This is a genomic window from Microbacterium sp. dk485 (assembly GCF_004570445.1).
In the GTDB taxonomy this organism is placed as follows: domain Bacteria; phylum Actinomycetota; class Actinomycetes; order Actinomycetales; family Microbacteriaceae; genus Microbacterium; species Microbacterium wangchenii.
The window spans coordinates 559,964-615,890 of record NZ_SPQW01000002.1 but is presented as its reverse complement, the minus strand read 5'-3'; the positions used below and the strand labels follow the sequence as shown (position 1 = coordinate 615,890).

General features: G+C 70.0%; 52 protein-coding genes and 3 tRNA genes (1 of these 55 only partly in view). 10 read left to right on the top strand and 45 right to left on the bottom strand.

Going from position 1 to position 55,927, the window contains the following annotated elements; genetic code table 11:
• Positions 1–128: 128 nt before the first annotated feature.
• From E4V99_RS13710 to E4V99_RS13665, 10 genes are all read right to left on the bottom strand, one after another.
• On the bottom strand, positions 129–2,651 hold the full coding sequence (locus tag E4V99_RS13710) for a tetratricopeptide repeat protein (RefSeq protein WP_135117595.1): 2,523 nt from the start codon (positions 2,649–2,651) through the stop codon (positions 129–131).
• Positions 2,652–3,121: 470 nt separating this feature from the next.
• Positions 3,122–4,306 carry a hypothetical protein gene (locus E4V99_RS13705; protein WP_135117594.1) on the bottom strand — a complete coding sequence of 395 codons (1,185 nt, stop codon included), beginning with the start codon at positions 4,304–4,306 and terminating at the stop codon, positions 3,122–3,124.
• Positions 4,303–5,082 carry a bifunctional DNA primase/polymerase gene (locus E4V99_RS13700; protein WP_135117593.1) on the bottom strand — a complete coding sequence of 260 codons (780 nt, stop codon included), beginning with the start codon at positions 5,080–5,082 and terminating at the stop codon, positions 4,303–4,305. Before E4V99_RS13700 ends, E4V99_RS13705 begins: the two co-directional genes overlap by 4 nt.
• A complete protein-coding gene (locus E4V99_RS13695) occupies positions 5,079–5,414 on the bottom strand; it encodes a hypothetical protein (RefSeq protein WP_167758130.1) in 336 nt (111 codons plus the stop codon). The genes E4V99_RS13700 and E4V99_RS13695 overlap by 4 nt, the downstream gene beginning before the upstream one ends.
• A gap of 170 nt (positions 5,415–5,584) precedes the next feature.
• Positions 5,585–6,103 carry a hypothetical protein gene (locus E4V99_RS13690; RefSeq protein WP_135117591.1) on the bottom strand — a complete coding sequence of 173 codons (519 nt, stop codon included), beginning with the start codon at positions 6,101–6,103 and terminating at the stop codon, positions 5,585–5,587.
• A 91-nt stretch (positions 6,104–6,194) separates the two neighbouring features.
• A complete protein-coding gene (locus E4V99_RS13685; protein WP_135117590.1) occupies positions 6,195–6,749 on the bottom strand; it encodes a hypothetical protein in 555 nt (184 codons plus the stop codon).
• Between the two features lie 124 nt (positions 6,750–6,873).
• On the bottom strand, positions 6,874–7,113 hold the full coding sequence (locus tag E4V99_RS13680; protein ID WP_135117589.1) for a helix-turn-helix domain-containing protein: 240 nt from the start codon (positions 7,111–7,113) through the stop codon (positions 6,874–6,876).
• 756 nt (positions 7,114–7,869) lie between these two features.
• A complete protein-coding gene (locus E4V99_RS13675; protein ID WP_135117588.1) occupies positions 7,870–8,184 on the bottom strand; it encodes a hypothetical protein in 315 nt (104 codons plus the stop codon).
• The gene (locus E4V99_RS13670; protein ID WP_135117587.1) at positions 8,181–9,410 is read right to left on the bottom strand and encodes a tyrosine-type recombinase/integrase; all 1,230 of its coding nucleotides are present in this window, start codon (positions 9,408–9,410) and stop codon (positions 8,181–8,183) included. Before E4V99_RS13670 ends, E4V99_RS13675 begins: the two co-directional genes overlap by 4 nt.
• A 115-nt stretch (positions 9,411–9,525) precedes the next feature.
• Positions 9,526–9,601: transfer RNA gene (locus E4V99_RS13665), tRNA-Ala, on the bottom strand.
• A 112-nt stretch (positions 9,602–9,713) separates the two neighbouring features.
• Here E4V99_RS13665 and E4V99_RS13660 point away from each other — a divergent pair.
• A complete protein-coding gene (locus tag E4V99_RS13660; protein WP_135066815.1) occupies positions 9,714–10,148 on the top strand; it encodes a VOC family protein in 435 nt (144 codons plus the stop codon).
• Positions 10,149–10,161: 13 nt separating this feature from the next.
• Here E4V99_RS13660 and rsfS read toward each other — a convergent pair whose 3' ends face one another.
• The 9 genes from rsfS to rplU all read right to left on the bottom strand — a co-directional run bounded on the left by rsfS (position 10,162) and on the right by rplU (position 16,783).
• Positions 10,162–10,533 carry a ribosome silencing factor gene (rsfS, locus tag E4V99_RS13655; protein WP_135066818.1) on the bottom strand — a complete coding sequence of 124 codons (372 nt, stop codon included), beginning with the start codon at positions 10,531–10,533 and terminating at the stop codon, positions 10,162–10,164.
• Positions 10,533–11,609: a hypothetical protein gene (locus E4V99_RS13650; protein ID WP_135117586.1), complete on the bottom strand. Its 1,077-nt coding sequence runs from the start codon at positions 11,607–11,609 to the stop codon at positions 10,533–10,535. Before E4V99_RS13650 ends, rsfS begins: the two co-directional genes overlap by 1 nt.
• The gene (nadD, locus tag E4V99_RS13645) at positions 11,606–12,202 is read right to left on the bottom strand and encodes a nicotinate-nucleotide adenylyltransferase (protein ID WP_135117585.1); all 597 of its coding nucleotides are present in this window, start codon (positions 12,200–12,202) and stop codon (positions 11,606–11,608) included. Before nadD ends, E4V99_RS13650 begins: the two co-directional genes overlap by 4 nt.
• 9 nt (positions 12,203–12,211) lie before the next feature.
• On the bottom strand, positions 12,212–12,433 hold the full coding sequence (locus E4V99_RS13640; RefSeq protein WP_135066827.1) for a hypothetical protein: 222 nt from the start codon (positions 12,431–12,433) through the stop codon (positions 12,212–12,214).
• Positions 12,434–12,482: 49 nt separating this feature from the next.
• Positions 12,483–13,742 carry a glutamate-5-semialdehyde dehydrogenase gene (locus tag E4V99_RS13635; RefSeq protein WP_135117584.1) on the bottom strand — a complete coding sequence of 420 codons (1,260 nt, stop codon included), beginning with the start codon at positions 13,740–13,742 and terminating at the stop codon, positions 12,483–12,485.
• A gap of 9 nt (positions 13,743–13,751) precedes the next feature.
• Positions 13,752–14,588 carry a glutamate 5-kinase gene (gene proB / locus E4V99_RS13630; RefSeq protein WP_135117583.1) on the bottom strand — a complete coding sequence of 279 codons (837 nt, stop codon included), beginning with the start codon at positions 14,586–14,588 and terminating at the stop codon, positions 13,752–13,754.
• Positions 14,585–16,084, bottom strand: a complete 1,500-nt coding sequence (gene obgE, locus E4V99_RS13625; protein ID WP_135066836.1) for a GTPase ObgE — start codon at positions 16,082–16,084, stop codon at positions 14,585–14,587. The genes proB and obgE overlap by 4 nt, the downstream gene beginning before the upstream one ends.
• A gap of 118 nt (positions 16,085–16,202) precedes the next feature.
• On the bottom strand, positions 16,203–16,457 hold the full coding sequence (gene rpmA, locus E4V99_RS13620) for a 50S ribosomal protein L27 (protein ID WP_135117582.1): 255 nt from the start codon (positions 16,455–16,457) through the stop codon (positions 16,203–16,205).
• Between the two features lie 17 nt (positions 16,458–16,474).
• Positions 16,475–16,783 (bottom strand): 50S ribosomal protein L21, encoded by a 309-nt coding sequence (gene rplU, locus E4V99_RS13615; RefSeq protein WP_135066842.1) that lies wholly within the window; start codon positions 16,781–16,783, stop codon positions 16,475–16,477.
• 228 nt (positions 16,784–17,011) lie between these two features.
• Here rplU and E4V99_RS13610 point away from each other — a divergent pair, with 228 nt between their 5' ends.
• Positions 17,012–17,287, top strand: a complete 276-nt coding sequence (locus E4V99_RS13610) for a DUF4031 domain-containing protein (protein ID WP_135066845.1) — start codon at positions 17,012–17,014, stop codon at positions 17,285–17,287.
• Between the two features lie 4 nt (positions 17,288–17,291).
• On the opposite strand, the gene E4V99_RS13605 is transcribed toward E4V99_RS13610, so the two are convergent.
• Positions 17,292–19,787: an Rne/Rng family ribonuclease gene (locus E4V99_RS13605; protein ID WP_245233190.1), complete on the bottom strand. Its 2,496-nt coding sequence runs from the start codon at positions 19,785–19,787 to the stop codon at positions 17,292–17,294.
• Positions 19,788–20,072: 285 nt separating this feature from the next.
• On the opposite strand from E4V99_RS13605, the gene E4V99_RS13600 reads away from it, so the two are divergent.
• Together E4V99_RS13600 and E4V99_RS13595 are read left to right on the top strand one after the other, a co-directional pair.
• The gene (locus E4V99_RS13600) at positions 20,073–20,672 is read left to right on the top strand and encodes a vitamin K epoxide reductase family protein (protein ID WP_135066849.1); all 600 of its coding nucleotides are present in this window, start codon (positions 20,073–20,075) and stop codon (positions 20,670–20,672) included.
• Positions 20,669–21,085, top strand: a complete 417-nt coding sequence (locus E4V99_RS13595; protein ID WP_135117581.1) for a hypothetical protein — start codon at positions 20,669–20,671, stop codon at positions 21,083–21,085. Before E4V99_RS13600 ends, E4V99_RS13595 begins: the two co-directional genes overlap by 4 nt.
• A gap of 13 nt (positions 21,086–21,098) precedes the next feature.
• On the opposite strand, the gene ndk is transcribed toward E4V99_RS13595, so the two are convergent.
• From ndk to E4V99_RS13555, 8 genes are all read right to left on the bottom strand, one after another.
• Positions 21,099–21,515 (bottom strand): nucleoside-diphosphate kinase, encoded by a 417-nt coding sequence (gene ndk / locus E4V99_RS13590; RefSeq protein ID WP_135066853.1) that lies wholly within the window; start codon positions 21,513–21,515, stop codon positions 21,099–21,101.
• Positions 21,516–21,517: 2 nt separating this feature from the next.
• On the bottom strand, positions 21,518–21,904 hold the full coding sequence (locus E4V99_RS13585) for a DUF4233 domain-containing protein (RefSeq protein ID WP_187270376.1): 387 nt from the start codon (positions 21,902–21,904) through the stop codon (positions 21,518–21,520).
• Positions 21,901–23,253 (bottom strand): folylpolyglutamate synthase/dihydrofolate synthase family protein, encoded by a 1,353-nt coding sequence (locus E4V99_RS13580; protein WP_135117579.1) that lies wholly within the window; start codon positions 23,251–23,253, stop codon positions 21,901–21,903. Before E4V99_RS13580 ends, E4V99_RS13585 begins: the two co-directional genes overlap by 4 nt.
• Positions 23,250–26,681: an isoleucine--tRNA ligase gene (gene ileS / locus E4V99_RS13575; RefSeq protein ID WP_135117578.1), complete on the bottom strand. Its 3,432-nt coding sequence runs from the start codon at positions 26,679–26,681 to the stop codon at positions 23,250–23,252. Before ileS ends, E4V99_RS13580 begins: the two co-directional genes overlap by 4 nt.
• 226 nt (positions 26,682–26,907) lie before the next feature.
• Entirely contained in the window at positions 26,908–28,428 is a 1,521-nt protein-coding gene (locus tag E4V99_RS13570) for an ABC transporter ATP-binding protein (RefSeq protein WP_135117577.1), read from the bottom strand.
• Positions 28,425–29,237, bottom strand: a complete 813-nt coding sequence (locus E4V99_RS13565) for an ABC transporter permease (protein ID WP_135066864.1) — start codon at positions 29,235–29,237, stop codon at positions 28,425–28,427. Before E4V99_RS13565 ends, E4V99_RS13570 begins: the two co-directional genes overlap by 4 nt.
• Positions 29,234–30,208 (bottom strand): ABC transporter permease, encoded by a 975-nt coding sequence (locus E4V99_RS13560; RefSeq protein WP_135117576.1) that lies wholly within the window; start codon positions 30,206–30,208, stop codon positions 29,234–29,236. The genes E4V99_RS13565 and E4V99_RS13560 overlap by 4 nt, the downstream gene beginning before the upstream one ends.
• 42 nt (positions 30,209–30,250) lie before the next feature.
• Positions 30,251–31,861, bottom strand: coding sequence for an ABC transporter substrate-binding protein (locus tag E4V99_RS13555; protein WP_135117575.1), 1,611 nt, complete (start codon positions 31,859–31,861; stop codon positions 30,251–30,253).
• A 184-nt stretch (positions 31,862–32,045) separates the two neighbouring features.
• Between E4V99_RS13555 and valS the strand changes: the two genes are divergently transcribed.
• On the top strand, positions 32,046–34,616 hold the full coding sequence (gene valS, locus E4V99_RS13550) for a valine--tRNA ligase (RefSeq protein ID WP_135117574.1): 2,571 nt from the start codon (positions 32,046–32,048) through the stop codon (positions 34,614–34,616).
• Complete coding sequence (locus E4V99_RS13545; RefSeq protein WP_135066875.1) at positions 34,616–34,867, top strand: hypothetical protein; 252 nt, start codon at positions 34,616–34,618, stop codon at positions 34,865–34,867. The genes valS and E4V99_RS13545 overlap by 1 nt, the downstream gene beginning before the upstream one ends.
• Here E4V99_RS13545 and E4V99_RS13540 read toward each other — a convergent pair.
• From E4V99_RS13540 to E4V99_RS13530, 3 genes are read right to left on the bottom strand one after another with little or no spacing between them, the layout of a single operon-like run.
• Positions 34,864–36,132 (bottom strand): MFS transporter, encoded by a 1,269-nt coding sequence (locus E4V99_RS13540; RefSeq protein ID WP_135117573.1) that lies wholly within the window; start codon positions 36,130–36,132, stop codon positions 34,864–34,866. The two genes, E4V99_RS13545 and E4V99_RS13540, sit on opposite strands and share 4 nt — an antisense overlap.
• 4 nt (positions 36,133–36,136) lie before the next feature.
• Positions 36,137–36,352: a hypothetical protein gene (locus E4V99_RS13535; RefSeq protein ID WP_135117572.1), complete on the bottom strand. Its 216-nt coding sequence runs from the start codon at positions 36,350–36,352 to the stop codon at positions 36,137–36,139.
• 1 nt (position 36,353) lies between these two features.
• A complete protein-coding gene (locus E4V99_RS13530) occupies positions 36,354–36,962 on the bottom strand; it encodes a helix-turn-helix domain-containing protein (RefSeq protein WP_135117571.1) in 609 nt (202 codons plus the stop codon).
• Between the two features lie 90 nt (positions 36,963–37,052).
• Here E4V99_RS13530 and E4V99_RS13525 point away from each other — a divergent pair, with 90 nt between their 5' ends.
• A complete protein-coding gene (locus tag E4V99_RS13525; protein ID WP_135117570.1) occupies positions 37,053–39,104 on the top strand; it encodes a M3 family metallopeptidase in 2,052 nt (683 codons plus the stop codon).
• Between the two features lie 7 nt (positions 39,105–39,111).
• Here the strand turns inward: E4V99_RS13525 and E4V99_RS13520 are convergent, their stop codons facing one another.
• From E4V99_RS13520 to E4V99_RS13490, 7 genes are all read right to left on the bottom strand, one after another.
• The gene (locus E4V99_RS13520; RefSeq protein ID WP_135117569.1) at positions 39,112–40,227 is read right to left on the bottom strand and encodes an epoxide hydrolase family protein; all 1,116 of its coding nucleotides are present in this window, start codon (positions 40,225–40,227) and stop codon (positions 39,112–39,114) included.
• Between the two features lie 37 nt (positions 40,228–40,264).
• Positions 40,265–41,533 (bottom strand): ATP-dependent Clp protease ATP-binding subunit ClpX, encoded by a 1,269-nt coding sequence (gene clpX / locus E4V99_RS13515; RefSeq protein ID WP_135066893.1) that lies wholly within the window; start codon positions 41,531–41,533, stop codon positions 40,265–40,267.
• Positions 41,534–41,686: 153 nt separating this feature from the next.
• The gene (locus tag E4V99_RS13510) at positions 41,687–42,361 is read right to left on the bottom strand and encodes an ATP-dependent Clp protease proteolytic subunit (protein ID WP_135066896.1); all 675 of its coding nucleotides are present in this window, start codon (positions 42,359–42,361) and stop codon (positions 41,687–41,689) included.
• A 32-nt stretch (positions 42,362–42,393) separates the two neighbouring features.
• A complete protein-coding gene (locus E4V99_RS13505; RefSeq protein ID WP_135066899.1) occupies positions 42,394–42,993 on the bottom strand; it encodes an ATP-dependent Clp protease proteolytic subunit in 600 nt (199 codons plus the stop codon).
• A gap of 81 nt (positions 42,994–43,074) precedes the next feature.
• Entirely contained in the window at positions 43,075–43,566 is a 492-nt protein-coding gene (locus tag E4V99_RS13500) for a tetratricopeptide repeat protein (RefSeq protein ID WP_135117568.1), read from the bottom strand.
• Between the two features lie 65 nt (positions 43,567–43,631).
• A complete protein-coding gene (tig, locus tag E4V99_RS13495) occupies positions 43,632–45,224 on the bottom strand; it encodes a trigger factor (RefSeq protein WP_135066905.1) in 1,593 nt (530 codons plus the stop codon).
• Positions 45,225–45,298: 74 nt separating this feature from the next.
• A tRNA-Pro gene (locus tag E4V99_RS13490) sits at positions 45,299–45,372 on the bottom strand.
• 248 nt (positions 45,373–45,620) lie between these two features.
• Between E4V99_RS13490 and E4V99_RS13485 the strand changes: the two genes are divergently transcribed.
• Positions 45,621–45,694 (top strand) — tRNA-Gly (locus E4V99_RS13485).
• A gap of 585 nt (positions 45,695–46,279) precedes the next feature.
• Here the strand turns inward: E4V99_RS13485 and E4V99_RS13480 are convergent.
• Both E4V99_RS13480 and E4V99_RS13475 read right to left on the bottom strand, forming a co-directional pair.
• Entirely contained in the window at positions 46,280–46,810 is a 531-nt protein-coding gene (locus E4V99_RS13480; protein WP_135117567.1) for a gamma carbonic anhydrase family protein, read from the bottom strand.
• A gap of 9 nt (positions 46,811–46,819) precedes the next feature.
• A complete protein-coding gene (locus tag E4V99_RS13475; RefSeq protein WP_135117566.1) occupies positions 46,820–48,961 on the bottom strand; it encodes an acyltransferase family protein in 2,142 nt (713 codons plus the stop codon).
• 150 nt (positions 48,962–49,111) lie between these two features.
• Here E4V99_RS13475 and E4V99_RS13470 point away from each other — a divergent pair, with 150 nt between their 5' ends.
• Positions 49,112–49,594, top strand: a complete 483-nt coding sequence (locus E4V99_RS13470) for a DNA starvation/stationary phase protection protein (protein ID WP_135066914.1) — start codon at positions 49,112–49,114, stop codon at positions 49,592–49,594.
• A gap of 45 nt (positions 49,595–49,639) precedes the next feature.
• On the opposite strand, the gene E4V99_RS13465 is transcribed toward E4V99_RS13470, so the two are convergent.
• The 5 genes from E4V99_RS13465 to E4V99_RS13445 form a co-directional block, all read right to left on the bottom strand.
• Positions 49,640–51,103 carry an amidohydrolase family protein gene (locus tag E4V99_RS13465; protein WP_245233231.1) on the bottom strand — a complete coding sequence of 488 codons (1,464 nt, stop codon included), beginning with the start codon at positions 51,101–51,103 and terminating at the stop codon, positions 49,640–49,642.
• A 20-nt stretch (positions 51,104–51,123) separates the two neighbouring features.
• Complete coding sequence (locus E4V99_RS13460; RefSeq protein ID WP_135117564.1) at positions 51,124–51,759, bottom strand: FMN-binding negative transcriptional regulator; 636 nt, start codon at positions 51,757–51,759, stop codon at positions 51,124–51,126.
• A 65-nt stretch (positions 51,760–51,824) separates the two neighbouring features.
• Entirely contained in the window at positions 51,825–52,823 is a 999-nt protein-coding gene (locus E4V99_RS13455) for a DNA-formamidopyrimidine glycosylase family protein (RefSeq protein WP_135117563.1), read from the bottom strand.
• On the bottom strand, positions 52,823–53,365 hold the full coding sequence (locus tag E4V99_RS13450) for a ribose-5-phosphate isomerase (protein WP_135117562.1): 543 nt from the start codon (positions 53,363–53,365) through the stop codon (positions 52,823–52,825). The genes E4V99_RS13455 and E4V99_RS13450 overlap by 1 nt, the downstream gene beginning before the upstream one ends.
• Positions 53,366–53,375: 10 nt before the next feature.
• Entirely contained in the window at positions 53,376–54,566 is a 1,191-nt protein-coding gene (locus tag E4V99_RS13445) for a ferrochelatase (protein WP_135117561.1), read from the bottom strand.
• Between the two features lie 129 nt (positions 54,567–54,695).
• On the opposite strand from E4V99_RS13445, the gene pepN reads away from it, so the two are divergent.
• Positions 54,696–55,927, top strand: the start of a protein-coding gene (gene pepN, locus E4V99_RS13440; protein WP_135117560.1) for an aminopeptidase N. It continues 1,312 nt past the right edge of the window; the window shows 1,232 of its 2,544 coding nt (coding positions 1–1,232); it begins with the start codon at positions 54,696–54,698; its stop codon lies beyond the right edge, outside the window.

Here is a 55,927-nt window from a genome sequence, read left to right as displayed (position 1 = left end):
AGGCGTGAGTGCCCCGCCAGTGGCTGCGCGGTGCCCATTGCATCCCGGCGCTGGGATTCCACATATCAGCGGCCGCTCGCGTCCATAGCGGGTGAAGTGTCACCTCCGCTGATAGCCGGATCCCGGAGCTATTGGCCAGTCGCGGCCGACGCCTCCCAATCAGACATCACCACGTCATAGTGAGGCAGTACTTCGGCGTGGAGCGTGCGCTTAACCCAGTTGCTGGCTTCCTCGCCGTGAGCATCTCGGAGGTTGGCGAACCGTTCTATGGCTTCCTCGGACTTGCCCTGTTGACTCAACACCACTGCAAGGCTGGCTTCGTTGCCCAGCGAAGGCCCATGCTCGCGCAATAGCAGCTTGAATATTTCCTCCGCTTCAGCGAAGTTCGAAGCGTTGACGTAAGCGGCCGCGAGGTGCCAGAGGTGCCCGGGATCATTCCCGACTTTTGCTATCAAGAGCCGATATTGCTTAGCGACCTGCTCCCAGTCACGCGCGCTCTCGGCGAGGACAGCACGAGCACGAATGCGGGCGACCTCATCCTCAGGGCCAATCAGAGACTCAAGTTGTGCGAGGTCATCGCCAGCGCCGTCCAAGTCCCCGAGCCGGGCACGCACCTGCATGCGGTGAGCTAGAGCTGTGCGGCCCTGTGGCTGCAGGATGAGAGCGGAGTTCAAGTCAGCGAGGGCAGCGTCGAAATCCCCGATCTCCATGTACAGGCAACCCCGGCTCACAAGCAGACGCGGTGCCTCGGGTGCCAGTCCGATAGCTGCGTTCAGGTCAGCGAGCGCGAGATCGAGCGCACCCTTCGAGCGGTGAAGCGACGCTCGCGTTCCCAGTGCTGCGTACTGCAGCAGACTTGGCTTCGAGGCCGCAATCTGTAGTGATTCAATCGCAGCGCCCTTGTCCCCCATATCGGCCAGGCAAATGCCCCGCCGGTAAGCCACATCCGGATCGTCGGGGAGTAGCGTCGCCGCCTCATCGAACGCAGCCAGAGCGCGTCTGTATAGCTTGTTGGCCGCGTACACGGAACCCGCCAACGAAAGTAACCTGCTCCGTTCGACAGCCTCCTGATCGAGGCCAAGCGCGCGCTCCAAGACGAGTTGAGCTATGTCCGGACGGTTGCGGCCGAGAAGTGTCTTGATCCAGACATGAAAGGTGTGAGCCATGCCAGTGCCGACTGATAGGGCACGTTCAAAAGCTGCATCCGATGTCGCAGTCTCGCCTAGGAAGGCCAGGGCCTCGGCGCGGTGAGCAAGCGCATCCGTGTGCTTGGGTTCTTCGGACACCACCACATCAAAGTCGTTGAGCGCCAGTTGATACTTCGACAGCTGCATGTAGGTCATCGCGCGACCGAAATGAGCAGAGGCAGAGGGATCGACAGCAATCCACTTCGAGTACTCATCGACTGCCCCCGCTAGCTGTCCCCTTCTACGGAAGGCGGACGCCCGAAGCGAGTGGATACTCCGCGGGGAAGCGCCCAGCCGGCGCGCGGAATCGAAGTCGTCGTCCGCGCCAGCCGCGTCGCCGGCTTCCAGTTTGGCGGCACCACGCCAAACCAGCGCCTGCGCGTCGTCCGGGCGCTGGCGCAGCACCACGTCGAAGTCCTCGATAGCGCTCGCAGCATCTCGCGCGCGCAGTCGAGACCGGCCGATGCGCGACACTACATCAAGGGCTATCCTTTCGCCGTCATCTAGAAGGATTTCAATCAGAGCGTCTGAGGGCGAGCCTGATTGCAAGTGCGACGCTTCGTCGCCAAGAAGCGCACGCCCTCGGCGCATGCGGCGCTCGGGATTGTCCGGGTCGATCTTGATCGCTTGATCAAAGGCGGCCAATGCCTCCTCCCGGCGGCCGAGGCCGTACAACGCTCCGCCACGCAGCGTGAGAACCTCCACGTTTCGTCGCAGGCCCTGGTCCAGGCTGTCAAGGTCGTCCAACGCCTCGGTGAACAGTGACATCCGCACGAGGACCTCTGCTCGGGCGATATGCCACCAGCTGTTCTTAGGGTCGAGCGCGATCGCCTGGTCGATTGCAGACCGAGCCTCTTCGTCACGGCCGAGCTGCAACAGGTTGTGGGCTCGAAACGCGTGCGCCCAGGGCCAGGAAGGTAGTCGCGCGACTACCTGATCAGTGAGAGTGAGGGCCTCGTCATACTCGTCTGCACGACTCAACCCGATGGCGGCTGAAGCCTTGCTCAGCGCGCTCGCCCCGATTCGGCGGGTGAGATCTTCCCCCACCCACAAATAATCCCGATGCCCCAGAACCACTACCGCCACTTGAACCGCCAGGAAGAAAAAGACTGCCCAAGTGTTCTCGGTCCAGGCGAATGGGTTGGTGCTGAACTCTAGGCCTGATCTGAGGCCCGCTACGAGCGCAAGTAGGACCATAAATCCCGCGACCCCGTAGGTGATGATGACGGTAGCCGAGCCTATGGAATCAGTTCGGTCCGCTTCGTGAAGCGCCTCAGCGGAAGCGACCACTTCCTCGTCGGTGACAGCTCGGCCCGCTACTGTGGCACGGCTTAGCTCCGCCGTCAGATTGTCAGACCGAGCTACGGCGCGGTCTCGCTCCGCCCGCAATCGAACGGAACTAAACGCGACCAAGAAAGTAGTGGCCGCGAGACCTGTGGCGAGAGCATCTGCGATCCAAGACATGTCCCGAATTGAACCACTTGCCGAGGCGCACCCTACGCATCCTGCGGCGACGGCGCGTCACCGGCGGGCAGGCGGGTCCACCACCCGAATATTTCGAGACCCTCCCGTAAGAATGGAGACTGGGGCGGGGTGTGGGGGGTCTCTCCCAGAAAAAAGGGGGTGCCTAAGAGTGGGACCGCGCCGCCACACCGCCACACCGCCACAGTCCGCTAATTATTAGCTGCTGACCAGGGCTTTTATTCTCGGGTGCGACCGCCACACTGCCGCCACACGACGATGCGCCTCGCAGCTCGGCGGTTCTGCCGGCGCTGCGAGGCGCATCGTCTGGTCTCGGGTCGCGAGGCAGACACGTGTAGAGGGCGGAGGACTCTTGCTCACCCACTTGCGGAATGATCTACCGCTAGTAGATATACCTCCCCCCTGACCCCCCTATAAGGTCCCCACGGTGCCACCGACCCTAGCACGCTGAATCACCAGGGCGCAAACTGCTCGGCGTGCAGCAGCTCGGTAAGCCGATCGCCCTGTGCTCTCGACAACTTGCGACGCGCTTCATAGAACGGCACACCCTGCGCCTGCATCTCTGCCATGCGCTCGCGCAGCCGCTGCTCGATCTGCGGCCCGCGTGCGCGCTCGGCCTCATCCGGCTCGGCCAGCGCCTCCGCTACCGCGTCGAGCGTGTCTAGCGAATGCGCGAGCACTCCGCCCGCCAGGTGCCAATCTTCGGGCGTCAGGTGCGATCTGCCTGCCATGTTCGCTAGGGCTATGCCGATGATCGCGCGGTTCAGCAGCACACGGCTATTGATCGGGTCTCGCTCCCCTCGGTGAGCTGCGCGCGTATCCGCTTCATGTGCGGTGTCCATCTCGGGCAGCGCGTCCACGAAGCGCACCCCATCCCACTGCGAGAGGGGAACCTGCACGGGCGGGTGCTCGGTGCTCGGACGCGGCGCGCCGGCGGCTTCGGCGTCCTCAGCCACCAGCCACACGAAACGCGCTGCCAGCCCGCCAGCTACCGCACCCTCACTGAGCAGCGGCCCCGCCCGACGCGGCTGCACTCCGATGGTGAGCACTGCGCGGTAGGACCCGGCAGGGATCGTCACGCCGTCACCCTTCGCGTTCTGCCCCCCAAGGGTCTCCCCCGAGGTAACGGACTTGACCGTTTCGAGCATGGTCGAGCCGGTGCGATCTCCCTGCTGCGCGAGCTGGCCGACCTCATCCCAGTGCAGCCACACGGCATGATCTAGCCGCGCGAACACCAGCACCGGATCTTCGCCCTTCGCCGTTTGGACCCTGCCCAGCATCGTGGCGATAGCCTCACCGCTGCGCGCATGCGCGGTGTCAGGCACGTCCTCCCCGGCGAAAACCACCGCACCAGCTGCGCCCCGAATGGCGGTGGATTTACCCGCCCCCGACCGGCCCACGAGTGCCACGGCAAGATTCAGCGGGGTGCCCTCGGGGTGCAGCGCCGAGCGATATCGGACGGTGTGCGGGATCGTAAGCAGAGACCGGCAGATACCCGCCGCGAGTAGCGCCCACGGTGACGCGATGCGCCTGCGCGCCTCATACAGCAGCGCTGCCAGCTCAGGGCGATCGCTCGACCACACAACCGAGGGATCGGGCAGCGGCTCGACGCTCGGCGGGACTACGGGCACGCTCACGATGCCGCGCCCATCGTCCTGCGCGCGCTTGCGATCGTGCGGCGCGCCTCGGTCTCGGTTAGGCCCGCGACTACCGCTGCACCCTCTAGGAGATCGAACGTCAGCGCGTCGTGCCCGTCGCGCAGCGCCTGACACACCGCCCAGAACAGCCGGCCGTTGCGGGTGCCCTCGGGGGCGTCCTGAACGAAGCTGGCCAGGTGGGCAGCTCTCGCGCTCAGCTTGCCGTCGCCGTCGCGGCTGGCGGGCCGGGCGGCGGGGGACGCTCGGCGCGCCGGGGCCGGGCGCAGCAGCTCGCGCAGGGGTCCGGGGAGCTGCGCGGGGGGTGCATCCTCCCATCGGTACGGCAGCCCCGTCGCGGGGTGCAGGCTCGGCGGCATGACGAGATAGCCGGTATCCGTCTTCACGTCGATGCCGGCCGGCAGGCGCGTCGATGACAGCTCGCCACCGGGGTTCAGGAAGTACAGGTGCCGGCCGCCGGTTCCTCGGCCTGAATGCACGGTCAGGGTACGCGGCAGCTGCCCGCCTGCGGCCTCGGTGAGCGCTGCGAGGGTTCCGCCGTTCTGAGGGTCGATATCGAGCACCAACAGCGAGCGAGGCACGCGTGCGCCGATGTTGCGCTGCGCGCGTCCGGGCCACCATCGTGCGATCTGCTCGGGGTCGGTGGTGGCATCCTTCACGCCGTGCGCCGTCATCGGGATCTTGCCCCGTAGCGGGATCACTGCCCAGCCGGCAGCTGCGAGGCGCAGCGCATCCTCGCGCGTGGGGAGCACGCTCACGCGAGGACTCCCCCGCGCGTCGCTTCGAGCTTCACGAGGTAGTCGATGCCCCGGCCGCGCTCACGACGCGACAGGCGCAGCGGCACCAGCGCGCGCGCATCGATTTGATCGAACGCGATCCCCACGCGCCGCGAATTGCGGCCGGCGCGAATGTCCGCGCGGATCTCGGGCAACACGGCGTAGTAGACGCCGTGCACCAGCTTGGCGGCGAGCGGCGCGGATTCGGGGAGATCCGGCGGGGTCTCGCAAGCGGCTTGGCGCAGCACGTACCAGCGGCTGGGGGCTGCCGGGTCATTCCGAGCGGGGGCAGTGCGGGGGGTGTAGCTAGACATGGTTGGAGGTTCCGTTTCGGGTCACATTGACCGGCGCACGGCGCAGGGTACGGGGATGCCTGTAGGTGTGAGCAGAGCGCTCTGAGGCGCGAACCGGCGCGAGAGCGTCGGTCTAGTGCCGATATGGTCGGCCAGCCTGTGCCGCAAGGGCGGCGGGTCTCGGTTCGCGCTTACACCAGGCCGGCTGGCGCTGGGGCGCGAGGGGCGCACGGGCGGCGCCAGGCTGCGACAGCGCGGAGGGCGGCGCGGGCTGCGCCGGCGTGCGCCGCGCGCAGAGCGAGGGGCACGGCTGCGGCCATGAGTGCGCGCAGCTCGGCCGCTGCATGCTCGCACGCGGCCCTGAGCGCAGCGATTCGCTCCTGCGCAGGCGCGGAGCTAGCGGGAACGCCGGAACGCTGCGCGAGGGCGCGCACGGCTGCGCGGTGCGGGTGATCCTCGGGGAGCTGCTGTGCGAGCCATTCCAGATCGCTGCGGCGGGCAGGGATGCCGCGCGCGATCGCAGCCGCGTCGCGGTCGAGCGCACGAGCTGCGCGGTCGCGTAGCGCGCGGCGGTGCAGCTCGCCGTTGCTTTCTAGGTGAGCATCTTCGGCCAGCGCCCACGCGAGGAAGTCGGCCGCGTGCAGCTCGGCTCTGGTTGCGGCATCAGCCGGCGCGAGGGCGCGCTGTGCGCCGCGCAGGTTGCGATTCATTGTCGCGCCGGCCTCTCTCATCGGGTTCGCGGGATCTCGTCGGGTAGCTGGGGGCACGCCGGCGTCGTGACGCCGGGTGCCCCCGTAGCTGTCAGTAGAGGGGCGCGGGGATCTCGAGCGCAGCGAGCACAGCGGCGCGGCGCTCGGGTGTCGCGCTTGCCTGCGAGAACAGCAGATCGGCGGTGGACCGGCACGCGGCACACATCAGCGGGGCGGCGTAGCCCGTCCGGCCGAGCGCGGGGTTGTTGTAGCGCGCGTGCTCGTCCGGGCTGATCGTCTTGCAGACGGGGCAGGTGTGCCGGGCCGCGGTTTCCTGCGCGGCCGCTGCGAAACGCTTAGGCATCTCCACTGCCCAGCGGGCAGCCTGCAGCCGTGACAGGTGCTCGGCGCGTGCGAGCAACTCGGGAAAGTGATCGACGTACATGCGCTGTCGCTGCTCGGGGTCGGTGCCATATGTCCGACCCGTGTGCTCGGTACTACCCCGCCGCTCTGAGGGCTTGTCAGCGTCGGGGTAGTAGTGCTCCAGTGCGAGTTCCGCTGCTGCACGCTCCAAGAACGCGGTGGCGTCGGGCGTAGCGGCGGCGTATGCGTCGGCCAGGTGGGCCGGCACGTTGGGGGTGTTCTTCTTGCGGGTGAAAAGTGACATTCTGTTTGATTCCTTTGTTCGGGATTTCGTGCGGTCTGGGTAATGCGGGGTACTCTCGTCGCGGCTATTGGCTCACCGCTGTTCCAGCGTTTCCGCATGGAACTCGGCTACTTGGCTGCCGGGGTTACCGGCTCACGACATTTCGCGTGTTGGCAGCAATGAATGCGTCAAGCGCGGTACGCGGGATACGAACGTGCTTGCCGAGCTTCACCACCGGCACACGCCGATCGGAGACCAGCCGCCGAGCGAATCGCTCGGACGTGTTGGTGTACGCGGCGGCTTCCGCCACGGTGAGCAGATCGGGACACTGCTCAGGGGCCGGTGCACCGGGCGGAGCGGGGGCGGGCGTCGGGCTGGTGTTCATGGTGTGTCCTTTCATCGGGTGTCGCAGCTGGCCCTCTCCGGTACGTGGCGGGCCGCTGTGGCTCAATGTTGCGGCGGGCGATAGACCCGCCGCGAATCCGTACACGCCGAATTTGGGGACGTATCGCTAGGTAAATTGCCCGAAAAAAGTTGCTCGCCGGCTGCGATCCGGGCCGGTGGCGGGACGCATCGAGCATCGAGCTGCGAGCTGCGAGCTGCGAGCTGCGCCAGCGTCCAGCTGCCGGCCGGCATCGAGCTGCGAGCTGCGAGCTGCGAGCTGCGTCCAGCTGCGCAGCGCTCGGAGCGAGCATCCCCGCTGAGAGATCCCGCGCGACGGCACCGAGCTGGCCAGCATCGAGCTGCGGGCCGGCACCGAGCTGCGAGCTGCGCCGGCGTCGAGCTGCGAGCTGCGGGCCGGCGTCGAGCTGCGAGCTGCGCCGGCGTCCAGCTGCCGGCCGGCATCGAGCTGCGAGCTGCGCCGGCGTCCAGCTGCGCAGCGCTCGGAGCGAGCATCCCGCGCGAGAGATCCCGCACAGGGCGGGCACCGAGCCGGCCGGCATCGAGCTGCGGCCGGCGTCGAGCTGCGGGCCGGCACCGAGCTGCGCCGGCGTCCAGCTGCGCAGCGCTCGGGGTGAGCATCCCCACGCGAGAGATCCCGCGCGGCGGCACCGAGCTGGCCAGCGTCGAGCTGCGGCCGGCATACAACGCAAGAAAGCCCCCTGCGCTGAGTAGCGCAGGGGGCATTTCACGGGACAGCTCAGGAAGTCGTGCCGCCGGCTATCCGCCGCAGCTCGACGCTCACGGCGTCAAGCTGCGCCATGAGTTCAGCGAGGGATGCCGCTTCGGTGATCTCGACGTGTGCCGACGTGCGCAGCGTCCAGCGCTCGGGATCTCCCGCCACCTCCCAGCGGTGCGCCGTCATGCCGGCAGGCAGAGGGATGCCCGCGCTTTCGTGCAGCCATTCGTCAGGCATCGAGCCGTCGCCGCCGTGCGTCCAGGTGCGACCCTCACACCAGTGCACCGGGCAGTCGAACTGCTCGGTCAGCTCATCGGCTCTCGTGCTGTCGCTCAACGCGTGCCCTCTCCGAGTGAGGCGAGCGCTTCGCGCATGTCTGGCGCGAGGGTGCGCCGCTTCGCGTAGTGCTGCTCAGTGACCCGCGAGCGGGAGTGCCCGAGGGTGAGCGCGGCGGCATCCAGCCCGCCGCTCTCATGGTCCGCGATCGTCGTCGCCACGGTTTTGCGGAACACGTGCGGCACCAGCCCAGAGGATAGCCCCGCCCACGCGCGCACGGCGCGCAGCTGGCGGTGCACCGAGTGCGAGCCGGTCGGGAGTCCGCTGCTGGTGTGGAACAGAAAATCAGTGCCGTGCAGATTCGCAGCCAGCGTCAGCCGTTCCAGCGTCGGCACCGCCCATTCCGGGACGATGATCGACCGCATGCCCGCTTCCGTCTTTGTCGCCGGCTGCCAGTGCTTGCGCTGGCCGTGCCCCTCAATGAGCGTCCCGGCGATCGTGACGATCGTGCGGGAAGCTCCGAACTCGACATCTCGCACGCGCAGCCCGAGCGCTTCCCCGATCCGCGCCGACGTGGCCAGCATCACGTCTGTCACGTCGAGCAGCAGCGCCGAGGGCTGTGGGCCGTAGCGTTCGGGCCGGTCGCGCCATTCCTCGATCGTGCGGCGGAACTGCCCGAGCTGCATCGGCTCTAACGTGATGATCTCTTTTTCCGGGCGCGGGTGCACGCGAATGCTGTCGGACATGTCGAACGTGAACAGATCCCGACGCTTGCCGAGCTTCACGACCTTGCGCAGCGCTACCAGGGCGTTTCGCGCCTGCGCGGGGCGGTGCGCGTGCCACTGCTGATACGCGGCGTCGAGCAGGCTCGGCTTCACCGCGCCGAGCGGCACCGCTCCGAGCGTGGGCACGATGACGCGACGGATCAGGCGCGCCTGTTCGTGCAGGTACGCCGGCCGCGCCTCAGCGAACGCCGCTTCTTCCGCGATCAGCGCTTCGCACAGCGCCTCGAACGTGCTCGCGAGCGTCAGCACGCCGGGGGCGCTAGCAGGGGCCACAGACACACGCTCAGGGTCGATCCATGTGCCGGTCACGTGCGCCGCGCGTTCGGTGGCGAGCCATGCCTGCGCCTCGGCGTCGCTGTCGAACCGGCGAGGGGCGCGGATCGTGCGCCCTTCCATCCGGTAGAACGCTTCGAACTTGCCCGACTCGCGCCGGCGGATCGTTCCCCATGCGGCGGGGCGCTTGCGTTTCGGGTGCGCGGAACGGGGCTGCGATTGAGCCATTTCGGGTATCCCTCTCGGAATCTCCGGGCGGACTCACGGAGTGCCCGTGAGTGCCGCTCGGATGCCACGGAGAGGTCTAAACTCTTCCCCGAAATTACCCGTGACCGGGTGTTTTTGGTGGACCTGAGGGGACTCGAACCCCTGACCCCCTGCATGCCATGCAGGTGCGCTACCAGCTGCGCCACAGGCCCGGATGTTGCCTCACGTGGCAACCCCCCAAGGTTACTACATTCCTGACCCCCGCTCGAACCAAGGCGGGTGTCTGCGCGGCCCGATATCGTGCTTTCAACGAAGGGAACGCCCATGCCCTCTCTCGGCAACATCGTCTTCTACGCCGACGACCCGCCCGCGCTCGCGCGGTTCTGGTCCGACGTCTTCGGGTATCCGCATTCGACGTTCGAGGGCGAGCTTCGGGAGACACTGCTGGCCAGCGGTCTGACCGAAGACGACCTCGCCCATCGGGGGCTGGCCGAGGATCCCACCGGCCGCGGACCGCGCCTGTTCTTCCATCACGCCGACGGGCCGAAGACCGAACGCAACCGCATCCACATCGACGTCACCGCCGACCGGCCCGACGGACAGTTGCAGATCTCGCCGGAGCTGCTGGATGCGGAGAAGGACCGGCTCGTGGGACTCGGCGCGCAGGTCGTGCGCCTCGTGGAGCAGAACTGGGGTCCGTGGCCCGAACGCTACTGGCAGATGCGCGACCCGGAGGGGAACGAGTTCTGCCTGCAGTGAATGCGAGCCGGGGCTATTCCGCCGGCGTCGGCAGGTCGATCGGGACGAGCGGGCAGTCCTTCCAGAGCCGCTCGAGCCCGTAGTACACGCGCTCCTGTTCGTGGAACACGTGCACCACCAGGTCGCCGAAGTCCAAGAGGATCCACCGGGACTCGGCGCGGCCCTCGCGGCGCAGCCGCTTGTGACCGGCTTCGAGCAGCTTGGCCTCGACCTCGTCCGCGATGGCGGCGACGTTGCGCTCGTTGCGCCCCGTGGCCAGCAGGAAGATGTCGACGAGCGGGAGCGGCTGTGACACATCCAGCGCGATGAGGTCTTCGGCTCCCTTGGAGTCGGCGGCATGCGCGGCGATGTCGAGCATGGTGCGAGAGGAGTCGGTGGCGGCCATCAGAATACTCCGGTCGTCACGGCGAGGATGAGCACGCCCACGAGGGCGAGGGCGAGCACGCCGGCGGTCACGACCAGCGCCAGCATGAGCTTGTTGCCCTTCTCCGGCGCCGGCGGCCGGATGATCTCTTCTCCGGAGTGGCGGGCTGTGCTGATCGCGGCGCTCGCGGCGATGGGCGTCGGGGACGACGAGGCCGGCAGTTCTCCGTCGATGAGGGTCGCATCGACATCCTTGCCGTCGGTGGTGCCATGCGCGTGGCCGTTGGATCCGAGCCCGGCGGGCAGGTCGAACGAACCGGTGATGAGCACTTCGCCGGTGGACGAGATGGGAGCCAGCGGCGTGGCGGTGGGGGTCTGCGAGAGGATCAGGGCGTTGGGCGTGGACGTCGAACCCGATCCCGAGCCACTGCGGGCGATCAGCTGATCGAAGGACGGCGGGATGGAGACCGCCGGCTGGTCGCCCGCGAGGAGCCCCGATCCGAGCGCCGGATTGACCACAGAGGAGACGGGTGCGTCCTCTTCATCGCTCTCGACGGCATCATCACTCTCGACGGCGGTCTGAACCTCGGACGCTGCCGCAGGCTCGGGCTTGGCGAGCTCCTGCGCGGGTTCGTCGTCGGTGACAGCGGCGGTCGCCACCGCCGACACGGGCGCAGCTGCGGCCTCGGCCTCTTCGGGCCGGTCGTCCTCGTCGGCCGGATCCGGAGCCGTCGCCGGCTGGGTGGCCGGCGGGACGACCGTCGCCGCCTGCAGGGGGATGGCGTCGACCTGGATGACGGGAACGGATGCGGTGCGGATGCGCTCCTGCGTGCGGGCCTGGCGCCGCGTCAGGGGAGATACACCCAGATCAACGGCGGCATCGGGCAGCGGCGCCGGAGGGACGGGAGCGGGGGCGGCAGCGCGAGGAAGCGGAGTCGGGGCGGCGGGCGCCACGGGCTCCGGGGCGGAGCTCTCGCGGGCGTCGGCGTCGACCTCTGCGTCGGCCGGCGTGATGATCGGGGTCGCCCCCGTGGCGCGGATCTCGCGCAGACGGCGACGGGTCAGTGGGGTGGATTCGGGCTGATCTGGTGTGCTCATGCCTTGCTCCGATAGAGGTGGTGCTTTGCGATGTACTGAACGACCCCGTCGGGGACGAGGTACCACACGGGATGTCCTTGACGCACCCGATCACGACAGTCGGTCGACGAGATGGAGAGCGCGGGGATCTCGAGTTGGCTGACGTCTTCGGTGGGCAAGCCTTCCGTGCTCAGTACGTGGCCGGGTCGTGAGACTGCGACGAAGTGCGCGAGGTCCCACAACTCATCATGGTCCCTCCAACTGAGAATCTGCGCCACCGCGTCGGCACCGGAGATGAAGAACAGCTCGGCGTCGGGACGCTGGGCCTTCAAGTCGCGGAGGGTGTCGATCGTGTAGGTCACTCCCCCGCGGTCGATGTCGACGCGGCTGACCGTGAACTGCGGGTTCGACGCCGTCGCGACGACCGTCATGAGGTAGCGGTGCTCGCTGGAGGTGACGTCCTCCTTGTGCCACGGCAACCCGGTCGGGACGAACACGACCTCGTCGAGGTCGAAGCTCTGCGCGACCTCGCTGGCAGCGACCAGGTGGCCATGGTGGATGGGATCGAACGTCCCACCCATGACCCCGATCCGCGGCGCGCGCTCCCCCGACATCCAGTGGGCCTAGTGGCCGTGTCCCTCGCGCGTGGGCGCGGGATGAGTGCGCGCGTACGCCTCCGCCTTCGGGGCGTGGCGGTTGGCGACATTGCGGTAGGACAGCGTGACGATCCCGAGGAAGGCGAACACGACCAGCGCCACCGCTCCGTACCAGAACGTCTCGAGAGCGACGTTCCCGTGGTGCTCCGCTTCCGCGGCAGCGAAGGCGATCATCGTGGCGGTGGTCATCCGGTCTCCGTTCGGGTCGAGCGCGGCGCGCCCTGCCATTTTAGTGCGCTCATGCGCGGATCTGCCCGTCACCGCGCGCCAGCCACTTGGAACTGGTCAGCTCGGCCAGACCCATGGGTCCGCGGGCGTGTAGTTTCTGGGTCGATATCCCGACCTCGGCGCCGAAGCCGAACTCGCCGCCGTCGGTGAAACGCGTCGAGGCGTTCACCATCACCACCGCGGAGTCCACCTCAGCGAGGAACCGCTCGGCGTGGCCGGGGTCTTCCGTGATGATCGACTCGGTGTGGTGGGTGGAATACCGGCGGATGTGCTCAAGGGCGTCGTCGAGATCGTCGACGACGCGTACGGCGATGTCGAGGCTGAGGTACTCCGCGGCCCAGTCCTCCTCGGTGGCGGCGACGGCGTCGGGGTGCAGCCGCACCACGGCCTCGTCACCGTGCACCGTCACACCGGCTTCGGTGAGCCCCGCCAGGACGCCGGGGAGCACGCGGTCGGCGGCGTCACGGTGCACGAGCACGGTCTCCACCGCGTTGCACACGCTCGGACGCTGCGCCTTGGCGTTGACGATGATGTCCCGGGCCCAGTCGGCCCGTGCGGTGGCATCCACGACGATGTGCACGACCCCGGCGCCGGTCTCGATGACGGGGACGAGCGATTCGGTGACGACGGTCTCGATGAGCTGCGCGCTGCCACGCGGCACGAGCACGTCGATGATCCCCCGCGCCTGCATGAGTTCGCGCGCCCCGTCGCGGCCGAACTCGTCCACGGTCTGGACGGCCTCGGGGTCGCAGCCCTGTGCGCTGAGGGCATCGCGCATGCTGCGCACGAGCGCAGCGTTCGTCCGCTCCGCCGCCGTGCCGCCGCGCAGCACCACGGCGTTGCCCGATCGCAGCGCGAGCGCGGCGATGTCGACGGTGACGTTCGGGCGTGCCTCGTAGATCGTGCCGACCACTCCGAACGGCACGGCCACCTTCTGCAGGCGCAGGCCGTTGGGCAGCACTCGCTCGTCGAGCACTCTGCCGACGGGGTCGGGCAGCTCTGCCACGGCGCGCACCGCGTCGGCCAGCGCGGCAACGCGCGGCCGGTCCAGGCGCAGCCGGTCCAGCAGCGCGTCGCCGATGGCGTGCTCGCGCCCCCGCTGCAGGTCCTCGGCGTTGGCTGCGACGATGTCGTCGGTGTCGGCCTCGAGCCGGTCCGCGATCGCGTGCAGCAGCTGTTCCTTCGTCGCGCCGTCCAGCAGCCCGATCGAGCGCGACGCCTCGCGGGCGAGCAGCATCCGCTCACGGGCGGACGTGGCGACGGTGGTCATCCCGTCAGTCTATCGACGGGGCCCGGGTACGGTTCCGACGGGACCGGTGGGCAGCGGGCGGGCGACGTCGGCCGGAACGAACCACGTGCCGACCTCCCGTCCGCCCAGAGCGTCGCCGACGAGGTCGGCACTGGTCACGAGCACGCCGACCCCGGATGCCGCGGCCAGACGAGCCGCGGACACCTTGGTGGCCGCTCCCCCGGTGCCGACGCTGTTGACCACGACGGTTCCGAACTCGTAGCCCTGCATGTCGTCGTCGGCTTCGACCGTGTCGATGGGACGCGCTCCCGGCTCCCCGGGAGGCCGGGTGTAGAGGCACTCGATGTCGCTGAGGAGGATGAGCGCGTCGGCCCCGATCAGTTGGGCCACGAGTGCCGCGAGACGGTCGTTGTCGCCGAAGCGGATCTCCTGCGTGGCGACCGTGTCGTTCTCGTTGACGATCGGGAGGATCCGCAGGCCCAGCAGCCGTTCCATGGCCCGACGGGCGTTGGAACGGGGGGTGGGGTGCTCGAGGTCGCCGGCGGTGAGCAGCACCTGGCCGGCGAGGAGACCGAACCGGTCGAGGGAGGTCTGGTAGCGCCACATCAGGACGTTCTGCCCCACCGCGGCGGCGGCCTGCTGCGTGGCGAGATCGTTGGGACGCCCCTCCAGCTGGAGGAAGGGCAGCGCGGTCGCGATCGCTCCGGAGGAGACCAGAACGATCTCCGTGCCGCGGTCGTGGGCGGCGGCGAGAGCCTCGACGATCGTGTCGATGCGATGGGCGTTGTCGCCGCTGATGGAGGAGGATCCCACCTTCACCACGACACGGTCGGCCGCAGGGATCGCTCCCCGCGTGAGTGCCGTCATCCCTGCGCTCCGTCTCGGCCCGCGCGCCTTTCCGCTTCGAGCTCGGCGCGCGCGTCGGCCTTGGCGTCCATGCGCTCGTGGTAGCGCTCGCGTCGCTGGGCCGTCGTACGACGGGTGCTGTCGTCCAGGCGCGGGTCGCTGCCTCGGGGGGCCACCATGAGCTCGGCGGCCGAGGCCAGGGCGGGCTGCCAGTCGAAGACGACTCCGTCCCCCTCGCCGATGACGACGGTCGCACCGGGGGTCGCGCCCACGCGGAAAAGCTCGTTCTCCACGCCCAGACGCTCCAGGCGGTCGGCGAGGTAACCCACCGCTTCGTCGTTCTGGAAGTCGGTCTGCTGCACCCAGCGCACCGGCTTGTCGCCGATGATGCGGTAGAGGGGCCCGTACGACCCGCCCTCCACGCGGACGCTGAACTCGCGCTCGGATCCCTTCGGCCGGATGACGATGCGCTCCTCCGGCTGTGCGGCGGCCTGCTCCGTGCGGTGCTGGGCGATCAGGTCGCCGAGCGCGAACGTCAGCTCCCGCAGCCCCGTTCGGCTCACCGTGGAGATCTCGAACACGCGGAGGCCGCGTGCTTCGAGCTCGGGGCGGACGAGGTCGGCGAGGTCCTTCGCCTCCGGCACGTCGATCTTGTTCAAGGCGATCAGCTGAGGCCGATCGAGCAGCGGCACCTGCCCCTCAGGGACGGGGTAGGCGGCCAGTTCCGCGAGGATGACGTCGAGGTCGCTCAACGGGTCACGGCCCGGCTCGAGCGTCGCACAGTCCAGGACGTGCACCAGGACGGTGCACCGCTCGACGTGGCGGAGGAACTCGAGGCCCAGTCCGCGGCCCTCGCTCGCGCCTTCGATGAGGCCGGGGACATCGGCGATGGTGTAACGCACATCGCCGGCCTGCACGACGCCGAGGTTGGGGTGCAGGGTCGTGAACGGATAGTCCGCGATCTTGGGGCGCGCGGCCGAGACCGCCGCGACCAGGCTCGACTTGCCCGCCGAGGGGAAGCCCACCAGCGCCACGTCGGCGACGGTCTTCAGCTCCAGGACCAGGTCGCCCTCCCACCCGGGGGTGCCCAGCAGGGCGAAGCCGGGCGCCTTGCGCTTGGGTGAGGCGAGGGCGGCGTTGCCGAGGCCGCCCTGTCCGCCCGGAGCGGCGACGAAGCGCATGCCCGGGGTGATCATGTCGACGAGGGTCTCGCCGTCGGGCGATTTCACGACGGTGCCGACCGGCACCGGAAGCTCGAGGGACTCACCGGCGGCGCCCGAACGGTGATCGCCCATGCCGAAGCCGCCGTTGCCGGCAGAGCGGTGCGGCGAGTGGTGGTAGGACAGCAGCGTCGTCACCTGCGGGTCGGCGATGAGCACGACGTCGCCGCCGTGCCCGCCGTTGCCGCCGTCGGGGCCGGCCAGCGGCTTGAACTTCTCGCGACGCACCGACACGCAGCCGTTGCCGCCCTTGCCGGCACGCAGGTGCAGCGTCACCTGGTCTACGAACGTGACCATGTGGGTTCCCTTCGTGCTTGGGGGACGGATGCGGCCGGCGCCGTCAGGCGCGCCGCGGGATGAAACGAGGGGGTGGGCGTACGCCCACCCCCTCGGTAAACAGTGTCGGTGCTGCGGATCACTCCGCGGCGACGATGTTGACGACCTTGCGGCCGCCCTTGCTGCCGAACTCCACAGCCCCGGCCGACAGCGCGAAGAGCGTGTCGTCTCCGCCACGGCCGACGTTGGCGCCGGGGTGGAAGTGGGTGCCGCGCTGGCGGACGATGATCTCGCCGGCGCCGACGACCTGGCCGCCGAAGCGCTTCACGCCCAGTCGCTGGGCGTTGGAGTCGCGACCGTTACGGGTGGAGCTTGCGCCCTTCTTATGTGCCATGTCTACGTCTCCCTGGCTTACTTGATGCCGGTGATCTTGACGCGCGTGAGGTCCTGGCGGTGCCCCTGGCGCTTCTTGTAACCGGTCTTGTTCTTGAACTTCTGGATCACGATCTTCGGGCCGCGCTCCTCGCCGAGGACCTCGGCGGTGACGCTCACCTTCGCGAGCTTCTCGGCATCGGTCGTGACAGCGTCACCGTCGACGAGGAGAACCGCGGGAAGCTGCACCTTGTCGCCCACCGATGCGGCGAGGCGGTCGAGCACGACCACCGAGCCGACCTCGACCTTCTCCTGCCGGCCGCCGGCGCGCACAACTGCGTAAACCACTTCACACCTGTTTCGTTCGGGAGCGCACGGCTCCGGTTTGTCTGATGACGGAAAGTCTTGGTGCGGTTCCCCGTCTCACCACCCGCGATTCGCTGACGAATCGTCTCATCGCGGTCATAGGAGGGGCGAACGCAACGCACCAAGGGTCGAGTTTACCCGATGGCCGAACGCCTGGCAAAGTGGCGACCGCCAGCCGCGTGTCGGGGCGCCCCGCATAGGATCTTCTGCGTGGCGATCCTGATCGACCAGCCGATGTGGCCGGCACACGGGCGCCTGTGGGCGCACCTGGTCAGCGACTCCGATCTCGGGGAGCTCCACGCCTTCGCGCAGGCCCACGGCATCCCCCGCCGCAGCTTCGATCTGGACCACTACGACGTGCCCGAAGAGGCGCACGCACGCCTCGTCGCCGGCGGCGCCGAGCACGTGGACGGCCGGGAGCTGACGCGCCGCCTCATCGCCTCGGGGCTGCGGGTCCCGGCGCGCGATCGGCGCCGGAACCGCTGACGGCTCAGTCCTGGTCGGAGGGCGAGGCCTGCACGGGTGTCCCGCTGAGGGCAGCCGTGGTCACGCGCCGCCGCGACCGCCCCTGGCCGGGCGCCTTGGGCTCGGGAAGGGCGTTGAGCACCGAATCCAGCAGCAGGTCCTTCTCGGTGCGCTCGGACTTCGACGCATCCGAACGCTTCTTGCGGGTCTTCCGCGCCGGAGCCGGCGCCTCGACGACCTGCTCGACCGGATCAGGCGCGCCCTGCGGGCCGTCTTCATCGGCCGCCGGGGTCGCGATGGTGGAGGCGGCGATCTGCGCGAGCGCCGACTTCACGCCCTCGGTGATCACGTGCGTCCCGCCGGAGCCGCCGTTTCCGCCGGCGTTGCCGTTGCCGTTGCCGCGTCCCCTACGCCCCGAGGAGGGCGCGGCGCTTCCCGAGCGATGCTTGACGACGGGGTCGTGATGCACGATGACGCCGCGACCGGCGCACACCTCGCACGGCTCGCTGAAGGTCTCCAGCAGCCCCAGACCCAGCTTCTTGCGCGTCATCTGCACGAGGCCGAGGGAGGTGACCTCGGCGACCTGGTGCTTGGTGCGGTCACGGCTGAGGCACTCCACGAGACGGCGGAGCACGAGGTCGCGGTTGGATTCGAGCACCATGTCGATGAAGTCGACCACGATGATGCCGCCGATGTCGCGCAGGCGCAGCTGGCGGACGATCTCCTCGGCCGCTTCGAGGTTGTTCTTGGTGACGGTCTCCTCGAGGTTGCCGCCTGAGCCGACGAACTTGCCGGTGTTGACGTCGACGACCGTCATGGCCTCGGTGCGGTCGATCACGAGCGAGCCACCCGAGGGCAGCCAGACCTTGCGGTCCAGCGCCTTCTCGATCTGCTCGGTGATCCGCAGGTCGTCGAAGGGGTCGCCGTCGCCCTCGTAGGTCTCGACGCGCTCGAGCAGGTCGGGGGCCACGCCGGCGAGGTACGACGAGATGGTCTGCTGCGCGTCCTCACCCTGGATGAGCATCTTCGTGAAGTCCTCGTTGAAGACATCGCGCACGATCTTCACCAGGAGGTCGGGCTCGGAGTGCAGCAGCGCCGGCGCCTGAATCGACTCGACCTGCTTGGAGATGTGCTCCCACTGCGCGGTGAGCCGCTGCACGTCGCGCGTGAGCTGGTCTTCGGTGGCCCCTTCGGCCGCGGTGCGCACGATGACGCCGGAGGATTCCGGGAGCACCTCCTTGAGGATCTTCTTCAGCCGTGCCCGCTCGGTGTCGGGGAGCTTGCGGGAGATGCCGTTCATCGCGCCGCCGGGAACGTACACGAGGTAGCGACCGGGGAGGGAGATCTGGCTGGTGAGGCGGGCGCCCTTGTGGCCCACGGGATCCTTGGTGACCTGCACGAGCACCCGGTCACCAGACTTGAGTGCGAGTTCGATGCGGCGCGGCTGGTTGCCGGTCTCGACGGCATCCCAGTCGACCTCGCCCGAGTACAGCACCGCGTTGCGGCCCCGCCCGATGTCGACGAACGCCGCCTCCATGCTGGGCAGCACGTTCTGCACGCGCCCGACGTACACGTTGCCGATGAGGGACGCGTCCTGGTTGCGGGCGACATAGTGCTCCACGAGCACGTTGTCCTCGAGCACGGCGATCTGGACGCGCCCGTACTTGGAGCGGACGACCATGACGCGGTCCACCGCCTCACGACGGGCGAGGAACTCCGCCTCGGTCACCACGGGGCGACGCCGCCCCGCCTCGCGGCCGTCGCGACGGCGCTGCTTCTTGGCCTCCAGACGCGTGGATCCCTTGATCCGCTGCGGCTCCGTGACGTACTCCACGGCGCGCTGACGGGGAGCCGGCGGCAGTTCCGCCTCGCCCGCGTCGTCGGCGCCGTTGGAACCGCGCCGGCGGTTGCGGCGGCGCGCCCCGGCCGGGCCGGCCGGCTCCTCCTCGACCGGGCGCGCCGGCAGGACGGGGATCTCGGGGGCGTAGAAGTGCAGCGCGGTGCTCACCGACGATACGAACGTCTCCGGCAGCAGGCCCAGCGACACCGCCGTCGGCGGTCCGGAGGGCTGCTCCGGCTCGGCCGTCTGCGGCTCGGATGCGGCGGGCTGGTCCGGCTGCGCCTCCAGCGCAGCCGCGTCGGCCTGCGCTTCGGTGTCCGGGGCGGCAGCGTCGGCTGCGTCGGGCTGCGCCGCGGTGTCCGGAGCGGCGGCGTCGGCGGCCTCCGGGTCCGTGGTCTCCCCCGCGTCCGCCGCAGCCGCGTCCCCGGCATCCGGGGCCGTGGCGTCAACCGCATCCGGCGCGGTGGCGGCCTCCGGCGCGGGGACCTCTGCCACGTCCGGCGCCGAGCTGTCCGGCTCGGGCAGCGTGAGCGCGGCGGGGGCGCCCTCGTCGCCCTCCACGGCCTCGACCGCGTCGAGCACGGCTTCCGCCTCGGTCGTGGCGGGCGAGGCGACGGAGGAATCCGGCGCGCTCAGGGTCTCGTCGGTGTGTTCCGGCTGGTTTTCTGTTGCATCGGCCATCTCTGGCGTACTCCTCGAGGGCGACACCGCGCGTCACCCGGAAACTCATGCGGCGCCGCACCCGGCGGTGCCACGAACTCTCTCGGTCTGCAGCCGGCCCGAAGCTCGTACTGCGAAAGGCGTCCATCGCCCGAAGTCTGTCGTGATGCGGTTGCGGCGCGGCCGCGGTGCATCGTCGTCCATTATCGCACTTCCGGGGGCTGCGCGCAGGCAACTCACCGAACCCGGGCTTATCTCCGGCGCGCGCGGGCCTGCGCATCCAGGCCGTGGTGCCATAATCCCGCCATGACCACCGCGCCCTCACCTGCTCGACCGAAGGCTCTGGCGGTATGGCTGGTGATCGCCGGGGTCATCGGATGGTGGGCGGCGTACTCGCTCACCATGGAGCGTCTTCAGCTCCTCGCCGACCCCGGATCCACGGCCTCGTGCGACTTCAGCGTCCTGATCCAATGCGGCAAGAACCTCGACTCGTGGCAGGGCAGCGTCTTCGGCTTCCCCAATCCGATCCTCGGGCTCACCGGGTGGATGGCCCCCGTCGTCGTGGGCATGGCGCTCCTGGCCGGCGCGCGATTCGCACGCTGGTTCTGGTGGCTGTTCACCCTGGGAACGGCGGGCGCCTTCGCGTTCGTGGTGTGGCTCATCGCGCAGAGCATCTTCTCGCTGTCGACCCTGTGCCCCTGGTGCATGGTGACGTGGGCCGTGACGATCCCCACGTTCTACGCCGTGCTGCTGCATGTGCTGCGGGAGGGGATCATCCCCGCCTCCCCCGCGGTGCGACGCGCCGCCGGCACCCTTCTGAGCTGGCTGCCGCTGCTGGTCGTGCTGTCGTTCGCCGTCATCGCGGTGATCGCGCAGCTGCGCCTGGATGTGATCGCCTCGCTATGAACGTGCGACGCAGTGCGGTCGCCGTGACACTGAGCGTTCTGCTCGGCGCGACGATGGCCGCGTGCGCGCCGTCGTCTCCCGAGCAGGTGTGCGTTCCCGAACTCGCCGTCACCCCCGAGGACCCGCGCCCCGGACGCATCGTGACGGTCCAGACCGTGCGCGCATGCCCCGTCGCAGCCGACGAGGGGGTGCGCTGGGAGATACGCATCCAGCCCGAGGACGCCACCATTCCGCTGGCGCGTGCGTTCGTGGAGCCCGAGGCGGACGGATCGTTCGCGGTGCGCATCACCGTCCCGCCCACGATCGGACCGGGGCCGGCGATCGCGCACATCGCGAACTACTGGGAGTCGGCGACGTGCCCCGACGGCGCGAGCTGCGCCGCCGCATCCGTCACGTTCGACGTGCGCGAATAGCCGAGCCGATCACTCAGCCGAACCAGATCTCGAGCTCGCGGGCCGCGGACTCGGGGCTGTCGCTGCCATGGACGAGGTTCTGCTGCACGGCCACGCCCCAGTCGCGCCCGAAATCGCCGCGGATCGTGCCGGGTGCCGCGGTGGTGGGATCGGTGGTGCCGGCCAGCGACCGGAATCCCTCGATGACCCGGTTGCCGGCGAGGCGGATCGCCACGGCCGGGCCCGACATCATGAACTCCAGGAGCGGCTCGTAGAACGGCTTTCCCTCGTGCTCGGCGTAATGGCGCTCCAGGCGCGCACGGTCGGGCTCGACGAGCCGGATGTCCACGAGCGCGTAGCCCTTGGCCTCGATGCGGGCGAGGATCGCCCCGGTCAGCCCGCGGGCCACGCCGTCCGGCTTCACCAGGACGAGGGTCTCTTCGGTTGCCATGTTCATTCTCCGTTCGAGGGTCCGTGCACGGCGGCGTTGCGTCGATCCAGGGCCGCCCCCTTGATCGTCGCATACGCCCACATGCCGCCGAAAATGAGCGCCACGACGACCAGGGCCGGCAGCAGCAGGCCGCCGAGGGCCAGGATGATCTGCAGCACCCACCCCACGACGATGGCCCAGCGGTGCCGCAGGAGCCCCGCGGTGACGATCATGAGGACGGCCAGGACGCTGCCGGCCACGACCGCCCACCACGGCTCGATCCCCGGCGGCACCTCCTTCAGGCCGAACACGACGAGGCCACCGAGGAAGACGACGATCGACTCGAATCCGAGGACGACCGCACCCAGCGACTCCGCCGCACCCCGTCGCCGTCGGACGCGCGGGCTCATCGCTGCCACCCGTCCTTCCAGCCTTCGACCTCGGCGACGCGCAGGGCCTCGCCGGCCAGCACGACCGAGCCGGCGATCACGACCGCTCGCCGATCGGATGCCGCGGCCCACTCGCGCGCCGCATCCGCGGCGTCCTCCACGCCGTGATGCACGGTCACCGCCAGACCGGCCGCCTCGGCCAGGTCGGCCAGCGCGTCCGGGTCGCTCGACCGCTCGGAGTCGGGGGCGGTGGCGAACAGGTGCGCGGTGACGGGAGCCAGGGTCTCGACGATCCCCGCGGCGTCCTTGTCGCCCAGCACGCCGAGCACGACGCCCCACTCGTCCACGTCGAACGACTCGCGCAGGGCGGTGACGAGAGCCCGGGCACCGTGGGGGTTGTGGGCCGCGTCCACGAGCACCGTGGGATGGGCACCGACCAGCTGCAGACGCCCGGGCGAGGTCACCTGACCCAGACCGTCGCCGACGACCTCGGCCGTCAGCGGCTGGGATGCGCCGCCGATGAGCGATTCCACGGCGGCGATCGCCAGCGCAGCGTTCGCGCCCTGGTGCGCCCCGTACAGCGGCAGATACTCCTCCGCGTAGGTGCCGGCGAGGCCGCGCACCGAGATCTGCTGTCCCCCCACGGCCAGACGCTGCTCGGCGAGGGCGAAGTCCTCCCCCTCGAAGGCGATCGTCGCCCCACGGGCGGCTGCGGCCTCGCGCAGCACGCGGGCGACGGCCGCATCCTGACGGGCCGAGACCACGGCCGCGCCGTCCTTGATGATGCCGGACTTCACGCGCGCGATCTCGGCGAGCGTGGAGCCCAGCCGATCGGTGTGGTCCAGATCGACGGGGGTGATCACGGCGACGTCGCCGTCGGCGGTATTCGTGGAGTCCCACGCCCCGCCCATCCCCACCTCCAGCACGAGGACATCGACGGGGGCGTCGGCGGCCACGACGAAGGCGAGCACCGTGAGCAGCTCGAAGAACGTCAGCGGAGCGTCGCCGGCGCCGGCCAGCTCCGCGTCGACGAGGTCGACGAAGGGGGCGATCTCGTCCCACGCGTCGGCCACGGCGGCGTCGGAGACCGGCTCGCCGTCGATCAGGATCCGCTCGGTGAAGCGCTCCAGGTGCGGGCTCGTGAACATGCCGGTGCGAAGGCCCAGCGCGCGCACGAGGCTTTCGATGATGCGGCTCGTGGACGTCTTTCCGTTGGTGCCGGTGATGTGGATCACGCGGTAGGTGCGCTGCGGATCGTCGAGCAGCTCGAGCACCCGCCGCGTGCGCTCCACGCGCGGCTGCACCCACTGCTCGCCCTGTCGCTGCAACAGCGCGGTGTACACCGCGTCGGCTCGCGCGCGGTCGTTCATGCGTCCTCCTCCGTTCCCAGGCGGGTCACCCCGACGCGGAACGCGCCGGCGTTGGCGAAGGCACCCGCGGGGAACTCGCCGGTGTGCTCGGCGTCGGCGTCCGGCGTCGAGCGCAGCGTTCCGCGGGCGAGCACCGTGGCACCGCCGGTGACGACGCAGGCTTCGCGGGCGAGGGTCTCCCCCGCGATGTCGGCGACGTCGAAGGCCGTCGTCACCGCGGCCGCGTCGGCGTCGTCGTCGAAGGCGAGCACGAGACGGATGCGGTCGCTCACGTCGAAGCCCGCGGCCTTCCGCGTGTCCTGCACCGCGCGGACGACGTCCCGGGCCAGGCCCTCGGCCTCCAGCGCCTCGTTGGTGGTGGTGTCCAGGACCACGAAGCCGCCGGTGGGCAGCACGGCCAGTGCCTCGCCCTCCGGGCGTCCCGCCGTCTCGACGAGGAGTTCGTACTCGCCGGGCTCCAGCGCGATCCCTCCGGCCGTCACGACACCGTCGACCTCGTGCCAGTCGCCCGAGCGCGCGGCCTTGATCGCCTGCTGCACGAGCTTGCCCAGACGCGGACCTGCGGCACGCGCGTTCACCGTCAAGCGGTGCGAGATGCCGTATTCCGCGGCCGTCTCCGGCTCCAGCTCCACCAGATCCACGCGCTTGACGTTGAGCTCGTCGCTGAGGATGCCTTCGAACTGCCGCAGGGCGTGGGCGTTGTCCATCACCACCGTCAGGCGCGGCAGCGGCAGACGCACCCGCTTGCCCTCCTTCTTGCGCAGCGCGTTGGCGACCCGCGAGACCTCGCGCACCGCGTCCATCGCCGCGCGGATGTCTTCCGCGCCGGCGAAGGCGGCCGCATCCGGCCAGTCCGCCAGGTGGACGCTGCGGCCGCCGGTGAGGCCCTGCCACACCCGCTCGGTCACGAGGGGAAGCAGCGGCGCGGCGACGCGCGTGAGGGTCTCGAGCACCGTGTAGAGCGTGTCGAACGCCTCGGTCGAGGACGGGTCGTCCTCGCTGACTCCGAGCCAGAACCGGTCGCGCGAGCGCCGGATGTACCAGTTGGTCAGCACCTCGCCGAAGTCGCGCAGCCGCTCGCACGCGGTCGTCGAGTCCAGTGCGTCGAGGTCGGCGGCGACGTCGCGGACGAGCTCGCCGGTGAGGGCGAGGATGTAGCGGTCGAGCACGTCGGTGGAGTCGGTGCGCCACACCGCCTCGTACCCCCCGGTCCCTGAGCCCGTCGAAGGGCCGGCCACGTTGGCGTAGGTGGCGAAGAAGTACCACGCGTTCCACAGCGGAAGGAGGAACTCCCGCACGCCGGCGCGGATGCCCTCCTCGGTCACGACGAGGTTGCCCCCGCGCAGCACGGAGCTGCCCATCAGGAACCAGCGCATCGCGTCGGATCCGTCGCGGTCGAACACCTCCCGCACGTCGGGGTAGTTGCGCAGCGACTTCGACATCTTCTGCCCGTCGCTTCCGAGCACGATCCCGTGCGCCGAGACGGCCTGAAACGCCGGCCGGTCGAACAGGGCGGTGGACAGCACGTGCATCACGTAGAACCAGCCGCGCGTCTGGCCGATGTACTCGACGATGAAGTCCGCCGGTGCGTGCTCGTCGAACCACTGCGCGTTCTCGAACGGGTAGTGCACCTGGGCGAACGGCATCGAGCCGGAGTCGAACCAGACATCGAGCACGTCCTCGATGCGCCGCATGGTGCTCTGCCCGGTGGGGTCGTCCGGGTTCGGCCGCGTCAGCTCGTCGATGAACGGGCGGTGCAGGTCGACCTCGCCCTGCTGGTTGCGGGGCAGGCGGCCGAAGTCGGCTTCCATCTGCTCCAGCGAGCCGTACACGTCGACGCGGGGGTAGGCCGGGTCATCGCTCTTCCACACCGGGATCGGCGAGCCCCAGTACCGGTTTCGGCTGATCGACCAGTCGCGGGCGCCTTCGAGCCACTTCCCGAACTGCCCCTCCTTGACGTTCTCGGGAACCCACGTGATCTGCGCGTTGTTCTCGATCAGGCGGTCCTTGATGTCGGTGACCCGGACGAACCAGCTCGACACCGCCTTGTAGATGAGGGGGTTCCGGCACCGCCAGCAGTGCGGGTAGGCGTGCTCGTAGCTCGCCTCGCGCACGAGCCGTCCGCTCTGGCGCAGCAGCCGGATGAGCGGCGTGTTGGCGTCCATCCACAGCATCCCGGCGACGTCCGCGACCTCCGGCAGGAACCGGCCTCCGTCATCGAGGGAGAGGATCGTCGGCAGCCCGGCGGCATCGGCGAGCCGCTTGTCGTCCTCACCGTAGGCGGGCGCCTGGTGGACGATGCCGGTTCCGTCAGTGGTGGTGACGTAGTCGTCGGCGAGGATGTGCCACGCGTCCTGGGTGCCCCACTGTTCGGCGTCGGCGTAGTAGTCGAAGAGCCGGTCGTAGGCCACGCCGGCGAGCTCTGCACCCAGTACCGTCTGCTCCACCGCTGCCGCAGCATCCTCCGCCGAGGCGTAGCCGAGGTCTTTCGCGTAGCCGGGAAGGAGGTCCTCGGCCAGCAGATAGCGGTGCGCGGAGGTCTCGATGGCGTCGTCGGCCTCTCCGCCGGGGGTGCGGTGCACGTCGGCGGCGCCGGCCGGACCCCCGGGGACCACGACGTAGCGGATGCCGGGGCCCACCGCGAGGGCGAGGTTGGTCGGGAGCGTCCACGGCGTCGTGGTCCACGCCAGTGCGCGGACGCCCGTGAGCCTGAGGACTTCCGCCTTGGCCCCCACGAGCGGGAAGGTGACGGTGACCGACGGGTCCTGCCGGGTCTTGTAGACGTCGTCGTCCATGCGCAGTTCGTGGCTGGAGAGGGGGGTCTCGTCGCGCCAGCAGTACGGCAGCACGCGGTACCCCTCGTACGCGAGACCCTTGTCGTACAGGGTCTGGAAGGCCCACAGGACCGACTCCATGTACGTCGTGTCCAGCGTCTTGTAGCCGCGGTCGAAGTCGACCCAGCGCGCCTGGCGGGTCACGTACTCCTGCCACTCGTGCGTGTACTCCAGCACCGACGAGCGCGCCTTGGCGTTGAAGGTCGCCACGCCCATCCGCTCGATCTCGTCCTTCTCGGTGATCCCGAGCTGCTTCATCGCCTCCAGCTCGGCGGGCAGGCCATGCGTGTCCCAGCCGAACACGCGGTCGACCTTGCGGCCGCGCATGGTTTGGAACCGCGGGAAGACGTCCTTGGCGTAGCCGGTGAGCAGGTGGCCGTAGTGCGGCAGCCCGTTGGCGAAGGGCGGGCCGTCGTAGAACACCCACTCCTCCGCGCCGTCGCGCTGCGCGATCGACGCGCGGAAGGTGTCGTCGTCGCGCCAGAACGCGAGCGTGTCGGCCTCGATGGCCGGGAACCGTGGGCTGGGCACGACGGCCGCCGGGCTCGTGGATGCATCGGCAGCGGGTCCGAACGCGGACTTCGGGTAGGTCATCTCTCTCCAGCAGGTCGGTGTTCACCTGCGAGGACGACCCTTGCGGACCGCGGTACCACCCCGCGTGACTCCCCGGCGGTTCGCGCCGAGAGGAGCCCTCTCTCACTGCGGCTGTGACGGGCCTGACCCGCTCGGTTCTACTGGGGGCCGATCGCCCTGTTCTTCCGAGAGCTCCCCGGTGATGGCCGGATCGATGCTCGTGTGCACGATTGTACCCGCCCGCGGGCTACCGCGCGGCGAGCAGCTCCTGGGTGAACGGATGCTGCGGCGCGGCGAACACCGCCGCCGTCGGCCCCGCTTCCACCACGGCGCCCTCCTGCATGACGACGACCTCGTCGGCGACGGAGGCCACGACGCCGAGGTCGTGCGAGACGAACAGCATGGTCAGCCCCCGCTCCCGCTGGAGCCGGTGCAGGAGGGCCAGCACGCGTTCGCGCACGGTGGGGTCCAGAGCCGACACCGGCTCGTCCAGCACCAGGATGCCCGGGGCCGGCGCGAGTGCCCGGGCGATGGCGGCGCGCTGGCGCTGTCCGCCGGACAGCTGCGCGGGGCGACGGCGGGCGAGGGCGGGGTCCAGGTCGACCTCCGCGAGCAAGGCCGCCACCGCGGCGTCACGTTCCGCGCGCGGCATGCCGCCCGCTGCCAGGGCCTCCCGCAGCGACCGGCCGACGCTCCAGCGCGGATCGAAGGCGCCCAGCGGGTTCTGGTGCACGAACTGCACGCGGCGCCGCAGGGCCGCGTCATGTCCGCTGCCCCACGTCATGCCGTCGATGCGCACCTCGCCGGCGTCCGGCCGCGTGGCGCCGACGATCATGCGGGCCAGCGTCGTCTTGCCCGACCCCGACTCGCCGACCACCGCCAGGGTGCGCCCGGCCGCCACGTCCAGGGAGACGTCGCGCACGGCGGGCCGGTCGAACGACTTCGTCACGCGCCGGACGGTGAGCACCGCCGGACCCTCCGGGGCCGACACGGCACGCGGCTCGTGGCGCGCCGCATCCACGAGCGCCCGCGTGTACGCATGGCGTGGCGCACCCAGGACCTCGGCCGCGGTCCCGGTCTCCACGAACCGGCCGTCGCGCATGACGGCGATGCGGTCGGCGATGCGCCGCACCGCGGCGAGGTCGTGACTGATGAGGACGACCGCGACGCCGCCGTCGGCGATGCTCCGGAGGAGATCGAGCACGCGCGCCTGGACGGTGGCATCCAGTGCCGTCGTCGGCTCGTCGGCGATGAGGATGGCCGGACGGGCGGCCAGCGCGGAGGCGATCAGCGCGCGTTGACGCTGACCGCCCGACAGCTCGTGCGGGTACTGGCGGGCACGGCGCGGCGGATCCGGGAGAGCCACGTCGGCGAGGAGATCGTGCACACGCGCGCGGCGCGCGGCGCGCCGCACCCGCGGCTCGTGCAGCCGCAGCGGCTCGGCCACCTCCGCGCCGATGCGCCGCAGCGGATCCAGCGACACCAGGGCGTCCTGCGACACCAGAGCGACGCGCGCTCCTCGCAGCCGGCGCCAGCCCAGCTCCCCCAGCGCCCGGGCGTCGACGCCGTCGACCTCGAGCTCGTCGGCGGTGACGACGGCGTCGGCGGGGGTCAGCCCCAGCAGGGCGCGGGCCGCGAGCGTCTTGCCGGCGCCGGACTCCCCGACGATCGCGAGGCACTCACCCGGCGCGACGTCGAGGTCCACCCCGTCCACGACGGCGGATGCTCCGAACGCGACGCGCAGGCCCCGCACCCGCAGCCCGGTCATGGCGTCCGCCCGTCCGCGCGGGCTCGGAGGGTGCGGCCCGCAACCGTCGCCGCCACCACCGTGAGCGTGATCGCGACGCCGGGGAAGACGGCGACCCACCACGCCTGCCCCAGCACGTTCCGCCCGCCCGAGAGCATCAGCCCCCACTCGGGGGTGGGCTCGGTCGGGCCCAGGCCCAGGAAGCTCAAGCCGGCCGCGGCCAGGATGCTGGAGCCGATGCCGATCGTCGCGAGCACGCTGAGGGCGCCGAGCACGGCCGGAAGCACGTGCCGCGCGAATGCCGCCGGCGCCGGCACACCCAGGATCCGAGCGGCCTCGACGTGCTCTGCGGTGCGCAGCGTCCGGGTCTGCGCACGAGCCAGACGCACATACACGGGGATCGCGGCGATCGTCACGGCGATGGCGACGTTGGCGCTGCCGGGGCCGAGGACGGCCACGACCACGAGCGCGATGAGGAACTCCGGGAAGGCCAGCAGCACGTCGGTGGCACGCATGGCCACCGCATCCACCAGCCGAGGCGCGACGCCCGACAGCGCCCCGATCACGAGGCCGATCGCCAGCGCGAGGCTCGTCGCCAGCAGCCCGATCCCGAGGGACCGCGACGCGCCGTACACGACGCGGGAGTACACGTCGCGCCCGCTCTGGTCGGTGCCGAAGAAGTGCTCGGCGCTGGGAGGAAGAAGCGCCTGCGTGACGTCGGTCTGCAGTGGGTCGGCCGTCGCGAACACCTGCGGTGCGACGGCCATCAGCGCGACCACGACCAGCACCGCCACCGCGGCGCTGAGCCGCACGCGCCCCCCGACGCTCATGACACGCTCCGCACCCGCGCGGCCGTGGCGCCGGCATCGCGCAAGCGCGGATCGAGGATCGGGTACAGCAGCTCGATGACCAGCGTGACCACAACGAAGACCAGCGCGCTGAGCAGGATGATCCCCGTGACCACCGGCAGGTCGCGATCGGTGATGGCCGACAGGGTGACCCTGCCCAGGCCCGGCCGCGCGAAGACCGTCTCCACCAGCACTGCCCCGCCCAGGAGCGATCCCACGAAGTACGCCGCGAGGGTGACAGCCCCCGTCGCACCGTGGCGCAGGGTGTGGTGCAGCGTGAGCCACGCGATACCAGCACCCCGTGCGCGCACCGTGGTCGCGAAGGGCTGGCGTTCGGCCGCTTCGATCCCGTCCCGCAGCACCTGCCCGAGGAGGGCGGCCACCGGCAGGGCGAGGGTCACGGCGGGGAGCACGAGAGTCGCCGGGTTGCGGGTGCCGGACACCGGGAACCATCCGAGCCCGAACGCGAAGACGCTCAGCAGCACGAGTCCGATCCAGAAGACCGGGGACGACAGGATGATCAGCTCCACGGCCGCGACCGTGCCGCGCGCGACGCGCCCCCGCGCCAGGAGCGCGACGGCGAGCGCCAGCACCACGGCCAGGACGAGCGCCGTCGCCGTCAGCTGCAGCGTGGGCGCCAGTTGCCGGCCGATCACCTCGGCCACCGCCATCCGCAGCTGATACGACTCCCCCAGGTCTCCGCGCAGCAGACCGCCGAGGTACGCGATGTACTGCTCCCACGGCGGTCGATCCAGGCCCAGCTCGGCGCGGATGCCGTCCTTGACGGCGTCGCTCACCTGCGCCTGCGGCCCGAGCATGACGTCGACCGGATCTCCGGGGATCAGCCGGAACGCGATGAACGCGAGCGTCGCAGCCCCCCACAGCACCACGACGACGGAGACGGCCATGCGCCCCAGGCGCGCCAGCACGCGCACAGCACTGTCGCGGGTCATCGTCTCCTCCGGACCGGGTGCCCGACGCCGTGCGCGCCGGCGTCAGTCCAGCGTGACGTCGTAGAACAGCGGGCGCCCGTACAGATCGTAGGCGAGCCCGGAGACGGTCTCACCGACGGCTGTGATGAGCGACGGGCTGTACAGCGGCACGATCGCGACGTGCTGGGCGTTCCACTGCTGCACCTGCGCGTAGATGTCGGTGCGGGCGTCCTGATCGGTGGTCGCGATGCCCTGCGCGAGCAGGCCGTCCACCGCGGGGTCGCTGACCTGCGAGGCGTTCTGGAATCCGTCGGTGTGCAGGTGGCTGCGCAGCAGATCCGGATCGACGCCGGAGAAGCCCCAGTCGGTCAGGTCGAAGGTCTTCGGCTCGTACTGCTCGTTGTAGGCGCCGGGTTCCAGCACTTCGCGCACGATCTCGAATCCGACCGCTTTGAGGTCTGACTGGATGGCGTTGGCCAGGGCCACGCGGTCATCCGGCACCGGGGTCCACGCGATCCACCGAGCCGACAGGCGCGCTCCAGCCTTCGTTCGGTAGCCCTCGCTGTCGCGCTCGGTCCACCCGGCCTCATCCAGCAGCTGCCCTGCCCGCTCGGGGTCGAACTCCCACGTCCCCTCCAGCGAGGGGTCGTACGCGGGCGTCGTGGACCCGAGGATGCTCCATGCGCGCGGGAACTGCCCATGGAAGATCTCCGTCACCGCGGTGTCGATGTCGATGGCGCGTGCGAACGCCTGGCGCACGCGCTCATCGGCGAACACGCCGTACGCCTCGTTGAGATAGAGCGAGTACGGCAGCCCGGGGTACTCCACGGAGTCCACGGAGAGGGAGCCCGGCAGCTCCGCGGCCAGGTTCGGCGGGATGTTGCTGGCCAGGTCGGCTTCGCCGCTCTCCACGACACCGGCGCGCACGGATGCCTCCGGCAGGATCTCCACGCGCAGGGTCTCGAACTGCGCCGCATCCCCGCCCGACGGGCCCCACGCGTAGTCGTCGTTGCGGGTGTACACGATCTCCTGGTCGGGGGTGTACTCCGTCAGCTCGAACGGGCCGGTGCCCACCGTGATCCCGGGGCCGCCGGCCTTCAGCTGGTCGGCGGACTCTTCGAGCACGGCCGGGGAATAGAACCCCAGCAGCGCCGTGCTCGCCGCCTGCAGGAACGGCGCGTACGGCTGGGTGAAGCTCACGCGGACGGTGCTGTCGTCCACGACCTCGGTTCCGGCGTAGAACTCGCCGCCGAGCATGCTCGCGGCCTGGGCCGACGCCGTCTCGGGATCGGCGATGCGATCGAAGTTGGCCTTCACCGCGGCCGCGTCGAAGGCCTCGCCGTCGTGGAAGGTGACGCCCTCCCGCAGCGTGAACACGTAGGCGGCGCCGTCGTCCTCGATCTCCCACTCCTCCGCGAGCCACGGCGAGAACGAGCCGTCCGGCTCCTGGTGCACGAGCGAGTCCAGGACCACGCGCTGGATCATGGCCGAGACATCCAGCTGGCTGGTCTGCGGGTCCATGTGCCCGGCGGACAGGTTCGCCCCTTCGATCGCCCAGACCACCTCACCGCCGCCGTCGGCGTCGCCACCGGAGCCGGCGCACGAGCTGAGAGTCAGTGCCGCGATCGCGGCGAGCGCGGCGGGCAGGAGCCGGCGTGAGCGGGGGAAGGGCATGACAGACCTCGAGTCAGGATCGGATGGAGTTCACGGTAGCGGGTTTCTGGACGCAGTCGATCAACGCGGTCGCGCTCCCCCGCATTCCCGCTCGGGCCGAACGCGGCCGTAGCCGAACGATAGAATCGACGGGATCCCACACTCAGGCACGCTCACACAGTGCCGCACATATCGAGGAGATCCGATGGCCGACGCGCACATTCCCGACAAGCCCGCCCTGGAGGGTCTCGAGCAGAAGTGGGATGCAGCGTGGTCCGCGCAGGGCACGTACCTGTTCGACCGCGCCCGCGCACTCGCAACCGGCCGTCCGGGCGTGTTCTCCGTCGACACCCCGCCGCCCACGGCTTCCGGGAGCCTGCACATCGGCCACGTCTTCAGCTACACCCACACCGACGTGAAGGTGCGCTTCGAGCGCATGCGCGGCAAGACCGTGTTCTACCCGATGGGCTGGGACGACAACGGCCTGCCCACCGAGCGGCGCGTGCAGAACTACTACGGCGTGCGGTGCGACACCTCGCTGCCGTTCGACCCCGACTTCACTCCTCCGTTCCGCGGCGACGCCAAGAGCCTCAAGCCGGCCGATCAGGTCCCGATCAGCCGTCGCAACTTCATCGCACTGTGCGAGGAGCTGACCCTCGAAGACGAGAAGCAGTTCGAGGATCTCTTCCGCCAGCTGGGGCTCTCGGTGGACTGGACGCAGACCTACCGGACGATCTCCGACGACACCATCCGGACCAGCCAGCTCGCCTTCCTGCGCAATCTGGAGCGCGGCGAGGCGTATCAGTCGATGGCCCCGACGCTGTGGGACATCGACTTCCGCTCCGCCATCGCCCAGGCCGAACTGGAAGACCGCGACCAGCAGGCGTCCTACCACCGCGTCGCATTCCACAAGACCGACGGATCCGGCGACATCCTCATCGAGACGACGCGTCCCGAACTCCTCCCCGCATGCGTGGCCCTCGTGGCCAACCCGGACGACGAGCGCTACCAGCCCTACTTCGGCCAGACCGTGCGCACGCCCCTGTTCGACGTCGAGGTCCCCGTGCTCGCGCACCCGCTCGCGCAGAAGGACAAGGGCACCGGCATCGCCATGATCTGCACCTTCGGCGACGTCACCGACATCATCTGGTGGCGCGAACTGGATCTGCCCAACCGCACGATGCTGGGCAAGGACGGCCGCGTACTCCCCGAGGCTCCCGACGTGATCGTCACGGATGCGGCGAAGGCGGCGTACGCGGAACTCGCGGGCAAGACCGTCTTCAGCGCCAAGAAGCGCGTCGTGGAACTCCTGCAGGAATCCGGTGAGCTGCTCGAGGTCTCCAAGCCCTTCACCCACCCGGTGAAGTTCTACGAGAAGGGCGACCGTCCGCTGGAGATCGTCTCCACCCGGCAGTGGTACCTGCGCAACGGCGCCCGTGACCCCCAGCTGCGCGAGACCCTCATCGAGATGGGCCGCGGCATGGGCTGGCATCCCGACTTCATGCGCGTCCGCTACGAGAACTGGACGAACGGCCTCACCGGCGACTGGCTCGTCTCGCGCCAGCGCTTCTTCGGCGTGCCTATCCCGGTCTGGTACGCCCTCGACGAGAACGGTGAGCGCGACTACGACCGCGTCCTGACGCCCGACCCCGCGCGTCTCCCGGTCGACCCGACCACGGACGCACCCGACGGCTACACCGAGGATCAGCGCGGCGTGCCCGGAGGGTTCGAGGGCGAGAAGGACATCTTCGACACGTGGGCGACGTCCTCCCTCACGCCGCAGCTGGCCGGCGGATGGCAGCGCGACGAGGAGCTGTGGAACCTCGTCGCCCCGTTCGACCTGCGCCCGCAGGGGCAGGACATCATCCGCACGTGGCTGTTCTCCACGATGGTGCGCAGCGTCCTGGAGGACCACCGCGCACCGTGGACGGATGCGGCCATCTCCGGCTTCATCGTCGACCCCGACCGCAAGAAGATGTCCAAGTCCAAGGGCAACGTGGTGACGCCCGCGGACATCCTCGACGCGCACGGAACCGACGCGGTGCGCTACTGGGCCGCATCCAGCCGCCTCGGCGCCGACGCGGCGTTCGACCCGCAGAACCCGACGCAGGTCAAGATCGGGCGTCGGCTCGCGATCAAGCTGCTCAACGCCGCCAAGTTCGTCCTGTCCTTCCCCGTGCCCGAAGGGGCGGAGGTCACGCACGCACTGGATGCGTCGATGCTCGCCGCGCTCGACCGGGTCGTCCGGGATGCGACCAAGGCGTTCGACGCGTACGACCACGCGCGCGCTCTGGAAGTGACCGAGGCGTTCTTCTGGACGTTCTGCGACGACTATCTCGAACTGGTGAAGGAGCGCGCGTACGACCGCACGGATGCCGGTCAGGCGTCCGCAGCCCTCGCGCTGCGCACGGCGCTGTCCACTCTCGTCCGCCTGTTCGCCCCGGTGCTCGCCTTCGCCGCGGAGGAGACGTGGTCGTGGTTCAACGAAGGATCGGTGCACACCGCGACCTGGCCTGAGCAGCTCGGCATCGACGGCGACCCTGCTGTCCTGTCCGCCGTCGGCGAGGCCCTCATCGGCATCCGCCGCGCCAAGACCGAGGCCAAGGTGTCGCAGAAGACCACGGTCGCCTCGATCACGATCGCCTCGCCGCGCGCCGACGCCCTGCGACTGGCGGAGGGCGATCTGCGGGCGGTCGGTCGCATCGAGCAGCTCGAGATCATCGACGGGGAGACGACGGCCGTCGTCGCCATCACGCTGAGCCCGCAGGAGGACTGATGCAGCTGGGAACACGTTGGAGCATGGGTGAACGCCCCCCGGCAGCGGTGCCGGAGGCGTTGCACGCTCAGATCGCTGCCGTGGAGCGCCTGATCCCGGCCGACCAGCTGGCCCACCAGCCCACGCCGCGATGGACGCTGACGTGGCTCGAGCACCGGCCCGTCGCGGAGTTGGACACCGGCGTGATCGTCACGCTGAGCCCTGACGGGGAGGTCGTCGTCCGCAAGGACGACGACACCGGGATCTCTTAGCCCTCACCCACGGATGCGGCGTCGGCCTCGGCGCCGGCTTCCCGGGTGCCGCGGATGAGCAGGCGCGCGCTCACGAGCGCGGCGACCAGGACGACGCCGGCGGCGATGGCGAACGGCAGGCGCAGATCGAACCGCGCCACCCATCCGCCGATCACCGTCGCGATGGGGAACAGTCCCCACGTCAGCATGCGATTCACTCCCAGCACGCGTCCGAACAGGTGTCCCGGCACGATCTGCTGGCGAAGCGCGCCCCACGGCACGTTCCAGATCGAGACGGCGAAGGCGAACACCGCGTACGACGCCGCCGCCGGCAGGGGACCCGGCGCCAGCCACGTGCACGCCAGGCCCACGGCGCACACGAGGTTCGCACTGAACATCACCGCTCCTCGTCCGAATCGCTCGACCAGTCGCGATGCGACGAGGGCGCCGAGCAGGGCTCCCACGCCGATCCCCGCCGTGACGAAGCCGATCGCCGCCGGGGGCACGTGCTGCTCGTCGAGGAAGTACAGCACCATGGTGGCCTGCGCGAACGTCAGCGCGGAGCCGATGACCGAGGTGAACACCACCATGGCGCGCAGATAACGGTGCCGCCACAGGTAGCGGAGCGCCTCGCGCGCGGGCACCGCGGCAGGGACGGCCTCGCCCGGGTCGGGTCCACGCAGCGGCCGGGCAGCGGTGGCCGGCAGCAGCAGCGCGAGCAGCACCGGCACGACGAACCCCACGGCGCCGGCCCACAGCGGCACAGCGATGGCCACGCCGAACAGCACGCCGCCCACCGGTGCGGCCACGAAGCTGTCGATCGTCACCTGAGCGGTCTGGATGCGTCCGTTCGCGCGGTCGAGCTGATCCCGGCGCACCACGCCGGGCACCACGGCGTTGGTGGCGTTGTCGAACAGCGTCTCCCCCACGCCGAACAGCAGCGTGCCGATCAGCAGGGCAGTGATGTCGAGGGTGCCCCACACCGCGCACAGCGAGAGCCACAGCGCCACGGCCGCGCGCAGCCCGTTGGCGACGGCCATCACGACGCGTCGATCGAATCGGTCGACGACCATGCCGGCGGGAAGTCCGAACACCAGCCACGGGAGGAAGGACACCGCCGACAGCAGCGCGATCAGCAGCGGGTCGCCGGTGAGCGTCGTGGCCACCAGTGGGACGGCGATGCGGCCGATGCCGTCCGCGAGGTTGCTGAAGGCGGCAGCCGTCCACAGCTTTCCGAAGTCGCGTCCCAGCGGCTTTCGGCGCCCGGCACCGGCCGACACGGTCACACGGTCACCTCGGAAGAAGGCCCATGTGCACCGCGGCGGCGTGCTCGTGCATGCGCGGCATCCGGCCCGCACCCGGGTGGGCAGTCGCGGCGGAGCGCTCGGCTCCAGCGTGGATGCGGGCCTGAGCGACGCGCTCCAGTTCGCGGGCGAGCCACAGGAGCAGCCGATCGGCGGACGACGGCGCGAGCGAGCGAGGGGTGGTCGATGCGAGGGAGGTCATCTCAGGCTCCTTCCGGGGGCAGCGGGAAGACGTCGGATCGAATGGTCACGGGCCGCACGTCTTCGCCCTGCTGATCGCGATAGGTGTCGACGGTCTCGTCGATGATGGTCTGGATGCGGCGGGTGAGGCCTGCCAGCTGTGCCGCGGTCAGCCGCGCCGTGCCCGAGGAGATGATCGAACCCTCGCGCCACTCCTCCGGCTCGGTGTCCATCGCGGTGGCGACCCATGCCATGAGCTGCTGATGGCGCCGGTTGAGGGTCTCCGTCATGACCACCTGCATGGCTGCGCGACCCGCCGGCGTGCGTGCGGCTTCTGGGGCGGAGAGCTCCACGCCGCCGATGGGGCGCTCCCACCACCGCTCCCGCGCGGTGCCGCGTCCGGGCACCTCCCGGATCAGGTCCTGGCGCGCCAGCGCGCGCAGGTGGTAGCTCGTCGCGCCGGAGGACTCCCCCGTCAGCGCCGCGAGCGAACTGGAGGTCTGCGGACCGTACTGGCTGAGGATGTCGTAGATCTGAACGCGCAGCGGATGAGCCAGCGCACGCAGGGCTCCCGCATCCAGCACCCGCGTGGCGGGCTCCCGTGATGCCCGGCCACTCGTCCCGTCGTCCATACTTACAAAGCTATCTTTGCAAGCTTGCTTTTGCAAGGGCTTCTTTGCATAGACGCTTCGTGTCCGGGCCGTCGTCGCTACGCTGGCGGAATGGAGCGCACCAACCCCGTCCTCGCCGAAAGCCCACTCCCCCACGGCCTGCCCGATTACTCCGCGATCCGGCCGGAGGACTACCTTCCCGCCTTCCAGGAGGCGTTCGCCGCACAACGGGCTGCCGTGAGCCGCATCACCTCTCAGGACGACTCCCCCACGTTCGAGAACACCGTGCGCGCACTCGAGCTCAGCGGGGAGCTGCTCGAGCGCGCCGCCCACACCTTCTACACCGTGGCCTCGGCCGACGCCACGGCGGAGATCCAGGGGATCGAGGAGGCGCTCGCGCCCCTTCTGTCGGCGCACCAGGACGCCATCGTCCTGGACGCGGGTCTGTACGCCCGGATCAGCACGCTGCACGAGGCACTCGACGACAGTGCGGGGACGGAGGAAGAGCGCTATCTCGTGCAGCGCTGGTTCCGGGAGATGTCTCGGGCGGGGGCGGGGCTGGACGATGCCGCGAAGGAGCGCTTGATCGCCCTGAACCAGCGACTGTCGGTGCTCACCACGACCTTCGAGAAGAACCTCCTCGGCGACACGAACGAGCTGGCCGTCGTCTTCGAGGATACGGCCGAGCTCGACGGACTGACGGACGGTGAGATGTCGGCGACCGCTCAGGCCGCCGCTGATCGTGGGCTCCCCGGCGCGCACGTCGTGTCGCTGACGCTCTCCACCGTTCACCCTTATCTGTCCTCTCTGACGGTGCGCGAGAGCCGCCGGCGCATCCTCGCCGCCTCCCGCATGCGGGGGGCTCGGGGGAACGCACACGACAACCGCGATGTGCTGCGCGAGATCGTGCTCCTGCGTGCCGAGCGGGCACAGCTGCTCGGCTACCCCGACCACGCCGCGTACGTCACCGCCGACGAGACCGCCGGCTCGCCGGAGGCCGTGCATGCGATGCTCCGCCGACTGGCCGCTCCGGCGGCCCGCAATGCCGCTCGCGAGCAGGAGAAGCTCCAGGCGATCGTCGACGGCGAGGCCGAGCCGTTCGCGCTCGAGGCGCACGACTGGGCGTACTACACCGAGAAGGTGCGCGCCGCAGAGTACGACCTCGACACCGCGGCGCTGCGGCCGTGGTTCGAGGCCGAGCGAGTGCTGCACGACGGCGTGTTCTTCGCCGCCGAGAAGCTGTACGGCGTCACGTTCCGCGAGCGCGACGACCTGCACGCCTACCATCCGGACGCGCGCGTGTTCGAGGTGTTCGAGCCGGACGGTTCTTCCCTCGGCCTGTTCGTCCTGGACCTCTACACGCGCGACACCAAGCGCGGCGGCGCGTGGATGAACTCGATCGTCGCGCAGTCGGAGCTCTTCGGCACGACACCCGTGGTCGTCAACAACCTCAACGTCGCCAAGCCCGCGCCGGGTACTCCCACGCTCCTGACCCTCGACGAGGTCACGACGCTCTTCCACGAGTTCGGTCACGCCCTGCACGGGCTGTTCGCGCGCGTGGCGTACCCCCACTTCGCCGGCACTGCCGTCTTCCGTGACTTCGTGGAGTTCCCGAGCCAGGTCAATGAGATGTGGATGCTGTGGCCGGAGGTGCTGGCGAACTACGCGCGTCACATCGACACCGACGAGCCGCTGGCGCAGGACGTCGTGGACCGGCTGCATGCGTCGGAGGCGTTCAACCAGGGCTTCGCGACGAGCGAGTACCTCGCCGCATCCTGGCTCGACCAGGCGTGGCACTCCCTGTCGGCCACCGCTGCCGCGGAGAGCATCGACGTCGCCGCGTTCGAAGCCGCGGCTCTCGCCGACATCGGGCTGGACAACCCGGCCGTCTTGCCGCGGTACGCCTCGACGTACTTCGCCCACATCTTCTCCGGCGACTACAGCGCCGGGTACTACTCCTACATCTGGAGCGAGGTGCTCGACGCCGACACGGTGGAGTGGTTCCGCGAGAACGGGGGGCTGCGCCGCGAGAACGGCGACCGGTTCCGCCGCCGTCTGCTCGGTGTCGGAGGCGCGAAGGATCCGCTCGAGGCCTACCGCGACTTCCGCGGCCGGGATGCCGAGATCGGGCCCCTGCTGAAGCGCCGCGGCCTGGCCGACTGACGGCGCGCTACCGTGCGAGGTCTCCGACGAACGATCGCACACGTGCGGCCAGTTCGTCGGGGATCTCCGCCGCGGTGAAGTGGCCTCCGGCGGAGAGCCGCTCGAACACCCGCAGGTCGCGGTAGAACCGGCGCGCGAGCACTTCGGGGTAGTCGTGCTCGTGCCGCTGGATGAAGACGGCCGCGGGCACATCCGTCGGCGACATCGCCGCCGGCTGGTCGGCGCCCTCGTAGTACGGGCGGAATGAGGTGCCGACGGACTGCGTCACCCAGTAGATCATCGCCTCGGTCAGGAGCCGGTCACGCCCGATGCGGGTCTCGATGGCCCGTGGGTCGTCTGCGGGAACGTCGGCCCACTCGACGATCTTCTCCACGATCCACGCCAGTAGCCCCGCCGGCGAGTCGTTGAGGGCGGTCGCCAGGGTATCCGGACGGGTCGCCTGGACGTGCCCGTATGCACCGTGGAGGCCGTGGTCGGCGGCCAGGCGCGCGAAGAACGCCCGCACCTCCGGTTCGGTGGCCGCGTCGCGCTCGGACTGCGTGCCGAAGTGCGCGTGCGTCGCGACGATCCCGCGTACCGCGTCGGGATGGGTGGAGGCGAGCAGGTCGTTGACGTTCGCCGATACGTCCTCCCCGTACGTGACGTACCGGGCGTACCCGAGCGCGTCGGTCATGAGCGTGTGCATCGTGTGCGCCAGACGCTCCTCGGTCATCGGCGCGTCGGGATACGGCGAGGAGAAGGCGAACCCGGGGAAGCTGGGCACGACGACGTGGAAGTCGCGCAACCGCTCGGCGAACTCCAGCTGCAGCGCGAAGGTGTGCGGCCACCCGTGCATCACCAGGAGGGCGGGCGCATCGGGGTCGGCGGCACGCAGGTGGACGAAATGGATGCGGGCACCGTCGATCTCCGCGGTGAACTGCGGATACGCGTTGAGCTGGGCCTCCCGCGCACGCCAGTCGAAGTCGATCCACGCCGCCACGAGGTCCCGCAGGTAGGCCGCCGTCATGCCCGAAGGCATCCGACGGGGCGAGTCGTCGAGGAACCGGGTGCGCCCCAGCCGTTCGCGGAGGTCGGCGAGGACCTCGTCGGGGACGGCGATGCGGAACGGTGCGACCAGGATCATGCGTCCACGCTAGAGGTGGTCGCCGACACCGCAGCGGTCAGGCGCTCTTGCGCTTCTGGTGCAGCACGAGGGTGGGAGCGGCGCGCTCTTCGACGGCGGCACGCGTGATGATCACCTTGGCGACGTCATCGGCCGAAGGGATGTCGAACATGATCGGGCCGAGCACGTCCTCAAGGATCGCGCGCAGTCCGCGTGCACCGGTCTTGCGCCCCACCGCGAGATCCGCGATCGCGCGCAGGGCCTCCTCCTCGAACTCCAGCTGCACGCCGTCGAGCTCGAACATGCGCTGGTACTGCTTCACCAGCGCGTTCTTGGGGCCGGTGAGGATCTCCATGAGGGCGTCCTGATCCAGCGGCGACACCGAGGCGACGACGGGAAGCCGGCCGATGAACTCGGGGATCAGACCGAACTTGTGCAGGTCTTCGGGCAGCACTTCGCTGAAGAGGTTGAGGTCGCCGCCCTTGTCGTGCAGCGGGGCGCCGAAGCCGACGCCGTGCTTGCCCACGCGCGAGGAGATGATGTCCTCCAAGCCGGCGAAGGCACCGGCGACGATGAACAGGACGTTCGTCGTGTCGATCTGGATGAACTCCTGGTGCGGGTGCTTGCGCCCACCCTGGGGCGGCACCGACGCGACGGTCCCCTCCAGGATCTTCAGCAGCGCCTGCTGCACGCCCTCACCCGACACGTCGCGCGTGATGGAGGGGTTCTCGGCCTTGCGGGCGATCTTGTCGACCTCGTCGATGTAGATGATGCCGGTCTCGGCGCGCTTGGTGTCGAAGTCGGCTGCCTGCAGGAGCTTGAGGAGGATGTTCTCGACGTCTTCACCCACGTAGCCGGCCTCGGTGAGCGCGGTGGCGTCGGCGACGGCGAACGGCACGTTCAGGCGCTTGGCGAGCGTCTGGGCCAGGTAGGTCTTGCCGCAGCCGGTGGGACCGAGGAGGAGGATGTTGCTCTTGGCGATGTCGACGTCTTCGGCACGCTGTTCGGCGGGCTGAAGCGTGCCGTGCGCGCGGATGCGCTTGTAGTGGTTGTACACCGCCACCGACAGCGCCCGCTTGGCGGGATCCTGGCCGACGACGTACTCCTCGAGGAACGAGAAGATCTCGCGCGGCTTGGGCAGATCGAAGTCGGAGACCACGCCGGAGGACGACTCCGCCATCCGCTCCTCGATGATCTCGTTGCACAGCTCGACGCACTCGTCGCAGATGTAGACGCCGGGACCGGCGATCAGCTGCTGGACCTGCTTCTGGCTCTTCCCGCAGAAGGAGCACTTGAACAGGTCGGCGCTCTCACCGATGCGTGCCATGCGCTCCTCCTCGTCGCGTGCAGGACCTTGGTCCAGGGTGTATCGAGCCTAACCTCTGCAACCGACATCGGAGCGTATTGCGACGCCGTTCCGGCAACGTGTGGGCAACGCCGAAGCCCCCGCCGCGATGCGACGGGGGCTTCGGCATAGGCGTCAGCGCGTGAGCGCCGCCGTGGGCGTGCGCTTGCGGGTCGTGAGCACCTGGTCGACGAGGCCGTACACGACGGCCTCCTCCGCGGAGAGGATCTTGTCGCGATCGATGTCCTTGTTGACCTCTTCGGCCGTCTTGTTCGAGTGCTTGGCGAGGGTCGCCTCCAGCCACGTGCGCATCCGCATGATCTCCTGCGCCTGGATCTCGATGTCCGACGCCTGGCCGTGGCCGGCCTCGCCCATCGCAGGCTGGTGGATCAGGATGCGCGCGTTCGGCAGCGCCAGGCGCTTGCCCGGCGCTCCCGCTGCCAGCAGCACGGCCGCCGCCGACGCGGCCTGGCCGAGCACGACGGTCTGGATCTGCGGCGACACGTACTGCATCGTGTCGTAGATCGCCGTCATGGCGGTGAAGGATCCGCCGGGCGAATTGATGTACATGATGATGTCGCGGTCGGGATCCTGGCTCTCCAGGACCAGCAGCTGCGCCATCACGTCGTCGGCGGATGCGTCGTCGACCTGAACGCCGAGGAAGATCACGCGGTCTTCGAACAGCTTGTTGTAGGGGTCCTGGCGCTTGTATCCGTAGGCCGTGCGCTCCTCGAACTGCGGGAGGACGTAGCGGCTGCCGGGCATCTGCAGCGCCTGGGGCGCCGCGCCACCGAAAGTGGGTGTCTGCATATCGGGAATGTCCTTCTCTTTCGACGCGGGTCTCAGGCGTCCGCGCCGTTGTCGGCGGTGCCGCCGCCGCCGATGACGTCGGTGGCGGATTCGCGGATGTGGTCGACGAAGCCGTACTCCAGTGCCTCCTGGGCACTGAACCAGCGGTCGCGGTCGCCGTCGGCGTTGATCTGCTCGACGGGCTTTCCGGTCTGGGCTGCGGTGATCTCGGCGAGGCGCTTCTTCATGTCCAGGATCAGCTGCGCCTGGGTCTGGATGTCGCTGGCCGTGCCGCCGAAGCCGCCGTGCGGCTGGTGCAGGAGCACGCGCGCGTTGGGCGTGATGTAGCGCTTGCCCTTCGTGCCGCTGGTCAGCAGCAGCTGACCCATGGATGCGGCCATGCCGATGCCGACGGTGACGATGTCGTTGGGCACGAACTGCATGGTGTCGTAGATCGCCATGCCGGCCGTGATGGAGCCGCCGGGCGAGTTGATGTAGAGGTAGATGTCCTTCTCGGAGTCTTCCGCCGCCAGCAGCAGGATCTTGGCGCAGATCTCGTTCGCGTTGTCGTCGCGCACCTCCGAGCCGAGCCAGATGATGCGGTCCTTCAGCAGCCGGTCGAAGACGCTTGTTGCGACCAGGGGTTCGGGCATGTGTGCTCCAATTTCCGTTCGATCTGGCATTGAATCTACCGGCGCTCCCCGGGTGGGGTACGCGTGTTCGCCGTCGGCAGATCAGGCGCGTCGGTCCGCGATCTCCCGCGCGTACCCGGTCACCGATCGCGTGTACCGGGGCAGGTGGGGAGCGAGCGCCTGCAGCGCCACGGCCGCCGCGCGCTCGGGCTCACCGGCGGAGACGAGCGCGAGGGCGAGGAACGCCGCGACCGCGTCGTGCAACGCCGTGCCCTCGGTGTGGGCGTACTCCGCCTCCAGCAGTCCGAGCGCCTCGTCCACGCGACCGAGATTGCGCAGGGTGCTGGCCAGCTGGATCACGGCCTGCGTACGCACGTCCGGGGCGAGCGGGCCGCGCAGGGCCGCCCGATACAGCGGCTCGGCGTCCTCCTCCATGCCCGCGGAGTCCCGCGCACCGGCGCGCTCGTACAGGGCGCGGGGATCGTCGGCATCCCGCTGCGCGGCCAGTGCGTCGATCGCGGCGATCCGCTCCAGGTCGCTGAGGGCGGCGTCCGCCCACACCGCCTCGACGCGCGTGGCCCATTCGTCGGTCATGCTCATCCTCCCGCGAAGAAGGGGGTGGGCGCCGTGGCTCCCACCCCCTTCTCACGAACCGTCGGTCACTCCGCGGCGTCGGTCTTCTTCTTGGCCGGGGCCTTCTTCGCCGCTGCCTTCTTGGCGGGAGCCTTCTCGGCCGGCGCCTCGTCGGCCGCAGCATCCTTCGCGGCGGCCTTCTTGGCGGGGGCCTTCTTGGCGGGAGCCTTGTCGGCGGCCGGTGCCTCGTCGTCAGCCTTCTTGGCGGCCTTCTTCGCGGGCGCCTTCTTGGCGGCCTTCTTCGGGGCCTCCTCGGCCTCGATGATCTCGTCGGCGTCCGCAGCGGCGTCGGCGATCTCCTGCGCCTCCTCCACGACCTCTTCCTCGGCGGCGGCCTCGTCCTCGACGGCGACGAAACCGGTCAGGTCGACCGGCTTGCCGTCGGTGTCGACGACGGTGACCTTGCTCAGCGCCACGGCGAGGGCCTTGTTGCGCGCGACCTCACCGACGAGGGCCGGCAGCTGGTTGCCCTGCTGCAGCGCGTCGACGAACTCCTGCGGCGCCATCCCGTACTGGGCGGCGGACTGGATGAGGTACTGGGTCAGCTCGTCCTGCGAGACCTGGACGTTGGCCTGCTCGGCGACCTTGTCCAGCAGCATCTGCGTGCGGAACTGCTTCTCGCTGGCCTCGGTGACCTCGGCGCGGTGCGCGTCGTCCTCGAGACGGTTCTCGTTCTCGAGGTGGGTGTGCACCTCGTCCTCGATGAGCTGCGGCGGCACGGGGATCTCCACCTGCGCGAGCAGCTCTTCGACGAGCTTGTCCCGCGCGGCCGAGCCCTGGGCGAACGTGGACTGCTGAGCGACGCGCTCCTTGAGGCTGTCGCGCAGCTCGCCGATCGTGTCGAACTCGCTCGCGATCTGGGCGAAGTCGTCATCGGCCTCGGGGAGCTCGCGCTCCTTGACGGCGACGATCGTGACGGCCACCTCGGCCTCTTCGCCGGCGTGGTCGCCGCCGACGAGCTTGGAGCGGAAGGTCGTCTCCTCGCCCGCGGTGAGCGACTCGATCGCCTCGTCGATGCCCTCGAGCAGCTCGCCGGAGCCGACCTCGTACGACACGCCCTCGGCGCGGTCGATCTCGGCGCCGTCGATCGTGGCGACCAGGTTGAGCTCGACGAAGTCGCCCGTGGTGGCGGGGCGGTCGACGGTGACGAGCGTGCCGAAGCGGCCGCGCAGGCGGTCGAGCTCCTCATCGATCGCGGCGTCGTCGACCTCCGCAGCATCCACCGTGATGGTGATGCCCTCGTAGGCGGGCAGGTCGAACTCCGGACGCACGTCCACCTCGACCTCGACGACGAGGTCGCCGGAGAAGTCCTTCAGCTCGGGCAGCGACACGACCTCGGCGCTGGGGCGGCCGATGACGCGCACGCCCTGGGCTTCGACGGCCTGGCGGTAGAAGCTGTCCAGGCCTTCGTTGACGGCGTGCTCGAGGACCGCGCCGCGGCCGATGCGCTGGTCGATGATCGGAGCCGGCACCTTGCCCTTCCGGAACCCGGGGATCTGCACGTCCTGCGCGATGTGCTCGTATGCGTGAGCGATGCTCGGCTTGAGCTCGTCGGGCGAGACCGTGATGTGCAGCTTGACCCGCGTGGGGTTGAGCTTCTCGACGGTGCTGTTGACCATGCCTGTTCGTTCTCCTCGTGTGTTCCGCGCGCATACGCGGGCGGTCGTAGGTCCGGTTCGTGGGGTTTCGTACGTCGGGGCGACAGGATTTGAACCTGCGGCCTCCCGCTCCCAAAGCGGGCGCTCTACCAAGCTGAGCTACGCCCCGGGCGATGCGCTCGTGCGCGCACGACGAACGGCCCCGCAAAGTCTAGTCGATCCGTCCACGCTCGACCTGTGCCGCCCACGCCGGGGCCCGCGGCCCGGCCCCACGACCGCGCCAGTTCGGCGCATCCGCGCCATTTCTTTACGTGGCGGATGCACCGAAGTGGCGCGGACCCGAGGCCCCGCGTGGCGCTCGTCGGGAGAGGCGCCGACGTTCGGTTAGACTCGGGATGCTGCGGCGTGAGCCGCTGCGGGGATGTAGCTCAATGGTAGAGCCTCAGTCTTCCAAACTGATGGTGCGGGTTCGATTCCCGTCATCCCCTCCACTTCCTTGCCTCGGGCCCGCTGCGGCCGTGCCCGAACTCCTCAAATCCGCGCGTTCGTGAGCGGCCAGACGGATTTTCACCGCCTCCTGCGCGGAGATTTGAGGAGTTCGGCTCCACCCGCGCTGACCGGGCGCGCAGGAACCGGTCGCGCCGCGGGGACGCGCTGTGCCGGAGCGACGGAGCGGGCTCGATCCTGCCGTGCCTCCACTCCCGGCCCTCCACTCCCGGCCCTCCACTCCCGGCCCTCCACTCCCGTTCCGCCTCCGACCACGCCGCGCCCGAACTCCTCAAGAACACCGCCCCAGACTGCGGCTGGGCCCATTTCCACCGCATGCGCGCGCGGATGTGAGGAGTTCGGGACCGGTCGCACCGAACGGCGGGACTGCGGCCGGCGCGCCAGGGTGCTGTGGTGGGCGCGGCGCTCTGCTCCGCGCTGGACACGCCGGCTGGACGCCGGCCACCCGCGACGGAGAATCGCATCCACGTCGGAGCATCCCGCGCGTATCCTCCGACCTCAGTGCGATCCTCCGACCTCAGTGCGATCCTCCGACGTGCCTGCGTGGGGGGACGCCGAGGCCGGGCGCGTCAGAGGGCGGCGGCGTGGGTGCGGAGGTGGTCGCGGTAGACGTCGGCGTTGCGGCGGAGGCGCGCGCGCTCGTCGTCGGTGAGCTCGCGGCGTACCTTGGCGGGCACACCGGCGACGAGGGAGCCGTCCGGGATGACGGTGCCCTCCAGCACGACCGCTCCCCCGGCGATCAGGCACCCCGCGCCGATGACGGCGCCGGAGAGGATGACGCTGCCCATGCCGATGAGAGACCCGTCGCCGATCGTGCAGCCGTGGACGACGGCGTTGTGTCCGACCGAGACGTTCTCGCCGATCTGCACGGGCGAGTCCGCATCCACGTGCACCGAGACGTTGTCCTGGAGGTTGCTGCCTGCCCCCACCGTGATGGGAGCGCTGTCGGCGCGCAGCACGGCGTTGTACCAGACGCTCGCCTCCGGAGCGAGGCTCACTGCACCCACGACCCGGGCTCCGGGGGCGACGAACGCCGACGGATCGATCGACGGGGTGGCGTCGGGAAGGGCGAGAACTGTGGCGTCGGCGGCGATCGTCATGCCGCGAGCCTACTCAGGCCGCGCCATCGCCTCGCCGACGGCGGTCGCCAGCCACGGCGCGAGGGTGTCGGCGAAGGTGACGGTGAGGTGGTCCTGGTCGCGGTACACGTTGGCCCCGCCGACCACCGGTGAGCAGATGTCCCCCGCGCAGTACACGTCGGTGAAGTCCAGGAGCGTGACGCCGTCGGGGCCCTCGGCCGCCGCCCGGACGGGATCCTCCCCCACGAGCACCTCCGACCGCGGCGCGTCGCACTCGGCGGCGTCGCGGATGCGGAGGCACTTGTTGGGATCGGTCTCCCACACCGGGTTGTCCACCACCGTGATCACCGGAACGCCGCGGTCGGTCATCGTGGCCCACGCTTCCCGGTAGCCGGCCACCGCGGCATCGAAGGACGAGTCGAACCCGTCCGCGGAGTACGGGGTGGTGGCGATGGCCGCCGTGAAGACGGCATCCACGTCGGAGGCGGCCAGCTCCTCGGCCACCCCCGCGCGCCACTGGGTGCACGCCTCTCCGAACGCTCCGGGCGTGGACAGCGGTGTGGCGTTCCACGGGCACGCACCCTTGAAGAACGTGACCAGACGCCACCCCTCCTCGTCGGCGATCCGTTGGAAGGTGGGCAGCAGCTGGTAGGCGTGGCTGTCCCCCACCAGCGCGACCGTGGGGGCGTCGGCCGCCTCGGAGCCGAACTCGCACGAGACGACCTCCGCGTTGTTCAGCTGCACGAAGCACTGCTCGTCTGCCGGACGGTCCACGCCCGCGAAGCCGGGAGCGGGCAGCACGGTGTCGTCCCATTCCGTCCCGGCGCACTCCTCCGACAGGACCGCGGCCGCGCCGAAGCAGTCGGGCGGATCCTCGCGCAGCTGCTCGAGGGCCTGCACCCCGTCGCGGTAGGCGGGGGCGTTCACGGCCCATGCCGCGCCCGCCGTGCCGCCCACCAGCAGCATCGCCGCGAGCGACGACCACAGCGTCACGCGCGCCCGGCGGGAGGTCAGCGCCCGCCAGGAGCGGGTGGGATCCTCCACGAAGCGCTTGGTCAGCCACGCCAGGACGAAGCACAGCGCCAACAGCGCGACGCGGTGGTAGATCGTCAGGCCCCAGAAGGGCACCGACGGCGCGATCACGATGAGCGGCCAGTGCCACAGGTACAGCGAATATGAGATGTCGCCGACGAACTGCGCCGGCCGCAGCGACAGGATGCGCGTGGGATACCACCACCGCGCGGTGTTCGACGCCGCGATGACCGCTGCCGCACCGAGGGTCGGCAGGGCTGCGGCGTAGCCGGGGAAGGGCGTCTGCCCGTCGAAGCGGAACGCGACGAAGACGAGTGTGAGGATGCCGCCCCATCCGAGCACGAAGCTGACCACCGGATGCTGCACCCGCAGCAACGGCACGAGAGCGATCATCGCCCCCACTCCGAACTGCCACATGCGCCCGAAGGTGACGAAGTAGGCGGGGGCGGGGTCGGTGAGGGTGAACACGACGCAGAAGACGAACGACGCCGCCGACACGAGCCCGAGCACGACGAGGACCGCGCGGCGCGTGGACCCGCGGAACCACTTCACGCCGATCCATGCCGCCAGCAGCATGAGCAGCGGCCACATGACGTAGAACTGCTCCTCCAGCGACAGCGACCAGTAGTGCTGCACCGTCGTGGGCTCCCCGCCGTGGCCGAGGTAGTCGGCCGAGGTGAGGGCGAGGAACCAGTTCTCCACGTAGAAGGTGGATGCGACGATCTCCTGCACCTCGTTCGGCAGAGCCGAGGTCGGGGTGAGGTACGGGGACATCGCCACGAGCGCGCAGAACAGCAGCACCAGCAGCGACGCGGGCAGCAGCCGACGCGCCCGACGTGCCCAGAACTGCGCGAGGCGCACGGTGCCGGTCGCGGTCAGTTCGCGCATGAGGTGCCCGGTGATGAGGAAGCCGGAGATCACGAAGAAGACGTCGACGCCGACGTACCCGCCGGGCAGCCGGCCGGGCCAGAAGTGGTAGAGCACGACCAGAAGCACGGCGATCGCGCGCAGGCCCTGCACGTGCGGCAGGAAGCGCGCCGGCTCCGCGTGCTCGGGAGAGCGGTCGGCAGGGATCCGGCGACGCAGCTGCGCCGGATCGCCGAGGTTCTGCGGAGCGGGGAGCGGGTCGGCGGAAGGCACCACTCGACGGTAGTCGACGCAGAGCCGGCGGCCTGGGATTTCGCCCCTCGACGCGGTGTAAGCCCAGCCTTCGCTTCCTTGCGGAATGCCTCGCGCTGAGTAGCGTTGTCTTCCTCGGGCATCCCGTGCCCAGTACGGAGGCGAGAAGACATGACTGACACGCACACCACCCCGGCCACCGCGGCCGACCCCACCGTCGCCGCAGCCGCTGCCCAGTTCCTCAGCCCGGTCGTGGCTGGTCTGACCGCCCTGTCGGTCAACGGCAAGCAGGCGCACTGGAACGTGCGCGGATCCAACTTCATCGCGATCCATGAGCTCCTCGACACCGTCGTGGACCACGCCCGCGAGTGGGCCGACGACGCCGCCGAGCGGATCGTCGCCCTCGGCCTGCCGGTGGACGGACGCCTGTCCACGACCGCTGAGAAGACGACGTCGGCCGTTCCGGCGGGCTTCACGCCGTGGGAGGACATGGTCCGCACCGTCATCTCCGACATCGACGGCGTCCTCACCGACCTGCAGGCCGCGATCGAGGGGCTCGATGAGATCGACCTGACCAGTCAGGACGTCGCGATCGCGATCAAGGAGGGGCTGGAGAAGGACCGCTGGTTCCTCTTCGCGCACCTCGCGGAGTAAGCACGCTTCGATCAAGCCCCCGGCGCTGCCGGGGGCTTCGTCGTGTCATCGGGCGTGGGTGACCCGCCCGGCCACGAGCGTGGTCCGCACCTCCATGCTCCGCAGTCCGGCCTCGCCGGCGACGCTCGGATCGGTTGCGCATACGGCGAGGTCGGCGACCGCACCCGGTTCGATCCTCGAAGGCGCGCGTGAGCCGCCGGCAGTGGATGCTGCCAGCGCGGTGGCGAACGGAAGCCGCTCGTGCGGCAGCCACGGGTCTCGCCCGTCCCGGGTGCGGAACACCGCGCCGGCCATCGCCGCCCACGGGTCCAGCGGCGTGACCGGAGCATCCGAGCCCAGGAGGAGGTTCGCCCCCGCATCGGCCAGCGACCTGAGCGGGTACGGCTGGGCCGTCTGCGCGGCCCACACGGTGTCGACGAGATCGCGGTCGTCCAGGGCGTGCTCGGGTTGCACGCTCGCCGAGACCCCCAGACGCGCGAAGCGCGGGATGTCGGTGTGTCGCACGAGCTGGGCGTGCTCGATGGATCCGCTCGCCCCCGTCGCGGCGAACGCGTCGAGGGCCGCGGTGTTCGCGACGTCGCCGATCGCATGCACGGCGCACCCCAGGCCCGCCGCCGTCGCGCGGGTCATGAGCTCGAGCAGCGTCTCGCGGTCGACGGTCAGCACACCGTGGCCGCCCTCCGCGTAGGCATGCGAGCACGCCGCCGTGCGGGTGCCCAGCGATCCGTCGGTGATGACCTTGAGCCCGCGGACGCGGACGAGGCCTTCGGGGTCGCCGTCGACGGGGTCGTCCGTGCGCAGGCCGGCGGAGATCGCGAGGTCGAGGTGCTCGGGGTAGATCCCGTACCGGATGCGCAGCCCGTCGAAGCCGTCGGCGGCGCGGCGCTGCCACACGTCGTGGTTCCATGCCATGTCCAGGTCGACGATGCCGACCACCCCGCGCGCGGCCGCTGCGCGGGCGAAGGCGCTCACCCGCCGGTCGCCGGCGGGTGCGTCCACGGCGTTGAGCCGGCGGGAGATCTCGAACGCATCCGCCTCCCGCAGCACGCCGTCGGCGGGGGCGGGGAACCGCTCGCGGCGCAGCGCCGCGGAGTTCAGCCACACGCTGTGCACGTCGGCGTTGATGAGGTACGTCGGCACCTCACCCGTGGCCCGGTCCAGCACGTCCAGGCTCGGCGCGTCCGGCCAGAACGCGTCGCGGAAGCCGGTGCCCACGCGCCGGCCGTCCTCGGGTGTCACCGAGCCCATCACCGCCGCCGCTTCAGCCGCGGAGGCGGCGTGTCCGAGGGGCGCCCGCTCCCCGGCGAGGGCCGCCTGCAGCACGTGGACGTGATGGTCCCACAGCCCCGGCACGATCCAGGCGCCGTCGACGTCGAGCACCTCTCCGACGGCGCGCAGCACACCCGTCGGAGCGATGTCGGCGATGCGACCGCCCGCCAGGACGATGTCGACGGGATCGTCGTCGGGAAGCAGCTCGCCACCCGGGCCGGCGATGCGCGCCGCGCGGATGGTGCCGACGTGCGCGCCGATCACGCGCGCGTCCGCGCGTCGGCTGCCCGCTGCATCTCGGCGGCCAGCCGCGGCTGCGCGTACGGGCCGTCGCCGGAGAGCTCGGCGATGATGGTCTCCACGACGCCGGGCTCCTTGTTCTGACTCAGCTTGCGCTTGGCCACCACACGCGAGGGCGTCAGGCGGAAGCCGACGGTGCCCTTCTCCAGCCGCTCCACGAACGCGGCGTCGTTCGGCCGCTCCCACATCCGGCGAGGCTGGGGCAGTGCGCTCTCGAAGCGCGCGACGAGGCGATCGAGCACCTGCAGGTTCTCCTCCGGCGTGAGCAGCTCCGGGATCCCCGTCAGGTGGGCGGAGACGAAGTTCCAGGTCGGCACGGATGCCACGTCGCCGTACCAGCCCGGTGAGATGTACCCGTGCGGACCTTGGACGACGACGAGCAGCTCGCGGTCGCCGAGCCCGTGGATGAGGTCGTCGGGCTTGCCGACGTGGCCGACGATGGTGAGGTCGTCGCGGTCCTCATCCAGCATCACGGCGTAGTGGGAGGCGACCATGCCGTCCGCCGTCGCACTGACGAGCGTGACCCACGGGTTCTCCTCCACCAATCGCCGCAGTTCGCCCACGTCGGTGACCGCGAAGCTCGGGTTCTGTCGCATGGCTGCCAGCCTATTTCGCGTCCACAGCGTCCGTCACCCAGATGACACCGGCACGACGACCGTGGTCACCGCTGGCAGGAAGGGCACCAGTATAGGTTCCGGCCCGCCGCCTCCTCGACGACGATCTCCGTCCCGCACACGCGGCAGGGCAGGCCCGCACGGTGGTACACCCAGTGGCGGTCGTCCCGGCTCGCCATCGCACGCCGGTACGCGTCGGGATCGAGGTCGTCCATCGTCATCATCTGGCCCGTGTCGACGCCGATCGTCAGGAGCCGCGCCCAGTCCCGCCACAGTCCGCGGACGAGCTCTTCGGGAACGTCCCGCCCCGGGGTGTGCGGGTTCAGGCGCGCGCGGAACAGCAGTTCGGCCCGGTAGACGTTGCCGATGCCGCTGACGACGGACTGATCCATCAGGAGCAGACCGATCGCCGTGGCCCGTCGCCGCACCGCCGCCACGAAGCGCTCCTCGCCGGCCTCCGCGCCGTCCACGAGCGGGTCGGGGCCGAGCTTGGCGATCGTCGCGGCGACCTCGTCCGGAGTCTGCAGCACGCACGCAGTCGGACCGCGCAGGTCGGCGCACGTGACGTCGGTGAGCAGGCGCAGCCGCACCTGTCCCACCACCGGCGGCGGCCATTCGAGCTCCTCCTGGAGCCCCGTGGTCTGCTCAGACATGCGCACACGCCCGCGCGCCTTGCGCGGGGCACCGATCGAGGACAGCGAGTTCTCACCCGCGGCATCCAGGATCGGGTCGTCGCCGACGTCGGTGCCGCGCTGGTTGGTCTGCCCCATGCGGCCGTTGGCCGAGGCGATGGTGGGGTCCACGAGGATCTCCCCGGCGAAGTCCCACGCGCCGTACAGCCCCAGATGCACCCGCAACCACAGGTCGTCCTCGAACTCGAGGAACATCTGCTTGCCCACCGCGCGCACGGACGTCGCCGCGCGCCCGGAGATGACCTCGGCGCCCTCGGCGAACCGCCCCTGCGGGCTGGATGCGGCGACCACGCGTCCTACGAAGTTGCGGTCGAACTGGCGGGCGATGCGGTGGACGGAATGCCCCTCGGGCATCAGCCTGCCTCGGGGTCGAACCCGTCGCCGTCGGCGAGCACGTCCGGCTGCGTGACGGCGGCCCTCGGGTCGGGCTGCAGCGCGCCGTCGAGTTCGAACGCCGCGATCTGGGCGATGCGGCGGGAGTGCCGCTCGTCTCCGGAGAACGGCGTCGCGACGAACCGGTCGATGAAGGCGGATGCTTCGTCGAAGGTGTGCTGACGGGCGCCGATCGCGATCACGTTGGCGTCGTTGTGCTCACGGGCCAGTTCCGCGGTGGCGATGCTCCACACCAGGGCTGCCCGCACGCCGCGCACCTTGTTCGCCGCGATCTGCTCGCCGTTGCCGGAGCCGCCGAACACGACGCCGAGCGCCTCGATGCCGTCCTCCTGATCGCGGACGACCGCCTGCGCGGCGCGAATGCAGAAGGCCGGGTAGTCATCCAGCGCGTCGTACTCGAGCGGGCCGTGGTCGATGACGTCGTGTCCCTGCGCGGCGAGGTGGTGCTGCAACTGCGTGGAGAAGTCCATTCCCGCGTGGTCGGTGGCGATGTGGATGCGCATGACTGTCATCCTAAGGAGCCACGCCGGCGGCGGCCGGCTTGAACCCCGCCCGCACGTTCTCGCAGCAGCCGGGTCGGCACACATCGAACCACGGGCCCAGCGCGGTCGCGTGCGGACGTTCGGCGGCGAGGGTCCCCCGCAGCCGCTCCTCGATGAGGTCGACCAGGCCCGACACGTACGCCGGGTCCACACCGGGCGTCGGCGTGCGGACGGCCCGCAGGCCCGCCTCGGCGGCAGCCTCCATGGCCTCGGTGTCGAGGTCCCACAGAACCTCCATGTGGTCGCTGACGAACCCCAGTGGCACGATCGCGACCGCTTCGACGCCCTCGGCGGGAAGCCCCGCGATCACGTCGTTGACGTCGGGTTCCAGCCACGGCTGCTGCGGCGGTCCCGACCTCGACTGGTAGACCAGATCCCACGCGACCTCGGCGACGGATTCGGCCAGTTCGGCCATCACCAGTTCGGCGACGGCGCGGTGCTGGGCCGCGTAGGCGCCACCCTCCCCCAGGTCCAGGTCGCGCGGTCCGGAGCGCTCGGCATCGGCGATCGGGATCGAGTGGGTGGAGAACAGCACGCGGATCGCCTCGGGCGCGATGCCGTCGGCGAGGAAGTTCCGCACAGCCGTGCGCACGCCCTCGACGAACGTCGCGACGAAGCCGGGGTGGTCGAAGAACTGGCGCACCTTGTCGATCGTGACCGTCTCACCCAGCCCGGTGGACTCCAGCACCCGGGCGAAATCCTCCCGATACTGGCGGCAGCTGGAGAAGGAGCTGTAGGCGCTGGTGGCGATGGCCAGCAGCGTCGTATCGCCCGCGGCCGCGGCATCCTGCACCGCCTCTTCCAGGTAGGGGGCCCAGTTGCGGTTTCCCCAGTACACCGGCAGCCCGAGGCCCCGGCGCTCGATCTCGGCTTCCAGCGCGGCCTTCAGCGCACGGTTCTGCGCGTTGATCGGGCTGACGCCGTCGAAGTGGCGGTAGTGGTGCGCGACCTCCTCCAGGCGCTCGTCGGGGATGCCGCGTCCGCGGGTGACGTTGCGCAGGAAGGGGATGACGTCCTCCTGCCCCTCGGGCCCGCCGAAGCCGGCCAGGAGGATGGCGTCGTAGGCGACGGGCTCTTCGATCCACGGCAGACCCGAACGCGCGGCGGGGCTGGCGTAGGGAACGGGCTCGGTGGCGGGGGGCTGGGGAGCTTGTGGCGGCACCTCTCCATCTTCTCACCGTCCCCGCGCCCGCTCTCCGTTCCCGGGGAGCCCGGCGCTAGGCTGTTACGGTTGCCGCCGGCGCCAGCAGCGCCTCGCGACATCCCGCCTCTTACCCCTGGGAGCATGCACGTGCCTGGAGAGAACCTCACCCGCATCGAGGCGCAGGAGCGCCGCGCCGTCGTCGACACCCACTCGTACGAGGTCGCCCTCGACCTCACGCGGGGCGCGGAGGTGTTCGGGTCGCGGACGGTCATCCGCTTCGCCGCCGCCGAGGGCGCAGACACCTTCGTCGACCTGATCGCGCGCGAAGTGCGCGAGATCACCCTCAACGGCCGCCCGGTCGACCTGGGCGCCTTCTCCGACTCGCGCATCGCGCTGAGCGGCCTGGCCGCCGAGAACGAACTCGTCGTGGACGCGGACTGCCTCTACACCAACACCGGCGAGGGGCTGCACCGCTTCGTCGACCCGGTCGACGATGAGGTCTACCTGTACTCGCAGTTCGAGGTTCCCGACTCGCGGCGGATGTACGCCGTCTTCGAGCAGCCGGATCTGAAGGCCGCCTTCCAGTTCACCGTCACCGCCCCCGAGCAGTGGGCGGTGGTCTCCAACTCCCCCACGCCCGAGCCGCAGCGCCACGGCGACGGGACGGCCACGTGGACGTTCGAGCCCACGCCGCGGATCTCGTCCTACATCACCGCGCTCATCGCCGGCCCCTACGAGTCGACGTTCTCGGAGCTGACCAGTTCCTCCGGCCGTGTCATCCCGCTGGGCGTCTACGCGCGCAAGAGCCTGTGGCAGTACCTGGACGCCGACTACGTCTTCGACAAGACGCGCGAGGGCTTCGCCTACTACGAGGAGAAGTTCGCGTACCCGTATCCGTTCGCCAAGTACGACCAGCTGTTCGTGCCGGAGTTCAACGCCGGTGCGATGGAGAACGCCGGAGCGGTCACCTTCACCGAGTCGTACGTGTTCCGCAGCAAGGTCACCGACGCCATCAAGGAGCGTCGCGTCGTCACGATCCTGCATGAGCTCGCGCACATGTGGTTCGGCGACCTCGTGACCATGAAGTGGTGGAACGACCTGTGGCTGAACGAGTCGTTCGCCGAGTGGGCGTCCACGATCGCCACCGCCGAGGCCACCGAGTGGACGCACGCGTGGACGACGTTCAACGCCATGGAGAAGACCTGGGCCTACCGGCAGGACCAGCTCCCCTCCACGCACCCTGTGGTCGCCGAGATCAACGACCTCGAAGACGTGCAGGTCAACTTCGACGGCATCACCTACGCCAAGGGCGGTTCGGTGCTCAAGCAGCTGGCCGCCTGGGTCGGCATCGAGCAGTTCTTCGCCGGCGTGGCGGCGTA

Excerpts from the sequence above, each read along its gene's own strand:
- ndk (WP_135066853.1), bottom strand. The coding sequence starts at position 21,515 with ATGGCAACCGAAGAGACCCTCGTCCTGGTGAAGCCGGACGGCGTGGCC.
- E4V99_RS13690 (WP_135117591.1), bottom strand. The coding sequence starts at position 6,103 with ATGAATCGCAACCTGCGCGGCGCACAGCGCGCCCTCGCGCCGGCTGAT.
- E4V99_RS13695 (WP_167758130.1), bottom strand. The coding sequence starts at position 5,414 with ATGTCTAGCTACACCCCCCGCACTGCCCCCGCTCGGAATGACCCGGCA.
- E4V99_RS13595 (WP_135117581.1), top strand. The coding sequence starts at position 20,669 with ATGAACGTGCGACGCAGTGCGGTCGCCGTGACACTGAGCGTTCTGCTC.
- E4V99_RS13460 (WP_135117564.1), bottom strand. The coding sequence starts at position 51,759 with ATGCGACAGAACCCGAGCTTCGCGGTCACCGACGTGGGCGAACTGCGG.
- valS (WP_135117574.1), top strand. The coding sequence starts at position 32,046 with ATGGCCGACGCGCACATTCCCGACAAGCCCGCCCTGGAGGGTCTCGAG.
- rpmA (WP_135117582.1), bottom strand. The coding sequence starts at position 16,457 with ATGGCACATAAGAAGGGCGCAAGCTCCACCCGTAACGGTCGCGACTCC.
- E4V99_RS13525 (WP_135117570.1), top strand. The coding sequence starts at position 37,053 with ATGGAGCGCACCAACCCCGTCCTCGCCGAAAGCCCACTCCCCCACGGC.
- E4V99_RS13570 (WP_135117577.1), bottom strand. The coding sequence starts at position 28,428 with ATGACCGGGCTGCGGGTGCGGGGCCTGCGCGTCGCGTTCGGAGCATCC.
- E4V99_RS13635 (WP_135117584.1), bottom strand. The coding sequence starts at position 13,742 with ATGACCACCGTCGCCACGTCCGCCCGTGAGCGGATGCTGCTCGCCCGC.
- E4V99_RS13470 (WP_135066914.1), top strand. The coding sequence starts at position 49,112 with ATGACTGACACGCACACCACCCCGGCCACCGCGGCCGACCCCACCGTC.
- E4V99_RS13520 (WP_135117569.1), bottom strand. The coding sequence starts at position 40,227 with ATGATCCTGGTCGCACCGTTCCGCATCGCCGTCCCCGACGAGGTCCTC.
- obgE (WP_135066836.1), bottom strand. The coding sequence starts at position 16,084 with ATGGTCACGTTCGTAGACCAGGTGACGCTGCACCTGCGTGCCGGCAAG.
- E4V99_RS13670 (WP_135117587.1), bottom strand. The coding sequence starts at position 9,410 with ATGGCTCAATCGCAGCCCCGTTCCGCGCACCCGAAACGCAAGCGCCCC.
- E4V99_RS13605 (WP_245233190.1), bottom strand. The coding sequence starts at position 19,787 with ATGGCCGATGCAACAGAAAACCAGCCGGAACACACCGACGAGACCCTG.
- E4V99_RS13450 (WP_135117562.1), bottom strand. The coding sequence starts at position 53,365 with ATGCGCATCCACATCGCCACCGACCACGCGGGAATGGACTTCTCCACG.
- E4V99_RS13585 (WP_187270376.1), bottom strand. The coding sequence starts at position 21,904 with ATGAGCCCGCGCGTCCGACGGCGACGGGGTGCGGCGGAGTCGCTGGGT.
- E4V99_RS13650 (WP_135117586.1), bottom strand. The coding sequence starts at position 11,609 with ATGAGCACACCAGATCAGCCCGAATCCACCCCACTGACCCGTCGCCGT.
- E4V99_RS13535 (WP_135117572.1), bottom strand. The coding sequence starts at position 36,352 with ATGACCTCCCTCGCATCGACCACCCCTCGCTCGCTCGCGCCGTCGTCC.
- E4V99_RS13545 (WP_135066875.1), top strand. The coding sequence starts at position 34,616 with ATGCAGCTGGGAACACGTTGGAGCATGGGTGAACGCCCCCCGGCAGCG.
- E4V99_RS13680 (WP_135117589.1), bottom strand. The coding sequence starts at position 7,113 with ATGAACACCAGCCCGACGCCCGCCCCCGCTCCGCCCGGTGCACCGGCC.
- E4V99_RS13530 (WP_135117571.1), bottom strand. The coding sequence starts at position 36,962 with ATGGACGACGGGACGAGTGGCCGGGCATCACGGGAGCCCGCCACGCGG.
- E4V99_RS13555 (WP_135117575.1), bottom strand. The coding sequence starts at position 31,861 with ATGCCCTTCCCCCGCTCACGCCGGCTCCTGCCCGCCGCGCTCGCCGCG.
- E4V99_RS13685 (WP_135117590.1), bottom strand. The coding sequence starts at position 6,749 with ATGTCACTTTTCACCCGCAAGAAGAACACCCCCAACGTGCCGGCCCAC.
- E4V99_RS13600 (WP_135066849.1), top strand. The coding sequence starts at position 20,073 with ATGACCACCGCGCCCTCACCTGCTCGACCGAAGGCTCTGGCGGTATGG.
- clpX (WP_135066893.1), bottom strand. The coding sequence starts at position 41,533 with ATGGCACGCATCGGTGAGAGCGCCGACCTGTTCAAGTGCTCCTTCTGC.
- E4V99_RS13480 (WP_135117567.1), bottom strand. The coding sequence starts at position 46,810 with ATGACGATCGCCGCCGACGCCACAGTTCTCGCCCTTCCCGACGCCACC.
- E4V99_RS13710 (WP_135117595.1), bottom strand. The coding sequence starts at position 2,651 with ATGTCTTGGATCGCAGATGCTCTCGCCACAGGTCTCGCGGCCACTACT.
- nadD (WP_135117585.1), bottom strand. The coding sequence starts at position 12,202 with ATGTCGGGGGAGCGCGCGCCGCGGATCGGGGTCATGGGTGGGACGTTC.
- tig (WP_135066905.1), bottom strand. The coding sequence starts at position 45,224 with ATGGTCAACAGCACCGTCGAGAAGCTCAACCCCACGCGGGTCAAGCTG.
- E4V99_RS13500 (WP_135117568.1), bottom strand. The coding sequence starts at position 43,566 with ATGACCGACGAATGGGCCACGCGCGTCGAGGCGGTGTGGGCGGACGCC.
- E4V99_RS13580 (WP_135117579.1), bottom strand. The coding sequence starts at position 23,253 with ATGAACGACCGCGCGCGAGCCGACGCGGTGTACACCGCGCTGTTGCAG.
- E4V99_RS13505 (WP_135066899.1), bottom strand. The coding sequence starts at position 42,993 with ATGCCCGAACCCCTGGTCGCAACAAGCGTCTTCGACCGGCTGCTGAAG.
- E4V99_RS13640 (WP_135066827.1), bottom strand. The coding sequence starts at position 12,433 with ATGACCACCGCCACGATGATCGCCTTCGCTGCCGCGGAAGCGGAGCAC.
- E4V99_RS13560 (WP_135117576.1), bottom strand. The coding sequence starts at position 30,208 with ATGACCCGCGACAGTGCTGTGCGCGTGCTGGCGCGCCTGGGGCGCATG.
- E4V99_RS13510 (WP_135066896.1), bottom strand. The coding sequence starts at position 42,361 with ATGCAGACACCCACTTTCGGTGGCGCGGCGCCCCAGGCGCTGCAGATG.
- ileS (WP_135117578.1), bottom strand. The coding sequence starts at position 26,681 with ATGACCTACCCGAAGTCCGCGTTCGGACCCGCTGCCGATGCATCCACG.
- E4V99_RS13565 (WP_135066864.1), bottom strand. The coding sequence starts at position 29,237 with ATGAGCGTCGGGGGGCGCGTGCGGCTCAGCGCCGCGGTGGCGGTGCTG.
- E4V99_RS13660 (WP_135066815.1), top strand. The coding sequence starts at position 9,714 with ATGCCCTCTCTCGGCAACATCGTCTTCTACGCCGACGACCCGCCCGCG.
- E4V99_RS13455 (WP_135117563.1), bottom strand. The coding sequence starts at position 52,823 with ATGCCCGAGGGGCATTCCGTCCACCGCATCGCCCGCCAGTTCGACCGC.
- proB (WP_135117583.1), bottom strand. The coding sequence starts at position 14,588 with ATGACGGCACTCACGCGGGGAGCGATCCCTGCGGCCGACCGTGTCGTG.
- rsfS (WP_135066818.1), bottom strand. The coding sequence starts at position 10,533 with ATGGCCGCCACCGACTCCTCTCGCACCATGCTCGACATCGCCGCGCAT.